This is a genomic window from uncultured Shewanella sp., assembly GCF_947491715.1.
Lineage (GTDB): Bacteria > Pseudomonadota > Gammaproteobacteria > Enterobacterales > Shewanellaceae > Shewanella.
Genome location: NZ_CANLKR010000017.1, coordinates 1 through 57,671, shown reverse-complemented (window position 1 = coordinate 57,671; position 57,671 = coordinate 1). Strand labels below are relative to the sequence as shown.

Sequence of the window (57,671 nt, the reverse complement as noted above, 5' to 3'; positions counted from 1 at the left end):
TAAACAGCCTACCAAGAAAAGTAAATTGTGCCCCTAATGCCAAACAGCCTGCAATATCGGAGCCGGAGCGTAAACCGCTGTCCATCATAATGGTGGTCTTGTCTTGGTAACGCTTTTGTAATTGTATGAGTGGCAGTAAAGGTGACTCGCCGAAATCTAGCTGTCTGGCACCATGATTGGAGAAGATGACCCCATCACTACCTAATTTAATGGCTTGCTGTAAATCATGTTCACTCATTATGCCCTTGATGATTAGATTGCCAGGCCAGTTATCTCGAATGGCTTTCAGACTATCAAAATCAAGTCCGCCCATAGTCGCCGTATTCATGAGTTCTGTGAGTTCTTGTTTTTGACTGCCTGCAGCCATATAAGGTGTTAAGTTTTTAAATTGGGGAATACCTTGTTTGAGAGTGCTGATGCTCCACGTGGGCTTGATGGCCGCTTGATAAATATTTTTCAGGGTGAGTTTGGGTGGCATCGCAAGACCATTGTGAAAATCTCTTGGCCGAAAGCCAAAAGTGGGCACATCGATGGTAATGACTAAGGTTTTATATTGCATGACCTTAAGCCTATTTATAATATCGTCACGAATACTGGGCTCAGTGGGATTATATAATTGATACCAAGCGTGACCTTGGCTGACCTCGGCAATACGTTCTAGTGACTCAGATGAAACCGTACTTAAAATATACGGTATGTTATGTTCAAAAGCCGCTTTAGCAAGAATAATGGGGGCATTTGGCCACATTAGCCCCTGTAACCCTATAGGCGCAATTCCCAAAGGGGCACTGTAGGTATGGCCAAATAATGAGACTTGGGTATTAACTGTTTGATGAGGTGTACGACTTGGAGTGATATAAGCAGGTTCAAAGTGAAGGCTGTGCATGACTTGTCGATTACGCTGCAGGCCAATATCATCCATACAACCTTCGATTAAATAATCATAGGCAAATTTCGGAATACGCTGCTTCGTTTTTTGTTTAAGTTGTTTACTGCTGGCGTAAAGACGATTAAACCGTAAATCCATGGCTGATTTTGACATGGCGCGACTATCCCTGTAAGCGATTAATTAAAGCAAAGGGTAGCATGGATCCATTGCCATGATTGGCTTTTACAAGATGTCTAAGCGTTTGGAAGGGCGCCTATATACCCAAGTCACTTCAAAGTATAATTTTGTAAGTGACTTGGGTATATAAACTGTTCGGCAATATTAGCTATTTATTTCATTTCTAAGATAAAGGCTAAACTCTTTTGCCGTTTTTGACTCATTGACATCAGGGTTTTTGGCAAGCTCTTTATGGGTTTGACGAACCAGCTGCCTGAGTTTTTGTCTCTCAAGTTGTGGGTGCAGTTCAAGTAATGATTGAATAGCGATGTCACCTTCAGCCAATAATTGGTTACGGGTTTTATCGGCAACGTTTGTTTTAGCGCTCTCGTTGTGATTTTGATTGAGCACATTTTTTAGCGCGATTTGCAGTGCCTCAATATCTTCGTTGCGCATGATTTTACCAATAAACTGTAACTGACGGCGATGAGCTTCAGTATTGATTTTAATGGTTTTTGCTTTGAGTACGTTGTCGAATAGCAGTTCATCGAGGTCTAGTTTCTCAAGTTGGCTTTTGCTCAATGAGACAAGGCGCTTGCCAAGATCTTGATAAATCGTTATTTCGCGCTTGGTTTCAGCACGGCTGACATAATCGTCATTTTGATCATAAGGTTGTTTAAAGTGTTCTGAGTCACCAACAATGTTCATATATAAAAATCTCTAGCTAAATCTGCCTTTATTCTAGCATTTTTCCCTTGTTCAAACCAGTTACATAGGGATAGCATAAAAAATGAAAATGGGATTAATGAATGGGGTTTGTTATGCTAAAGGTATTCCCGCTAACTTATAGAGTACGTTTGTGTCTTCATCTAGCATTGATATTGAATTAGCCCCCCTGAAAAATGCCGTTGCTATGGCGCTTGAATTTGCCGCCAGTTTAGGAACGAGCGCCGCTGAAGTGGCGATCAGTAAGCAACAAGGTTTATCGGTTTCGACTCGGTTAAAAGAAGTGGAAACTGTTGAGTTTAATAAAGATGGTGCCTTAGGGATCACCTTGTATCGAGGCGGCTGTAAAGGCAGTTCATCTACCTCTGATTTGAGTCCTGAAGCGATTAAAGAAGCAGTTAAAGCGGCTGATGGCATTGCGCGTTTTACTTCAGAAGACAGTTTTAGCGGTTTGGCTGATAAAGACAGAATGGCAACAGAGTTCCATGATCTGCAATTATATTATCCAGAAGAGATCAGCCCGGAAGCTTTGACTGAGTTAGCGGTCCGCGCTGAAACGGCGGCTTTGGATGCTGATGAGCAAGTAAAAACGTCAGATGGCGCAAATGTCAATGCGCATACTGGTTTTAAAGTGTATGGCAATAGCCATGGATTTTTACAGGGTGAAGCAAGTTCTCGTTATAGTTTAAGTTGTGTTGCCATTGCTGAAGCTGAAGGTAAAATGCAACGAGATTATGATTATACTGTTGCAAGGCAATTACATGATTTAGTCTCCCCCGAAGTCATAGGCCAAAAAGCGGCGCAAAAAACCGTCGATCGTCTTCATGCTCGAAAAATTGCGACAACAGCGTTGCCGATTTTATTTAGCCCAGAAATTTCAACGGGGCTAATAGGGCATTTAGTCAGCGCAATCAGCGGTGGAAGCTTGTACCGAAATTCAAGTTTTTTACAAGATGCGCTAGACACGGATATTTTTCCAGATTGGTTCAGTATTACTGAGCAGCCTCATTTACAAGGTGGACTGGCGAGTGCCAATTTTGATTCAGAAGGTGTGGCAACTATTGATCGCCATATTATCGATAATGGTCGATTAGCCAGTTATTTGCTCACCAGTTATTCAGCTCGAAAATTAGGGATGAAGAATACGGGGCACGCTGGCGGTATTTATAATTGGACCTTATCTCATACGGGGCAAACTTTTGCTGAGTTAATTAAAGAAATGAATACGGGCTTGTTGATTACTGAAGTGATGGGCCAAGGGGTGAATGGAGTCACAGGCGACTACTCTCGTGGTGCTGCAGGTTTTTATGTAGAAAATGGAGTGATTTTATATCCTGTTGAAGAAATTACTATCGCTGGTAATCTAAAAGATATGTATAAAAATATGGTGGGTGTGGCGAAAGATCAAGATTTGCGTTCATCCATTAGAACTGGCGGTATATTATTAAGTGACATGAAAGTGGCTGGGAATTAAAGTAAGACTATTTTCTTATTCATATGGTAAAAGTATTTATTATCTAGACTTAAGTGGGGCCGCTATTATTAGGCGGCCCTTTTTTGTTTCTATTTTATTTGGATTATTTTCTCATCTTTAATAATGTAAAATCACAGATTTAATTATCTATTATTATTATAGGCTTATAGTTTTTGTTTTTATATGTTGATGCTTTTTTTGACATAATAATGTCAACTTTTATTAATGGAACTGTTTGTTGTTTTTTTCTTTTCATTCAGTTGTTTGTGTTTTTGTTGTTTTGACTTTACACTTCATTTCCCTAAGTTTATAGATTGTAACTGTTGATTGTTTTTTCTTTTTCTTAAGTTTAAAGTCGTGCATTAGTGAGCGCTAAAGAAGTCTGGCGAACTCTTTTATACCAACATTTCATTTAGGTAAAAGAAAATGAATCGAAGAGACTTTATTAAAAGTGCTTGTGCACTTTCAGCTTTACCGACTATTGGTTTTTCCAGTGAAATAAAACCAATGGATAGTTCAACTTTTCCCACTTCTATTATGAATGCCAGTTTATCTGCGCAATCAGGGGAGTTGAATATTTTATTTGGTCAATTGCCCAGTGATATTTACGGGCATATTTTCATGTGTGAAGGGATCCCATTAGAAGTGGATCAATTAACGCCTAATGGAAGAGGAGCATTAACACGCATTGATTTTCCTGCAGGCAATAATTCTTCTGTGTCTTTTACTCGAAAAATGATTAACACCCCATCCGCCATAATGCAGCAGCATGTTACCGGGTTATTTGATAAGTTTTCCTTATTAGGAGGGACCGTCTATTTTAGCATGAATTTGGGCTTCATGAATTATTGTAACACAGCGCCTAATTACATGGGGAATAACCGATTTGCATTGAGTTATGAAGGAGGAGTGCCCTTTGAATTTGATGCTACAACATTGGAGCTTGTGACGCCTATTGGTGAGTTATCTGAGTGGAGAACGAGTTTACCGCCTTTTGCTGATGTATTAGCACCAAATAAGTGGTTATTTCCGCAGATCCGCACAACGGGGCATCCTTATTTTGATCTTAATACTCAAGAGTGTTTTACCATCAATTATGGGGGAAATACGGGTGATACAGGAACAAGAAATGGTTTTATTCAGCTGATCCGTTGGGATGAGGTGGGTCCATTTGAATCGTGGCAAGTTAAGCTTAGAAATGGAGACAATGCCTATATTTCAGCAACATCACATTCATTAAGTGTGACTCGGCAGTATATTTTGATTTTTGAAACTGCTGCAAGAGTTGAAAATTCACGTATTTTAGGTATTCGTAGCGTGACGGCTCAAAAGCATCGTACGCCCGTATGGATTATTCGAAAAGCCGATTTAATGGCTGGTCAAGCGGATGTCCTAGCTGATTACCTCGAGCTTGATTTTGACACGTCGGATATCATGTGTAATTACAATGATGATGGCAATGTGGTGACCTTATATGGTCAATATTTAGGAGCCATGGATAAATCTGAGCCGCAATTTGACTGGGAACAGTTGTATTTTGGTGGAAGAGTGGATGACAGCATTGCGGGCTATCCAGCCGCCCCCATGGATGTCGGAGGGCTAGTACGTGCACGTATTCAAGTGAATACGTTAAGTGCTACCGAAATTAAACCGGACTTTGCTGTGATACGTGATGAGCACCTTTGTTGGGACATGAACGATCCAGCTTATCGAGGCCATTTTCAATTTCCAGATACGTTTGAACATATTTATTGGTCCGCCATAGGTTATCGTCCTGAGCATTTGGTGAAAAGAGTGGCGAAAGCTTATGAAGATTACCCTCAGCGATATTATACCAATGACAGCTTACCTCAAGAGGCGATTCCGTCAGCATTAATCCATATGGACTGTCACAGTATGACGATCAGTGATAGTTATCAATTTCCTGAAGATTGCGTAATGCGAACGCCACAATTTATGTCGGCTATTGGCTCCAGTCGGCAAGATGAAGGTTATGTATTGACCTTTGTGGTTCGTAAACATCCTACACAAGCAGAAACGAATGGCAAAGAGTTGTGGATTTTTGATGCTCAAAATTTAAGTCAAGGTCCAGTGTGTATTTTAGGGAGTCAAGGTTTAAGCTTTGCAACTACCAATCATGCCCTTTGGGTTCCGAGTATTGGTCCACGTCCCGTGACGGCATATAAATCAAATTTAAGTCAACATTTTTTAGATAAAATGCCCTGCCATTCGAGTGAAGTGCAAGAAATATTGACGACTTATATTTTACCTAAATTTACTTAATAGACAGATTAAAAATAGAGTGAACACCATAAAAACTCAGATCAAGGGAGATGAATATGAAGTTGAAAAAAAGTGTGTTGGGGATCTTAGGTATGGCCAGTGTTATTGGCCTGTCTTTTGGTTTGTATTCTACAGAAAATCCAACTGAAACACTGTCTAATTATCAAAATACCTATGAATGCCGTCCTGCAGTAATTCATGCACCCCATTCGGTGGAAGAAGTGCAGCAAGTGGTTATCAATGCGTTAAATGAGGGAAAAAAAGTCATGACGGGTAATCGTAAGTTTGCCAGTCAAATTGATGCGGCTTGTGCAGGTGAAGGGCAGGTACAGATCACATTAGAGAAGATGAATAATATTGTGTCATTTGATGCCAGTAGTCAGACAATCACAGTGCAAGGCGGAATGCGTTTTAATGACTTGAACGACTTTCTTCGTAGTCAAGAGCTTAGCGTTAATATGGTGACAGAGCTCGGTATTTTTACCATAGGAGGGATGTTGGGCAGTGGGACTCATGGGTCAACGTTAACGAAAAAAAGTAATATGCTGGCTGATTATATTACTGAAATGAAAATTGTTGATGGATTGGGAGAAGTGAGAACATTGACTGGCGAAGCCTTGAATGCTGCGAGAGTGAATCTTGGTGTACTCGGGGTGGTGGTTGAGGCGACCATTCAGCTTGAATCAGGCTTTAAAGTGTCGGCAGATGTACAAGGTTACATGAGTGATGATGGCTTAGAAGACATTATTTTAGACATTGCTCGCAATAATTATTCAGCCAACATTGCTTGGTTTCCTGGCATTGGTCGATATGCCACGACCTTATACAATGAAGTGCCGTTAGACACGCCGGGTAATGCTTATAATGCTCAAGCAGATGTTTCTGATATACAAGAGTACTTTTTTGGTTTGCTGTTTGATGCCCTGCATGAAGTGCCCGGTTCGGGGTTACAGTGCCTTGCGGCCAAAATTCGTTATGGTGCCCGAGATGAGTCGTATTTTAGGGATATAACGTCTGGCAATGTGTTGGCCAATCCTGTGGGAGAGTCAGATCAAATGCAGTATTTTGAGTGTAAAGAAACCGATGCTTGCGTATGGGATAAGTTGCCTATTGCTTTGCAAGAGATCGCGATTCCATTAGAAGAGTTACCTAATTGGATCCGTGATGTTCGAGAGGTACTTGCGTCTCATGACAAAACCTGTTTTCCCCTTAATGGCATTTATTTTCGTTTTGGTAAAGCATCATCGAGTTACTTAGGTATGAGTGCAGGACGTGATACGGCTTATCTCGGCATTGAATATACGTTAAGGCAAGAAGGTAACGCCGTGCCTAAAAATTATTTTGTGAATCTTGAGATTGAGCAAATGTCTATTCGAAAATATGGCGGCAGGCCGCATTGGGGGAAAAACTCAGTGGCGATTTTTGAAAACATGCCTGAAAAATTTGATAAGTGGGATGACTTTTTAGCCTTTAAACAGCAAATGGATCCACATAATGTATTTACTAATCCTTTTTGGGAACGTGCCAAAGGTGATGATGGACTAGAAAACTATCTCACACCTGGGTGTAATGCAAGAGGAGAGTGTTACTGTGAAATTGATGAGCATTGTGCAGAGGGAAGCAGCTGTCAAATAGGGGCTTGGTATACACAAGCTAAAATCTGTCAATAATCACTTTGAACCTTTAGTCCTCTTTGCCGCTGCCAGAGAGGACTTTGTCATTGTAGTGATTTTTTATGACTTATATGATTGTTATTAATAATTTTTATTTCTTTTGGTTATAAATTATTCTTTTTAAGTGTGACAAATTTACAAATGGAGTAAATTGGAGGTTAAGTTTAAAATTGAAATATTTATTTAAAACGAATAAATGATTTAAAATTATTTAATTTCAATTTGTTATATTTTTATATTGTCATTTTACTTGAAGCGTATAGATGTGTTTTGAGTGAAGATCTCTTTGGTTATTGTTCGTTTCTCATCCATAAGTATGATTGTACAGAGGATCTTGTATAAGTAATATGCAATCAATTCTTATCATTAACATTGTGTGCAGCCATGAAAATATCTTACATTTTAAGTGCTTTGTTTGGTCTGTCACTCACAACAGAACCTGTTCAAGCCAGTTCAATTGAAGTTTATACGTTAAATAATGGTTGCAATGCCTCTGCGGCTATAGAAATGAGTTATAAAGGTACCCTTGAGGTGCCCTCAAGTGTTGAACAGGTTAATCTTAATAATGAAAAAGTAAAGAAAGGTCTTACCTATGGTATTGATTGGTATGATGATTTACCCATATCACTCGAGGCTGGTAATGCATTAGCCATTAACTGGTTTTTGCCAAAGCATAAACGGGATAACGCTAAAAAAGAGAGGATCAGCACTGCTTTTTTTGAGGCTTATTGTGCCAATACTAACGAAAAACTCGGTGAATTTGAAATTGATATTAAAGCCAAATATAATCAGTTTGGCTTGTTAGAATCAAAAGAAACAGGTTTTCGGCATGTTAACTTTTATGGTAAGCAATGCGGCTTTTATAAAGTCACGGCCAGAAGCTATTCTCCCAAATCATTACAACTTGCCTGTTTTAGTACTAATTAAACGGCTTTCATCAACACGAATATAAGCATTCAATAATTTGCTTTTTTCTTTATTCTTTTTTTGACGACTTTTAATTGAATAATGACATATTTATCAATAATATGTTTTTATCTTCAATAAGAAAAGGAAGTCTAATGCACATCACTCAATCTACACGTTTAAGTTATCGTTTAATGGAAGATTCTGATGCTGAATTTTTATATCAGCTCGATCAAGATCCTGAAGTGATGCGTTATATTAATGGTGGTAATAAAACATCCCGCGAAGATATTCATAGTATCATGTTACCTCGAATGCATTGCTATAAAAATACTGATAAAGGTTGGGGGATGTGGAAAGTCACTGTCATAGAAACTCAGAAAGATATCGGGTGGATTATCGTGAGGCCGATGGATTTCTTTTCGACGACTTTAGAGCCTCAATGGCGTAACTTAGAATTAGGTTGGCGCTTTTTCCAATCGTCTTGGGGAAAAGGCTACGCCAGTGAAGCCGCTAAGCATATAATGAATGCTTTGCTCATACAAACCCCCAATTTGACCTTTAGCGCCATCGCGAATGAAGTTAATGATGCTTCTATCAATATAATGAAGAAGCTGGGTATGCGTTATGTGAAGACTTATTTACATCACGATCCTCTTGGAGATTGTGATGTGGTGCTGTATCAGATAGCGAGTTAATCGCTATCATTGCAGAGCATGATTTCTTCTGAATTGGATAGAGCAATATCGATAGCCGCCTGCATATGCAGCTCAGTGGTGTCATATAATGGTACGTTGGTATCACTTTTGTTCACGAGTAGCCCGATTTCAGTACAGCCGAGGATCACGGCTTGTGCTCCTTGCTGGTGAAGTTTATTAATGATTTCTAAGTAGCGTGTTCGGGATGAGTTCGATATGACGCCTAAACATAATTCTTGATAAATAATATCATGTATCGCTTGCCTTTCATCTTGATTCGGGGTGATGATTTCGATGCCAAATTTATCTGTGATCCTCCTCTTATAAAAGTCTTGTTCCATGGTGAATTTTGTTCCCAGTAACCCAACTTTTTCCATGCCATCTTGGGCGAGCTGCTGAGCGGTCGCATCGGCTATGTGTAATAGGGGAATATTGATAGCGGTTTCAATTTGAGGTGCCACCTTATGCATAGTGTTAGTGCAGATCAGTAAAAAATCGGCACCACCGGCTTCAATATTCTGTGCGGCTTTGCTCAGTATTTTGGCCGCTTCATCCCACTGACCTAAACGTTGATGTTTTTCTATTTCATCGAAGTTGATGCTGTATAAGCAGACCTTGGCTGAATTTAATCCACCCAGTGATGCTTTAATTTCTTGGTTGAGTCCTTGATAATAACTTAGGGTGGACTCCCAGCTCATACCCCCTAATAACCCTATCGTTTTCATTTATCTTTACCTTCATTATTGAGTACTGATGATGGAGTATCTAACCTGAGTTCAGGTTATCTCATAAAACACGCTATACAGTATTGTATGAAATTGACATTGTTACTTATCGGCATGATAGTTAGGGCTAATCAACATGATTAAGATGAAAAAAATTGAAGGTAATTTAGTATCAGGACATCAGGTTGCTTCTGGAATAGCAAAAGACAGTCCTTTTTCTAAAGGAACGATTGCGATGCAAACACCTTATTTTTTGAAGGCTGGATTAGATTTATCATTTTGTTATTCAGGGACGTTAAATATTGATCTTGGTTATGAATTTACATTGTCGTCGCCTGATTTTCAATTTGATAAAATCAAATGGGCTGAACAGTTCCCCGCAGAGTCATTTTCTTTTTTTAAGTGCTCTGTTTTCAATGGGCATGTATGGCAACTTGGGTATATTTATTTACCGCATCCAGAAACAAAATTGGGCCACTTTCAACAAAGCACAGTGATAGAAGTGCTAACCGCTAAGCTTGAGAATGTTCATTATGGAGATAAGATAGCGATTAATATTGCAAGATCTAAGTTGGTTCGATTATAAAGGGGTTCAGTATGCCTTCAGTTCATTCAGAGGTTGATGTAAAAGCAACACATGGACAGTATGATTATGTGGTGATTGGTGCGGGGATTGTCGGGATGGCGACGGCGTGCGAATTACAAAAGCGTCAACCCCATGCGAGTATTGTCGTCTTAGAAAAAGAGCGGGCTGTGGCATTACATCAAACGGGACGTAATTCAGGGGTGATCCATGCAGGAGTTTACTATGCTCCAGGGAGCCTAAAGGCTCAGTTTTGTACGCAAGGCAACCGAGAGACGAAAGCATTTTGTCGTCAACATGGAATACCTTTTGAAGAATGTGGCAAGTTAATTGTGGCGACGCACGCCGAAGAACTTGCTCAACTTGATATCCTTATGGAGCGGTGTCACGCGAACGGCATTGAGGCGGTTAAACTCGATGCCAATGCCCTTAAACAAAAAGAGCCTAACGTCACAGGGCTGGCTGCATTATGGGTCGCAGACTCTGCGATTGTGAATTATCAGCGCATAGTGCAAGTCATGGCCCAAGAATTTGTATCTTGTGGTGGAGAAATACGTTTTGAAGCAAAGATTGTGGCCATTCAAGAGAGTAAAGGTGTACAAGTACAATGCCAACAAGGGAAAATTGAAGCGAAACAATTGATCGCTTGTGCCGGGTTGATGGCAGATAGATTAGTGAGCCAGTGTGGTATAGAAGCCGATTTTCGTATTTTGCCTTTTAAAGGTGAATACTTCCTCTTAGATCAAAAACATGATCAGGTGGTGGAACATTTAATTTATCCGGTTCCCGATCCAAAAATGCCATTTTTAGGGGTTCATTTAACGAAAATGATCGATGGTACTGTGACTGTAGGACCTAATGCGGTGTTGAGCTTGAAGCGTGAGGGCTATAAAAAATGGGATTGGGCGTTTAAAGACAGTATCGAGGTATTCAGTTATGCAGGCTTTTGGCGAGTTATTGCGAAATATTGGCGATCGGTATTCAGTGAGATAAAGAACTCGATGTCAATACGCGGCTATTTACAGCGGGTGAATCAATATTGTCCAAGCATTGAGTTACAAGATTTACAGCCCTATCCTTGTGGTATTCGCGCGCAAGCGGTATCAATAAAAGGTGAGTTATTGTCTGATTTTCATTTTCAATCCAGTCAATATACTTTTCATGTGTGTAATGCTCCTTCTCCAGCGGCCACATCCGCTTTACCCATCGCTCGCTATATTGTTGATAAAGTGATGGATAAAGCGTAATTTGATTGTTTCGAGATCAAACCAGATATCACCTATTTTATGGATATATGGATATCCGTATATATGTATTATATACTGCTTATAGTGAAATTTTTCCATTTAAAATAAATAGGGCTTAAAGTGTCTCCAGTGTCTTTTTTCAAGGCGTTAAGTGATGAAACACGTTTACAAATCATCATGATGATCGCCAGTGAACATGAATTGTGTGTGTGCGAGTTGATGGCGGCCTTAATGTTGAGTCAGCCAAAAATTTCTCGTCATTTAGCCTTATTACGTCATCAAGGTGTGTTATTGGATAGACGCCAAGGTCAATGGGTTTTTTATCAGATCAATCCAGAATTACCCGTATGGGCAAGTCATTTGATCACAGCGATCAGTGTAGAGCAATCCCCTCAACAGACAGAAAATATGCATCGGCTGACTCAAATGGGCAGCCGTCCTGAGCGCCAAAATGAGTGTTGTTAACGCCTCTAAATAGGAAGAGTGAATATATCATGGCAATAAAAATAGGTATTAATGGTTTTGGTCGCATGGGGCGTTTGGCTTTGAGAGCGGGGTGGGATTGGCCTGAGTTTGAATTTGTACAAATCAATGATCCGGCGGGTGATGCGCAGACATTAGCCCATTTATTGAATTTTGATTCTATCCATGGTGTTTGGCAGCATCAAGCTGAAGGATTTGATAACGGAATTCAAATAGGCAATGCACAATTAAAAGTGAGCCACCATCAACATATTGCTGAAACAGACTGGTCAGCATGTGACTTAGTGATAGAAGCATCCGGTAAAATGAAAACCAAGGCGCTATTACAAGCTTATTTAGCGCAGGGGGTGAAGCGTGTTGTTGTTACGGCTCCAGTAAAAGAAGAGGGTGTATTAAACATTGTGATGGGAGTGAATGAATCGTTATACGATCCTGATGCTCACCGGGTGGTGACGGCCGCATCGTGCACTACTAACTGTCTTGCGCCCGTCGTCAAAGTGATCCATGAAAGCTTAGGAATAAAACATGGCTCAATGACGACTATCCATGATATTACCAATACCCAGACGATTCTCGATGCCCCTCATAAGGATCTGCGTCGTGCTAGAGCCTGTGGACAAAGCCTTATTCCCACCACAACAGGCAGTGCCACTGCTATTACCCATATTTTTCCCGAATTAAAAGGTAAGCTAAATGGCCATGCGGTTCGAGTGCCTTTGGCCAATGCATCGTTAACCGATTGTGTGTTTGAGCTGGAGCGAGGAACAACTGAGGATGATGTTAACACTCTGCTGAAAGAGGCTGCAGAGAATGAGCTCAATGGTATTTTAGGGTTTGAAGAGAAGCCCTTAGTGTCAATCGATTATAAAACGGATCCACGTTCTTGTATCATTGATGCTCCTTCGACTATGGTGGTGAATGGGACTCAACTAAAACTTTATGTGTGGTATGACAATGAATGGGGTTATATCAATCGTACGATTGAATTGGTTCGCATGATTGGACGATTAGATCATTGTTAGCTCATATTCGAGGTTTACCTTTATCGGTGAGACAATATTTATTGATCACAGGTAACTATTGGTGTTTTACTCTAACCGATGGTGCCTTGAGAATGCTGGTGGTGCTGCATTTTTACCAACTCGGGTATGATGCGCTGGCGATTGCCAGCTTATTCTTATTTTATGAATTCTTTGGTGTGATCACGAATTTAATGGGAGGCTGGTTTGGAGCGCGTGTTGGATTAAATCGCACCATGAATATAGGTTTAGGACTGCAAGTTGCCGCCTTGTCGATGTTACTTGTACCACCCGAGTGGCTCATTGTACCTTGGGTGATGGCGGCTCAAGCCTTATCGGGGATAGCGAAAGACTTAAATAAAATGAGCGCAAAAAGTGCGATTAAGAGCTTAGTGCCTAATAATCAAAATAGTCGGCTTTATCAGTGGGTGGCATGGTTAACGGGCTCAAAAAACGCCCTTAAAGGGACGGGCTTTTTTCTCGGCGGGCTGTTACTTTCTTTAGTTGGTTTTACCTTAACGATCACCTTAATGGCGGTGGGCTTAAGCTTGATTTGGTTGTTGAGTATTTTGCTACTCAAGGAGGAATTTGGTAAGACTAAAAATAAGCCTAAATTTTATGACATTTTTTCAACGAGTCGCGCGGTTAATTTATTGTCTATGGCGCGTTTATGCTTATTTGCTTCTCGAGATGTGTGGTTTGTGGTGGCATTACCCGTTTATTTGTCGAGTCAATTAGGTTGGGCGCAAGTGGATGTGGGCAGCTTTTTAGCGGTTTGGATCATTGCTTATGGTTTAGTGCAGTCTCAGGCGCCTAAAGTCACGGGACGCAACAAGATGGGACCAGATGGACGGACAGCATTGTTATGGGGAGTGGCGCTGTTGATGTGTATGGGGATCATTGCTGTTGCCATGCAATGGCCTATTTTTACGAGTCAATGGCTACTTATTATCGGATTGATCATTTTTGGTGCTATCTTTGCTGTTAACTCTTCACTTCATAGTTATTTAATTGTGAATTATGCAAAAGAGGATGGGGCTTCACTTGATATTGGTTTTTATTATATGGCGAATGCACTAGGGCGGCTTTCTGGTACCTTGTTATCGGGCTGGCTTTATCTGAGTTCAGGTTTGCAAGCATGCCTTTATATGGCGGTGATTTTCTTGGGCTTGACGGTTATTTTATCCATTTTTCTTCCTCGAGTTGAGTATTCAACAACAAAAAGTGTGTCTCGATAAGTTAAAAAACAACCCATTAATGGTCGATTAGCGTGTTTTGCTTTTTCAATTTGTTTTTTTTCCATGTAATCTGTATGGAATAAGAAAGTGGTATGTCCCCTGAAAATGCAAAGATGCTAGCTTTTATTTTCTAGGGAAATAATAAAAATGAATATAACAACAAATTGAGGGGTTACAATGGAAACATTGAGTGAATTTATCAGTGCGATTAACGCAGTGGTATGGGGAACTCCCATGCTTATTATGATCTTAGGCGTTGGATTATTTTTATCTTTGGGGCTGCGTTTAATGCCTGTATTGAAGTTAGGAACAGGTTTTAAATTACTCTGGTCAGGACGTACATTAAGTAAAGATGCCAATGTTAAAGGCGAAATAAGCCCGTTTAATGCACTAATGACATCTTTGTCCGCAACCATAGGGACAGGTAATATTGCTGGAGTCGCAACAGCTATTTTTATTGGTGGTCCTGGAGCCCTCTTTTGGATGTGGTGTACAGCACTTGTGGGAATGGCGACTAAGTTTGCTGAGGCCGTATTAGCTGTTAAATACCGGGAAGTGGACGGCGAGGGGCGCAGTGTGGGCGGCCCTATGTATTATATTAAGAATGGATTGGGGAAAAAGTGGGCTTGGCTAGGTACAGCTTTTGCCTTATTTGGTTCTGTTGCCGGCTTTGGGATTGGTAATACGGTTCAAGCAAACTCCGTGGCTGATGCACTAACGACTAATTTTGGGATCCCAAGCTGGGTGACTGGATTGGTATTAATGTTATTGGTCGGTGCGGTACTGATTGGCGGCATTAAACGTATTGCTGAAGTGGCTGGAAAGCTTGTGCCCTTAATGACCATTTTTTATATTGGTGCTGGATTAGCCGTGTTAATGATGAATTTTGCTCAAATCCCAGCGGCGTTCAATTTAATTGTGCAAAGTGCTTTTAGTCCCGTAGCCGCTCAAGGTGGATTCGCTGGCGCTGCGGTTTGGGCTGCTATTCGTTTTGGTGTTGCAAGAGGTGTTTTTTCCAATGAGGCTGGCTTAGGCAGTGCACCCATTGCTCATGGTGCGGCGAAAACCAATAACCCGGTAAAGCAAGGCTTGGTGGCTATGCTGGGGACCTTCATAGATACTTTAGTTGTGTGTACGATTACTGGACTGGCGATTGTGGTGTCTGGGGCCTGGACATCGGGTGAAACTGGTGCTTCGTTAACGTCTTTAGCTTTTTCTTCTGCTTTACCTGTAGGGCATTATGTGGTTGCAATTGCATTAAGTGTCTTTGCTTTTACGACCATTTTAGGTTGGAGCTTTTATTGTGAGCGCTGCGTGCAATATCTATTTGGTATTAAAGCGGTTAAACCTTTTAGAATTTTATGGATTGTGGTTGTGCCATTGGGGGCGGTGAGCTCACTTGAATTTGTTTGGTTATTGGCTGATACACTGAATGCTATGATGGCGCTGCCGAATTTAATTGCATTGACTTTACTCAGCCCCGTTGTTTTTAAACTCACCCGTGAATACTTTGATGGTAAAGGTGTGGTTGAGTTGGATGATGGCGTTGAACTAAGTAAATAAGATAAGCAATACAAATGGATGAAGGTGTGAATGAGCACCTTTTTATTTTGATAAGGTTATGCCATAAAAAAACCTCCAAGCGATTGGAGGTTTTTATTTAAAAAGATAGCCTTAACTATTAACGCTGTCTTTTAATGTTTTTCCGGCCTTAAACTTAGGAACGATTGCCGCTGGGATTTGAATTTCTTTACCCGTTTGTGGATTACGTCCTGTACGAGCTGCGCGGCTTGAAGTTTCAAAAGAACCAAAACCAACGATGGAAATTTTATCACCGCTTTTCATCGCTTCTGCGACAGTTTCTTCGAAAGATTTAAGTGCACGCGCGGCTTCAGCCTTAGTTAGATCCGCTGACTCAGCCATTTTTGCAACAAGTTCAGTTTTATTCATTTGAATTGTCTCTTCTTTCCGTAGATTTAATAATTGCACTATGTAACATGCCATAAGCTTAGGCATATTAAAAGCAATTTACTCGATGAATTAACGATAAAAGTTAAAAATAGGCGGTAAACCGACATTTTGCTAATTTTCTTCACGTAAAGGATAGATAATTTGCTCAACCAGCCTAGCTTCAAAGGGTTTATCGCATAATGCATTGATCCCCGCTTGATGTACATTATTTAAGTTAGCATCATTTGGTAGAGATGGCACCATAAGGATCGGAATATTGGCTGAGAAAATGGATAAATTGGGTCAATGTGAGTTTATCAATGATGGCAATATTGTCATCATTGCTCCCATTGTTGATTATTTCTCACTCTTTTAAGATTTTTTGTCTGATAAGTAATTCTGTGTTTGACTGGAAAATGCGACCCAATATTGAAAAATTAATGCACAAATGATTGTTGGTACTAAGTATTGCATAGGAATGAGACGGTCATTTAAGACGACTTTGACATCTTCAGGAGTGATCTGGTAAGCCACCAAAGCTGTGATACCGAAGGCGACGAACCCGAGTGTTTGAATGACAAGATACAACTTAAAAACAATACCGGCCCAACTTGTGCGTAATACTAATCCAAAGATGACGGGGATAACGCCTAAAGTAAAAAGATCAATGGCGTGTATGTTAATACTTCTAATAATGGCGAAGATTGTGACGCAAACATAGGCAATGATCAACAGAAATAAAGGAAATGGCGGCATTTTCAACGAAATATTCATGAGTTTATTTTTATTATTAAAAAGGAGATAAGGAAACACACAGTGTAAGAAATTGCGTCGTTAATATCTATAAAATAAAATTGGGTTTATGATTTGTTTTGCGTAATACGTAGAGAGTTAGATAAAATAGTGTAGTATTCATCGATAAGAGACCACCATGATAGAAGCCGATTTTTGGACGCTTGTTACTCGAACGACGGCCAGTCAAACACAAGAAGATTTAGCTGAAGCATTGAAAAAAAAGCTATCCCTATTATCAGATCCTGAGCTAAAAGCATTTGATAAATTTTTTGGGCAACAGATGCGTCGAAGCTATACTTGGACTATCTGGGGAGCGGCTTATATTATTACGGGCTGTGATTCGGAGTATGCTTTTTCAGAATTTCGCTGTTTTCTTATTTCTTTGGGAAAGAAGTGGTATGAAAGAGTGTTGAAAAATGCCGATGATTTAGGACTGCTCGAACAATGGCCGATGAAAGATGGTTATGCTTATCCCTTTTTAGATGAGTATGACTTAATTGCAGGTCAACTTTATGAGGAACGAAATGATGATGAATTACCTTTCATACCATCAGGGCTAAGTCAGCCTGATGGGAAAAAGTTTTCTCATAAAAAGAAACACTTAAAATCTAATTATCCGCAGTTAAGCGCAGCATTTCCTTTTTAATCTCGCTTGAAGAATTGAATTAATAAGTGTTTTTAAACTCTAAACATCACTATTCAATTAATAGGTAAAGGTTATCTTATGAAATATCAGCATCGATTATGGCTAGTTTTGTTCTCGTTCTTGTCACTTTCAAGTTGGGCCATAGATGGCGTTGGGCCTGATCAAGTGACAAAATCTGGGAACGTCACCATTGAGTGGGATAGCCCTCAAGATTATACCGATATAAAATCAGTTTCTGGTAAACAAGGTGCTTATGAGCAAAGGGTGTTTAAAGCGCTGACAGATAACTTGGCTAAAGTCGCTAAGCAAACATTACGTCCCGATTTAAAATTAGAATTGATTGTGACCAATCTTGATTTAGCGGGGGATGTTCAGTCAACATTTGGTGCAACACCTAATGATATTAGAGTGGTTAAGCCTGTTTTTCCGCCAAAAATTACATTCAGTTACAGTGTATTAGAAGGCGATAAGGTCATTATGGTTGGGGATGAAAAATTGACTGATTTGAATTTTATGAATGGGTTAAAAAAACCTAATGAGAAATCGTTTAGTTATGAAAATGCGATGTTAAAATCTTGGCTGGTAAACAAAGTTGAACCCCATTTGCCCACAGCCAATTAATCCATTTTGCGCCATTAAGTACCCATTTTTAATGGCGCATAAATACCCGTGATACTTGAAGATGCATGTTTTCAGAGCCTGTAAAAGTGCCTAATTCAAGGCGTATTATTGCAAGAATGCTTATTGCCTTTTAAGGTGATACAACTTCGATGTAGGTGATTTTACAGACTTCCAAAGGGCTGGTTTAAAAGCCTTTTATACTGCGTTATAGAACATCAGCTTAGAATGGCTAAGCACGCTGTTCAAAGCCTTGCCTAAAAGGCTTTTAATTCCAGCTGAATCCTGCATCTTCAAGTATCACGGGTATAAAGCACTTATTTTGCGTTTTGTTTAAAGGCTTCTAGTGTTTGTAAAAGCAATGCAAGCTTAGGTAATAATTGGTTTAATGCTTGAGTAAAGGCTTCTTTATCTTTTGGAAGCGCTTCCATTTCAGTGGCGAGTTCTTGCACATAAGGCTTGAATCGATCGCTTTGGGTGGTGAACTGTTGCTCTTTTTTGAAAATAGCTGAAAATTTGGCATGTCCTGACTTTTTTAGTTCATCTAGTTTCTTATCGGCATCGATTGCTTGGCGATAAGCCGTTTGAAGATTACTTTGCAGTTGTGCTTGCACTTTAGTGTGTGGCATAGCAGCCTCTGATCATGATTTTTGCTGAATTATAATGTATCGCTGGGATAATAATAAGGAAAAATAATAATGGCTATCAGCCAACGATTTCGATTCATGTATAGGGTCTTACTCTGTCTAAGCTTTTTCAGCCTACCGAGTTTGGTGTTGGCAGAAGATAAACCTCTATTATATAAAATAAACATTAAAGGGAAAACCGCTTATCTTTTTGGTTCTATTCATATTGGTCAAGCTGATTTTTATCCTTTACCAGCAAGAGTGACACGGGCTTTTTCTCGTTCTTCAGGATTGGTGATAGAGGCTAAGCCCGATAATGAGCAGATGGTTAGATTGTTGCAAAAATATGGACGAATGCCATATAAAATGGATAAAAGAACGGCATTGCTGTTCACCCAATATTGTCAATATCGAGAGGATTTTTGTGCGAAAATATCCTCTTTTTCTCCTTGGTTACAAGCGCTGCAAATTAGTTTAATGCGCTATGGTGCTTTGGGGTTAACGAGTCAGTTTGGAATAGATGTGGTTCTAATGAAGCAAAATGGCCAACGGCCCTTGTATGAACTGGAATCAGCAGAAGAGCAGCTTGCTTTGCTAGCCTCTTTTTCGACCGACATTCAATCGGAAATGCTGCAAGAGTCAATTAATACCAGTGATGAAGACATGTTACAGTTAGTAGATGCATGGCGAGAAGGCAATCAATCACAGTTAGTAAGGCTTATTGAGAGTCAGTTGATGACGTCAGTGAATAGAGCACAAATTGATGGGGCGATCCAAAAGGGTAATGAAAAGGTTAGAAAAATTGAGGACTCTCTTATTGAGCGATTGCTCTGGCAACGAAATCAAACCATGGCCTTAGGCATTGAGCGATTACTCAATAATCAAGAGCTAGATGATTTGTTTGTGGTGGTTGGCGTGGGGCACTTGGTGGGAGATAAGAGTATTCAAAGTGAGCTCCTTAAAAAAGGCGCCCACATTAACAATTGCTGGCAACAAGACTGTTTATCGGATTAGATATTGCTCTTTATTGAATATTAATGAGTAAACAAACTGATTGCGGTTGCTGTCATTGCTTTTACGCCTGTTGCTATGGTTAAGGGGTAATCTGGTGCAAATTGTGAGGAATGCAGAGAAGGTAATTTTTCATCACTTTGTTGATTTTTCTTGTACTTGATTGGATCCACGGCCCCTAACCAAAATAGGGTAATTGGGCGTTGATCCGGCGTGAGTCCATACAAACCAAAATCTTCTCCTGCCATAACGGGCTCTACAGTTTTGACATCGTTTTCTCCCAATTCTTCGACTAAGGCTTGAGTGACTTTTTTATTCAGAATGGGGTCGTTGTAAACTGGGGACGTCGATGTTTCTGTCCCATTCACTATGACGTCTGGCATGAGGTTATTAGGTAGACCTGCGCTGAGGGCGATGCCTTTAACTAATCGCTTTAAGGCGGCAATTTGTTGTTTTTTAACCTCTGGGTCATAAGACCGTAATGTTAATTGTAAGGTGACTTCATCTGGAATGACATTGTATTTGCTACCGCCGTTGATAGCACCTACGGTCATGACATTGGGCTCTAATGGGGATATTTCTCGGCTGGCGATAGTCTGCAATGCGAGCACAATTCGAGAGGCAAGGACGATGGGATCTTTGGTCATTTGGGGATAAGCACCGTGACCTCCTATACCTTTAACGGTAATATCAATGGAATCAACGCTGGCCATAGCGGGGCCTTCAATAACCCCTACAGTGCCAGCTGCGAGATCGGCACTCACATGTAACGCTATAATCTCATTGGGTAACATAAACTTTTCAAACAATCCTTCTTTTAACATGGCATTGGCACCCGCTCCTATTTCTTCTGCGCCTTGAGCGACTAACATGAGTGTGCCTGCCCAGTTATTTTTAAATTTGATAAGTTGTTCTGCTGCCCCTAATAATACGGTCATATGGATATCATGACCGCAAGCATGCATGATCCCGACTGGGTTATTGTGCTTATCGAGTGCTGTTTTCGTTGAGGCGTACGTTTTACCTGTTTCTTCAGTAATAGGCAGTGCATCCATATCGGAACGGATCATAATCGTCGGCCCAGCTCCATTTTTGTATAAAGCGACGACGCCATATCCGCCTACATTTTGAGTCACATTAAATCCCAGTGCTGATAATTTATCGGCGATGATTTTTGATGTCTGTTTTTCTTGTTGAGATAATTCAGGGTTTTGATGAAAGTGTAAGTAGGTGTTCTCGAGTTTAGGCAAGGCGTTGGTCACTGATTTTTGTAACGTTTCTTTTGAAATAGGTTGCGCTAGTGCAATATTGATTAAGAGTAAGGAAAGCAAACAATAACAACATAATCTTATGGTAAGCATGGTGTAACCTCTATTGTGGCCGTGAATTAACAATCAAGGACGTGTATTATCAATTATTAAGTTTAGTTGACCGATTTACGTGAAGCATAGCGATGATGAAGTTGTTATATTTTTAATAGTCTATATAACCTGAACCATTTATTTTAGGTTCAAATGTATTGAGTCACTTTAGTACTCAGAAAAAACTATTCAGGAATTGACAAGATATATTGGCGGCTGTAACTGAAGGTGCGGTTATAAAATTAGCTTACACTACAATATTAATCATTTTCTTTAATCTTAAATATGGATTTGTATGCTTGCTGAAAAATTATTGGAATGATATAAAATATAACGTGTTTAATTTATTATGAAAAAAATCTGGTCTGGTCAGTTTTCTTTATTCTTATGTCAAATATATAAGAGAAAAATAGTTTTTGTGCTTAAAGTTATACGCCATTCTATGTGTATAACGCTCCCTGAGAGGCTACAACATGTTATCGACAACATTAGTGACAATACCTGCGAGCCAGTTAACAGGCTCTGAATATAATACTGAGGACAAGAAGTATAGTCAGTTAGACTTAAGTCATAATCGTCTCTTTGCTGCGGTGAATGGAGATGTTAAAGGGGCAACGGATATGGGCTTTTTTGATAAATTATTTGATAAGGTCTTCAATTCTAGCCAAAAAACAGAAGCACTTAAACTGTTAAAGAATATTTTGGAAGCTGAATTAACGGAGCTTCCAACGATAAGTCAAAATAATGAATATCATGATAGCTTAAAGCATAATTTTGATGCGTTAAAAGCATTAGCTGGGGAGCATCATCAACATCTTTTTGTGATTAAAAATGAAGGCAGTCTAGATGATATCAGTGTTGAATTTATTATTGGCGGAAAGCCCATTCGTTCGGCTTTGAACCCTGATTATGTTTACGATGATCGCTTAGATATTCTCAATGGATTTGGCTCTTATAGTGAAGATGGTGACTCTTTATTTTTATCTAGACATGGCAGTCATAACTTCGTTTAACTCATTGCCTGAAAGCTTGCTTTTAAACTCAATATTCTATGGATATGGGGGATCTAACCGATTGCCCATAGTGCTGCATATTAGGCTATAGTTTTATTATCTTTTTGTTCATTTTTAACTTTTCTTTCATGCTTAAATTATGGGTTGGATAGATAGCGTTAAGTTCTGGGTATTATTTTGTCCTTTATTGTTTCTTATTGCTTGTAGCCAAAGTGATGAGCTGTTAAGGGGCTATCAAGCTGTTGCTGTGACTGCGAAGCAATTTAACGATAACGTACCCGACTCTTTAACTCATTTTCAAGATCATGTGATGCAATACCCAATGATTCAAGAGGGCAGTGAAATGAACATATTGATTATTGAAGCTGACTCCCCCCGCACCGCTGAAACCATTATTTTTTTTAATGGGCTATCGCAAGTTATTCCAGATTGGCCTCCTTTATTGATAGAATTACTCGTTGGAAAATATAATCTGTTGTTTATGGATTATCCTGGCATTGGCGGCACTCATCCTTTTCAGGATAAGGATTTTAATTTTCTTAATATCGCGAATAATATTAATAAAATATTAGATTCATTTCCTGATAAGTATACCAATATTGTCGCAAATCGTGTTCATTTTGTCGCTTGGTCTTTAGGGACTTTAGTGGCTTTAAAATCAATAACACCTTTGAGTCAAAAAAGACAAATAAAGAATGTCATATTGTTTTCAACAAAACCTGGTGGAGAAGGGGAGACACCTCTAGGAACGGCTTTTGGTAATACGTCGCCTTGTGTGAAAAGTACTGTGGCTGAATTATCACAGCAAGGAAAAGATTGGTATGCTCATTTGGCTAGAAGATTGAAGCAAAATGTATTTGAATTGTTGTTTCCATATAAAGGTCAAGCCATTGTAGACAGTTCGAGTGCTTATATGGATTGCACGGTGAGTGATCAAGGGGAGGTATTGCAAGTTGGTATTTCTCCAGAATTAAGCCATCAATATGATAAAATAGGATGGTTATTTTTGAAAAATAGATTGTGGGGGTTATGGCATGGTGGGATCCCTCATAAAGTGTTTAACCAACAAAGGCAAGCGGTGAGTGATTGGGATAGATTGAGTGAATTAGGTGAGCATTATCATATAAGTCGCGATTCAGGTAATGATGCGATTTGCCAAACTAGAACGCTCACTAAAAACAGGGTGTTGTCAGTATGCCCTGATTTATCCACAAAAGTGGAGCATATAAAAGTGATCCATGCCAAGAAAGATCTTTTCATACAATATCGTTTTGGGCAATCATTGGTTGATGCTCTCAATACCGCAAGCCCTAAGATAGCGAGTCTGGATTTGTTTGATGATGCGGGCCATGGATATTTTTTGCAAGTGTCTTATCAGCTCACCCCGTTTATGTTTGAATGACTTTTCACTATGACGTTTTATTTCTACTGAGTTGCTCTTTTTTTAGAATGCACCTTTCCTCTACAGGGTTAAGTTTGTATCTGGTGGGCTAATCGGTAGAATGGTGACCATCTTATCCTATTTTATTGATGGTTCGAGAGCGGTTTATGCATTTACATATTTTAGGTATTTGTGGCACCTTTATGGGCGGATTGGCCCTGTTAGCACGTTCGAAAGGGCACAAAGTGACAGGGTGTGATCTTAATGTTTATCCCCCTATGAGCACACAATTACAAGAACAAGGAATAGGCTTAACTCAAGGTTATGATCCAGAACAGTTGGGCTTGAGTGAAGATGATTATCCCGATTTAGTTGTCATAGGTAATGCCATGAGCCGAGGGAACCCCTGTGTTGAGGCTGTACTGGATAAAGGTATTCCTTATACTTCGGGTCCACAATTTTTAGCCGAGCATATTTTAATGGATAAGTGGGTATTAGCGGTATCGGGTACTCATGGAAAAACAACGACAGCAAGTATGTTAGCGTGGATCTTAGAAGATTGCGGTTATACGCCCGGTTTTTTAATTGGTGGTGTGCCACAAAACTTAGGTATTTCGGCTCGCTTAGGACAGTCGCCTTTTTTTGTGGTAGAAGCGGATGAATATGATAGTGCTTTTTTTGATAAACGTTCTAAATTTGTGCATTACCGTCCTCGTACATTAGTTGTGAATAATTTGGAATTCGATCATGCTGACATTTTTGACGATTTAAAAGCAATCCAAAAACAATTTCACCATCTTATTCGCACTGTGCCTAGCCAAGGAAAAATTATTTGGCCTAATACCAGTCAAGCGGTATCGGATGTGATGACGATGGGTTGTTGGAGTGAGCAAGAAACCTTATGTCCTGTTATGCAAACTGCAGGTTTACAAGCGCTCGTTAATCCAGCTTTGGCTAATTTAAATCAGTCTGAGGCTGATTGGTATGGGCAGGCCGTTGTAGATGATGGTCATGTCTTTGATGTGTTTTTTAAAGGACAAAAGCAAGGCCAAGTGAATTGGACGCTGATTGGTCAACATAATATCGATAATGCTTTAATGGCTATTGCGGCAGCTAGACATGTCGGTGTGAGTCCTGATGCCGCTATTACAGCACTTGAGCGATTTGAATCCCCTAAAAGACGCATGGAGTTATTAGACACAGTAAAAGGGGTGGCTATCTTTGATGATTTTGCGCATCACCCTACTGCTATTGCGACTTCTGTAAATGCAATGAGGGCTAAAGTGGGCTCTACAAAAATCACGCTGATTATTGAGCCACGCTCAAATACCATGAAAGCTGGGGTGCATAAAGATACATTGCTGAATTCATTTGAAGGGGCTGATGAAGTTTTTTTATACCAACCTGAACATTTAGAGTGGAATATGGAACTATCCATGGCTGAGGCGAATATACCTGTGCATGTCTTACCGCACCTCGAATGCATTATTGAGCAAGTCATTGCGAAGGCGAAAAGTAGTGATACCATTATCGTGATGAGTAATGGTGGTTTTGGGGGATTGCATCAGCGTTTAATTCAAGGCTTGCAGTCTATGGATAGTCTACTGCAAGTATAATGGGCCATTTACCTTAGGAAATATCATGTCTTATACACGCTCTAAGCGTAGCATTAGTTTAGCTTGGACGGGCGCATCGGGTGCACCCTATGGGCTTAAACTATTATTTTGTTTGTTGCAGGCAGACTTTCAAGTGTTTTTGATGATTTCAAAAGCGGCAAGAGTGGTACTTGCCACTGAAAGCGACTTGAAAATTAATAGTCAGGGAGATAAAGCCAAGCAGCAATTATTGCAATATTTTTCAAAAGGTTATGGTGTTGAGCCTGAAGTAATAAAGGGAGAGTTGTGTGTGCTTGGGCAAGATGAGTGGTTTTCTCCCCCCGCGTCAGGTTCGGCAGCGCCAAAACAAATGGTGGTTTGTCCTTGTAGCACTGGCACACTTGCGGCTGTGGCAACAGGTATGAGTAATCATTTGCTTGAACGTGCGGCAGATGTGGTATTAAAAGAGCGGGGGCAACTTATTCTCGTGCCAAGAGAAACCCCTTTTAATGCGATTCATTTAGAACACATGTTGTCACTTTCAAAGCTTGGGGCAACGATAATGCCAGCTGCACCGGGTTTTTATCATGATCCCAAATCGATTGAAGATCTGGTAAACTTCATGGTCGCTCGAATATTGGATCATTTGAGCGTTGAGCATAAATTAACAAAAAGGTGGGGTTACGATCAACGCGGCTTCGACCTTAAATAATTTCCATAGCGTTAAAAGTTAAATCGATAATTGAGAGAGATATGAAACACACGACTGAAGTAATGATCTCAAGTGATGAGATTGATCAGAAGCTAGAGATATTGGCCGAAAACATTAACGCCCATTATGCAAATAGTGAGCGCTTATTAATGGTAGGATTATTAAAGGGCTCTGTGGTTTTTATGGCGGATTTGTGTCGTCGTATTAAAGGTCATGTTGAAATCGATTTTATGTCGGTATCGAGCTATGGTGATGGAATGACCAGCTCTCGAGATGTGAAAATTTTAAAGGATGTACAATCTGATATTCAAGGTCGAGATGTATTGATCGTTGAAGATTTAATTGATTCAGGCAATACCTTGAATAAAGTCCGTGAAATGTTATCGCTGCGCGAGCCTAAAAGTTTAGCTTTATGTACTTTGCTGGATAAACCAGAGCGTCGAGAAGTGGAAGTGCCAGTGGATTTTGTCGGCTTTACCATTCCTGATGAGTTTATTGTAGGTTATGGTATCGATTATGCTGAGCAATATCGTAACTTACCTTATATCGCTAAAGTCGTGCCATTAGATTAATCTTATTGAACAGATTTATGATGATTGAATATTCGCTTTTTTAGTATGTATTTATTATGATTAAACTCCTGTATATACAGGAGTTTTTTGTTTGTTTTTTGGGTTTTTTTAGCCGTGAGTTTTATTGTTTTAGGTAAATTTTACTGGTCAGTACAATATTAGATTTGCTAGGATTGAGCATGATTTAAGACTTTAGTCTGGTTAGCTTCGATGTAAGCCTATTACTTTCAAAAGAACACTCCCTCATGCAGGCGTTTTTCTTTTTTATCGGATAAATACAATGAAAAATACAGAGTATGCTCTCGTCCTTGAAGAGGTGAAAAAAACCTACAAAGGTGGCGTGGAAGCCGTTAAGGGCATTAGTTTAAAAGTGCGGCAAGGGGATTTTTACGCACTATTAGGGCCTAATGGAGCCGGGAAATCAACGACAATTGGTATTATTAGCTCTTTAGTCCAAAAAACATCGGGCCGTGTTTCTGTTTTCGATCACAATATTGATGCTGAGCTGGAATTAGCCAAGCTTTGCATTGGGTTAGTGCCACAAGAGTTCAACTTCAATCAGTTTGAAACTGTTTTGCAAATTGTGATGAACCAAGCGGGCTATTATGGCGTTCCTAAAAATAAGGCTTTAGTAAGGGCACAAAAGTATCTAGGTGAACTGGATTTATGGGAAAAACGTCACAGTCGAGCGCGGGAATTATCTGGCGGTATGAAACGTCGCTTGATGATCGCTCGAGCATTAATGCATGAACCTCAGCTATTGATCTTGGATGAACCTACCGCTGGAGTGGATATTGAATTACGTCGCTCTATGTGGACATTTTTAACAGATCTTAATGCGCAAGGTGTCACTATTATTTTGACGACGCATTACCTTGAAGAGGCAGAGATGTTGTGTCGTCATATTGGGATTATTGATAAAGGGGAATTAGTCGAAAATACGACAATGAAGAGCTTGCTCAGTCGGTTGCATCTTGAGACTTTTATCTTAGATTTGGCTGAGAATAGAGAAGCTGCCCCAGAGATTACTGGATTTCCAACGCGTTTGACTGCTCCCCACACATTAGAAATTGATGTGGAAAAAAATCAAAGTATCAATCAGGTTTTCACACTATTAAGTCAACAAGATATCGATGTGTTATCGATGCGTAATAAGGCTAATCGTCTTGAAGAACTATTTGTGACTTTAGTTGAGAAAGCGAAAGGAGAGCCAGCATGAATATGAAAGCGTTATACTTTACGGCTTTTAAAAGTATTCTCAAAAAAGAAATCACTCGTTTTACCCGTATTTGGGTACAGACCTTAGTCCCACCTGCGATCAGTATGACTTTGTACTTTTTGATTTTTGGTAGCTTAGTGGGTAAGCGTATTGGTGAAATGGGGGGGGTGTCTTATATGGAGTTTATTGCGCCGGGCCTTATTATGATGTCGGTGATCACCAGCTCTTACTCGAATGTGGCCTCTTCCTTTTTTAGTGCGAAATTTCAGCGTAATTTAGAAGAGCTAATGGTCGCGCCAGTACCCCATTACGTGATGATAGCGGGGTATGTGGGTGGTGGCGTGGTACGGGGTTTGTTAGTTGGATCCATCGTTACCGCCGTTGCGTTATTTTTTGTGAATTTGTCATTGCATAATTTACCTTTAGTGATATTAACGGTATTGATAACCTCGATATTGTTCTCATTGGCTGGATTGATTAATGCCGTTTTTGCAAAAAGTTTTGATGATATTAGTATCATTCCTACATTTGTCTTGACGCCATTGACCTATTTAGGAGGAGTATTTTATTCGCTTTCTTTATTACCGCCATTTTGGCAAGGCGTATCGAATTTAAATCCTGTGGTTTACATGATTAATGCATTTCGTTATGGCTTTTTAGGAATTGCAGATATGAGTGTGCCTTTATCCATTGGCGTGATGATTACTTTCTGTCTCAGCTTCTGGTTTGTCGCTTATTATCTCATTTCCAGAGGCATTGGATTACGAAGTTAATACTAAAAAGCCGCTTTTAAAGGCGGCTTTTTATACTTGCTCAATTGTAATGTTAGGGCGTCCATTTAGCAGCGGTATAATTGAGTTCATTGCGGATCTCAACTGAAAATGCGCCGCTTGAATCCCAAAGTGTTTCGGCTTGATAGCCTGTTGCTTTTACTGCACTGGTTATAGCATCAGAGAAAAAGCTGTCTGATTTCATGCGTATACCGATTCGAACACCTGCAGTTGCATAAGAAGTGGCGACTTTTGATAATGCTCCATAAGTAAACACTCCCATGGCTTCTCCCACCTGACTGCCTGCAACACAACCATCAATTTGTTCACCCATATAAGAGCCTAGATAGCCGCCAACGCCACAACCAATGCTCGCCATAAGTGCGCCAACTCCCATTCCAGCTGCGATATCTTTAGAGCGATGAAGTGGCCAAGTGGTGTTAGGCCCCGCTTTTCCTGTGAGCATCAGGCTATCAAAATTGGTGCCGACTGCAGTGGGTATGATTGAGCCAAACATTTTGACATAGGCATTGGCATAAAGTGATTGGTCGAATTTATACTGGGCGTACTGTTTCATTATTTTGGTATCAAATACATTGCGGCCATTACTTCTTTCTTTCACCACCATAGGGAAAATAATGGAGTGCCCTCTTGATAGTCCTGCTTGGCCGACTATCATACGCTCCTCTCCTGTATCTGAGGTACTGGCGCCTGATTTCGTATAGACTTGATCGGCGAGACGAACCTGTAATTTGCCGACAGCAACTACGCAGGATGTACAGGTATTTTTAGGATCATATGTATTGGCTGGGAGCCATTGAGGTGGATAATATCTGAGTTCGAGCATGGCTTTACTGTCAACGCCTGAGCCGACTAATTTGCTTTTAAATGCCACTTGAGCACGTAAACGCCAGCGAAAGCTAATATTTTTCTTAGCTAACGCAGTTTGCATATCAGTGATGCTAGGGAAGGTTTCATAATGTAAATCCCCCCCGTCATTTCCTAAGCTGAACACTTTAGGATTATTACTGTCGTATTGGTTAAGGGTGTTAAGTGCTGAGTTGAGATCTTCAGTGTCCAGTAAAGCCGCTTCTTGAAAACGCGCACCAGCATCACCGATGACATCACAGTTCTCCATGTAAATATTATTTAGTTTACAACGCATAAAATTGAGATAATGCCCGAGCTCCTCTACATAGACCTCAACAATCTGTGACTTTTCCTCTTCCTCTAACCCTTGCATATTAAATAAGTTTTCATTAAGCAAGATGATGCCGTCATTATCATTATAAATAAAAGCACCTGGACCGCCATCGAGTAACTTGTTACTGACTAAGTAGGGGATGCGTCTATCGATACCGTCGTTGAGCGGATCGGTCTGATACATCGCTCGGTTAAGCTGTTCAATGATGGTATCAGTGTCTATCGTGCTATAAATGGTGTCAAATGCTTGCCCGAAACTGTGCTGCATAAGTAATGTAAATTGTGCTTTTCTTGTTTGTAATTCCGTATCGCTTAACCCAAATTCTTGCATATTAAAACGATTAAATTGGGTTGCTTTATCGGCATCATCACAAAGTCCAGGCAGTGCAATATTTTCACAAGCGCTGCTTAAAGAAGCGATATAGCTGTTGCTGCTACCATTATCAAATGAAGAGCTATTGCGTATTTCATCAATTGTTGAAAACTGACCGAAAAAAAGCTGCTTATTTTCATCATTGGAAAGTGAATTATTCATGTTGAATTTAATCTTAAACCTACGGACTAACTTTATGGCATTGAGGGCTGACCTATCATCCAGTAATGTCAGTATTTCGGTTAAGTCGTCATTATGCTTACCGTTCGCGATTTGTCTAATATAGCGAATGACCTTTCGAATGGCGATGATGTTCTCTATCATTGCTTTCATCATAGTTGCAGCTTGAGAAAAACAAGTGAGTCCTTCAGCCGTACCTTGTGCTGCATTATTGCTGGCAGTATTGGCAGCATTAGATAGGCAATCAGTGAAACCATTTATCACATTTAACGCCATCTCGCCCCAAGCTTGTGCATCGTTAATCGGGAGAGCTCCGAGTAATTGAGGGATATCCATTGTATTTATGGTACTGATAAATGTTGTCAGTCCAGAGTCTAAATTTTTAATTATTTTAGCATCTTGTACTTGATTGGTGATTTCCGTAATACCCGAATTTAAATAGTTAACAGTGCTGGCGGAGCCACTTTTAACGGCTGAGTCGGCAATATTTTTCACAAAATTGGTTGTGTCTTTAATGTAAGGGACTTTAGTGATGGTATTGATGCCTAAATAATTAATAAAAAAATTATTATTACTGGGATCAACAATGGATTTCACTTCTTTAATGATTTTATTAAAAAAACCGGCTTTAGATATATTGGGTAATAAGCATAATGAAATAGTTGTCAATATAATTGAAATTGATTTTATTACCCTTTTTTCTATTTTCATGGAAATCATTACATCAAAGTTTTATTTTTTGTTGGTGTAATTATATTTTTAATAGATGACAGTGATGTGACAAATATGCCTTTGTGGAAAATAAGAGCTTTTATTCAAAATAATAATATTGACTCTAATATTATATAGCACCTTACATATTAATTTCTATATTTCAGACTGAAACTTAAGAGAAAAATAGATCGAGTATTTAATCATAAACCGCAACTTTTGTATGTGTGAGGGGGGGCGAGTATTTACGGTATGCCATCATTTTAGATGCCAGTAGTACTTGCGACTCGACTTTTGACTGCGGTTTCGCTGGTTTTTTATTGATCAAAAACATTTATCAAATCCGCGGGACATGTTTTATATTGCCCATCTTTATAGTGGCATAGCGTATTAGTATCGATAATTTTTACATTGACATTCATTTTGGATTCATTGGTTTCTAAGGTTGATTTTATGGTCGAGACGTCCTCTGGGATGGCTTTATTTAAACAGGCCCCAGATCCTTGGGATAAACATTCGAGCTGCCCGGTATAAGGGTTTTCACTAATTAGCCACGCTTGACCTAATGCGCTCATTACATTTTTCCAGTTACGGATAAGATTATTTAATTGAGAGCACCAACTGTTGTCACTATAACCATCACTGCCAGTCACTGAGAATAAAGCAGTATAGCCTTGCTCAGCTTCATAGCCTGTTGCAGTACCACAGCGGAGCATAGTTAGGTTTTCAAAATACTCATCGGTGCGTGTAATGGAGGTGGGAAAGACATTTTCTGTATCTGAAGAGGTGGCTTTAAGGCAAGTCCCTGAGCCTTGAATGGATAAACAGGCAATACGATTATTGTCTGAAATATCATACACAGCTGGGGCGTCAATAACACCGGGAAAGTTCCATCCATCGGGGATAACAGCAACATCATCGACACCTGAGATTGTAATAGGGACGGCGACCTTACTGGTTTGTTTATAATTACCGTTATTACGCCTGATCATGGTGGCATATAGATCGACTTCTAAATCTAATACATCCTCGGTAATATCTAAGGTTTTTCCCTTGAGTAGGCTACTGCCTGCGGGAATGTTAACTTGCATAACACCAGCATATTGCGTACCAAACCCTGCATTTTGGGCATTGGTTCGCCATGTGCTCAGCTGATCCCATTTAAAGACCTCAACACTTCCTTCTTTGATCGAACCTGAGCCAGATTTACTTTTACATAATGACTTCATATTATCATCATTGTATTCACTCTTACTCCAAGTGACTTCTTCTCCAGTTTCAGGGAAACCAGCAATGGTATTGTCTTGATTTTCATCAGTCCAATCTGTTTGGCTATAATCATTTTCCCAAGAGATGTATTTATGGATAATTTTAATAAAAGGGATCCCAATACAGACTTTTCCATCATTGTCACCTGTTAGTGTTAAGGTGACATTGATCCCCCCTTTCCCATCATAAGTAGCCGAATCAGCACCTAGCACCATAGAATAAGCTGTATTAGAGAGTAAAAATGTCAGTATAAATAAGAGTATTTTTTTATTTGTCATGAACTAACCTCTTTATAATTTGTGTGCTTATCAATATTGTAATTATTTTTTAGGTGTTCCCTATTGTTGATTTTTATTCCATGGTTATTATGTTTTATATTATACGGTTTTCGGTTTTCTGATTTTTAGTATCACTTTATTTAGGTGTTTATTATTTTTATTTATATCTAAGTCATGTTCTTTAATAATATTTATTTCGCTTACATTAATTTAATACACCATATAATGAATGAAAGATTATTTTCAAGTGTTCATCTTCGATAGATGTATGTTCCAAATTAAATCAGTCAATTTTAATAATTAATAAACATTAATTCACATAAATATTTTCATTTACTCATAGATTGTCTATTTATTATTCAGCCTTATTTAAGGTATTCATCTTTTTTGTAACAAATGTTTACTTATATTCCGTTTTAACGTTATAAGGATGAAGGTTATTTATTGATGATTTTGATTTATAATGTTATTTATGTCTTTCAAATGAAAAACTATTCTACTATGAAAAATGCTAATTTGAGTGACTTCACAAGCTTGTAAGTACTTTTTTTAGTCAATAACACAATCAAATCATGAGATTGTGAGGGGCTGCGGCAGTTTTTCTGGTAAAAGTTATTTCATTTTTGATATGATAATAAGATAGAGCACAAGCTGTGCTCAATGCCTGTTAGGCATGAGATTAAGTCCTAGTGTGAATCGAATAAAAGGAATTATTCATGAGTACGTTTTTTAAAATCACATTATCTTCTACTATCGCTATCACTGTTGCGCTATTACTATTCTATTTTTCTCCTGTTCAAGGCTCATATCATCGACCCTTAGAAGCCTTAATTTATCAAGCGTGTCCATTGGTGGCTTTTGTGGTGGGATATTTACTTTATCAAGTGTCAGGTTTACTTGGAAAAGAAGAGTGACATCTTTGCGAGAGTGAGCCAGAGGGTCTATCTTGGGTATAGCAATGTATTTTGAATACCGATGAATACTCTTGCTTTTTTTAGCCGTCGCTGATGACCTGAGTTCAATAAGGCATTGCAGTATCAAGTGACTCAATTTATTGTTGGCTGACTTGATGGTGCTTATGCGCGTACTCTTTGTTCGATGTTATCTCATGATTTTGAGTGTTTCATTATTAATGATGTGGTTAATACCAAAGGGTATAGCCGCACCTGGGGCCAGTGTTAAAACACGTATTGATTTATCGCATTCTTCAAGTAAAAAATTCCAAACGTTGATTTTACCTTATGTGTTCAGTACTGACTCATTAGGGGTAAATTTTGGGGTAGGGGGCATGCTTAAAGGCGCTTTCCAAGAACAAATGACGATGGGCGCGACGGCATTTGCGGGTGAGGAAAGCCAAGGTGCAGGTGGAGGGGTTTGGAATTATCGTATTACAGCAACGGAGCGCTTTTATTTAAGTGCGTACGGTTTTTTTGGCTATTATCCTGACCAAAGAGCATATACTGGAGGAAGTTTAGACTTTACGCCTGCGGGTACGCCTTTACCAGGCAGTAATGCCTCATCAAATGATCAATATTTAGAAGCCGATGGCGCATCTAATTGGTTTGATGTGAAGTTAGAATATGTGTTACCACTTGGCAGAGCGAAGCAAAACCCATTGATGTCATATCGATTGAAAAATGGTCTGTTAGTCTCATCGCCCACTGGAGGAGGCAAATGGGATCCGCTGTCGACAGGAGTCACTATTGCGGTGCTGCGGCAATTTAATCGTTATCAGAGTTTTGACTTTGACAGTAACCCAATTGATGGGAGTATTCGGGCGCTTGAATTGGGCTTGCTATATGATAATACTGACTTCCCCGTGAATCCCAGCCAAGGTAATCGTCAGTATATTGCTTATTCACAAGATATTAGTTGGCTTGATTCGGATTATCAGTGGACATTTTTAGATGCTGAAATGAGCCAATATTTTTCTTTTGGCGAGTCTGAATATGCCAGTCAGCGAATTGTCGCATTGAATTTTTGGACTGGGTATTCACCGTCATGGGCGTTAGAATATGATGGCCAAGGCGGGCGAAAAATTATTGATAATGCACCTTATAATGAGGGGGCGACATTAGGGGGATTTTACCGTTTAAGAGGATACGATCAAAATCGGTTTAGTAGTCAATCGGCCATTTATGGCACTGCAGAGTATCGCTATACCCTTAAATATAATCCTGTTGAAGATATTAATTGGCTGCGTTTCTTACATTTAGATTGGTTTCAATTGGTGGGCTTTGTGGAAGCGGGTAGAGTGGCGGAACATTATTCGGCGACGGATTTACTGTCGAATGTAAAAGTGGATTATGGCTTTTCATTGCGGGCATTAACGGCTGGCATTGTGGTTAGGGCTGATATTGCTCATTCCAATGAGGCGACAAATGCATGGGTGATGATTAATCATCCATTTTAGGTTTGCTATTGGAGGGGGAGGAAGTTCTGAAGGGGAAATTTACACTCTGATTTATGATATGAATAAATTTTAATTATTCTAAGTAACAGAAACATTCTTTTATATATTGATACACTAGGAGTCAATGGCTGGGATTTTTATTTTAATGTCGTTACTGCAATGTTTTTGATATTAATCATATTGGTTTTTTATTCTTTATGTATTTTATTTGTTTTTCATTTAATCCTTTTTGTAAACATACATTAAATTCGGTGGTTTTAATTTAGTTGTAAATGTTTACTTTTTTGATAGTCGTATAATTTTTTATTGTGATAACTTTCATGGATACAAAAAACATAGGTGTTATTTATGATTAATTCGATGAATATTATAAATCAATTTATTAAGGACTTTAAATTAGACCCCTCTTCTTTTGAACAGGAAGGTTATTTACGTTTGCATACGAATGAAACCTGTAAAATACACATTCAAATTAACGATGATAAAACCTTAATTACATTTTTCTCAGAAGTTACTGATATATCTAAATATGATCAATTGGATTTATATAAAAGATTACTGACGGCAACCTATTTTGGGCAGGAAACCAATCAGTTTCATTTTGGTGTTAACCCCGAAACATATAAATTGGTCCTATTTAAAACGATAAATGATGAAGTGATGAATGAAGGGATGTTTGAAAATATATTGAATTCATTAACTCAGGCCGTTATTACATGGCAAGAAAAAATAGTTAATCTTGTAAGTCAAAAAGATTTGTTTGTTGAGGCTAGTCGAGGCAGCAGTTCTGGGAATAAAAGCAGTAACCCTTTCTTTTTACCTGTGTAATACAGAATATTTTTTACGTTAAAACTTATTCGATTAAGTTTTTTTATTTCTTTCTATTTGTTATAAGGAGGCTACAATGCCAAATATTAGTGCGACAAACATTCATTCTCCCGCTCAATCTGAGTCGTTTTTTAAGCTTGCAGATGTATCAAATGATCGCGTGATTATTAATCATGGAGAGCCTGAAATAGCCTCTAAATTTCGAACTCGATCGGGCTCTGTTATCGCCGATAAGATTGTGTCTGCATTGGGAAGCCATGGTCAAAGCGAGGATCGTTATCAAATTCAAAATGGGGCGGCACACAGTATGTTTGCTCGTTTTGTTCGAGCTGATTTTCCTGAAATTGGCGATGCAGCTACACAACAGTTAAACGGCAAGCAAATCAGCGGTCATAGATTGACCCCTAGTGATATTTTATTTGTCAAAACCAATTTGGTCGGTTTGCAAAAAGATCCACAACAAGCGAGAGAGATGCAAGCATTGTTTGTTAAAATTGGTGAGGATCCTCGTTTTATTGCCATGTTAGAGGGACAAGCATCGGCTTTGGCTTTGTCGGCTGACGATAGTGCATTGACTATGGCCGATTCAGGTGGAGCTTATGTCGCCGATAAAGCGCTGTCAGCTGGAGGAGCTGCATCTAGTGTTTTACCTATTATCAAAACGGGTGTGCAGATGGGAGGCATGGTGTCTCATGGAAATAAGCAAGGTCAACTTCAAAGTGTTGCAAATGCACTAAAACATCATCAAGTTGACAATAAGTTGGGCAGTTATATTGCCAGTAATTTAGCGGCTGATCATGAATACACTGCCGAGAAATTAGCGATTAAAGCAACGGCTTCAACGGTGCTAACAGGGCTAGGTAAAGCGCACGCTATTGATCTGGCAATTGATCCTCTTTTGAACGGGGTTGGCAGTGCTGTTCATGATATGACTGCTGATGTCATTATTGATAAAGGTATTGAATTAGGAGCTGACGAGATGGTGGATGAAGGAATTGACCAGCCCTTGGATTTTATCGATCGTCGCCGGTCGGATATTGTCAGTTTGCCACGTATTGAAGTCGTCACAGATTCAGGTTATCACTATTTTGATATGAACGATCGTCGAAATTTGGATATTTTATTAACCTATTTAGGGGCGGGAGAAAATACTACTTTGACCGATCCTAATATTGCGGAAACATTTTCAGGGCTTAAGGAAGGTGAGCAAGCTCGGTTAGCCTTAAAGACGCAATTAGGATCACACCCATGTGAGCATATCGTTAAAGGTGAAAGAACCGAAGCGGATAATATTATGCTTAACAAAATGGGAAATAATCGTTCATTGTCCAGTTTTTTAGCGGATATCAGATCAGGACGTCTTGAGGATAATCAAGATTATTTCAATGCTTCAGAGCAAGAACGCACTGAATATAAGGCCTTAAGAAATGCGAGCCTTGATCAAGGAAGACCCGATAATATGCCAAGCCCGTTGAGGTTAGTGATGTTGGCAGAAGGTCTGCTATAGAGATTCTATCGAAGCTGCCAAGTATATTTAACGTCTTGTATTTAAGGTTGTGTATTTAAAATAGTATGTTTGAAAGGTATGGACTTAAATTGCAATATTCGAGTGAATGTTTATCTCGAATATTGCAAAAAACTTTATTTCAAAGTGTTTAAAGGCTGTTATTCAGGCAATGCTTTTCAGCTTGGGTATTGCTCTAAATCACCCGTTTTCTTTATTCAGGATCGTAATCAAGGACTGGCATGAGCCAACGCTCGGCCTCAGTAATACTCATGTTTTTACGTTCAGCATAGTCTTCAACTTGATCGCGGCCAATATTACTGACACCAAAATAACGTGATTTGGGGTGGGCAAAATACCAACCAGACACCGCGGCTGTTGGAAACATGGCATAGCTTTCTGTAATATTAAGGCCAATGGCTTCATCGGGTTTTAATAGCTCCCATAATAAGCCTTTTTCGGTGTGATCTGGGCAAGCGGGATAACCTGGCGCTGGGCGTATACCTTTATATTTTTCTCGAATGAGCTCTTCATTATTTAGCACTTCATCGGCGGCATAGCCCCAAAATTCTTTTCTCACTCGCTCATGCATGCGCTCTGCAAAGGCTTCGGCGAGTCTATCGGCAAGGCATTTAAGCATAATCGCGCTATAATCATCATGTTCGGCTTCAAAACGGGCCACATGTTCATCAATCCCATGACCTGCCGTCACGGCAAAACCGCCCATGTAATCGGCCACACCGCTTTCTTTCGGGGCGACGAAATCGGCGAGGCAGAAATTGTCATTGCCCACGCGTTCAATTTGCATACGCAAGTGATGTGTGGTCATTTCAAGTGTGCTGCGTGACTCATCGGTATACAGTTCGATATCATCAAAATTAACGGTATTGGCAGGGAAGAGTCCAATCACTGCCTTGGCGGTTAACCACTTCTCATCAATGATTTTTTTCAGCATGGTTTGCGCGTCGCCGTAGAGTTTTTTCGCTTCAATACCGACAACTTTATCTTCAAGAATTTTAGGGAAATGCCCATGGAGTTCCCAGCTTCTAAAAAAAGGCGTCCAGTCGATACGCTCAACCAAATCTTCCAGTGGATAATCTTCAAACACTTGACGGCCTAATTGATTGGGTACAAAGGGGGTATAGTTTTCCCAGTTGTGTTGGCAGCGATTTTCCCGTGCTTTTTCAATGGTGGTGATGACTTTACGTTTGGTTTGAGCATTGCGCTTATCACGCATTGCTTGGTATTCGCCATAGGCTTCATCAATGGTGGCTTGGCGTGTTTCATTGCTAATGAGCTTAGAGACCATAGGGACCGCACGTGATGCATCGGCAATGTAAATGGCACCTGTGGGTGAATGGGGAGCGATTTTGACTGCTGTGTGAATTTTCGAACAGGTTGCGCCGCCGATAATGGAAGGAATAGTGAGCCCTGCTTTATAAAAGCTTTTGACATTGTGAACCATCTCATCGAGGCTGGGGGTGATCAAACCCGACATGCCGATAATGTCGACATTTTCAGTTTTGGCGGTTTCAATGATTTTCTCAACGGGGACCATGACGCCTAAATCAATGACTTCATAACCATTACAAGCTAAGACAACACCGACAATATTTTTACCAATATCATGGACATCGCCTTTTACTGTCACCATTAATATTTTACCGTTAGATTGCCCTTCGACTTTTTCAAGTTCAATGTAGGGATTTAAATAAGCAACGGCTTTTTTCATGACCCGCGCCGATTTGACCACTTGAGGTAAAAACATTTTTCCTGAGCCGAATAAGTCACCGACAATGTTCATGCCGTCCATTAAAGGCCCTTCAATCACATCCAATGGACGGCTGGCTTGCTGTCTTGCTTCTTCGGTATCTTCATCAATAAATTCTGTGATCCCTTTGACCAGCGCATGAGCCAAGCGCTCATTGACAGGTAAGTGACGCCATTCTAAATCTTCTTTTTTGGCAACGTGATTGCCATCGCCTCTAAATTTCTCAGCGACTTCTAACAACTGTTCGGTATTGGATGAGTCGCTAACAGGGCAAGGTAAATTTTGTACTACATTTTCAACCAGCTGTTTTAATTCATTATCGATGTCATCATAAATCGCTAACTGACTGGCATTAACAATGCCCATGTCCATACCCGCTTGAATGGCATGGTATAAAAAGACAGCATGTATGGCTTCACGTACAGGATTATTACCACGAAATGAAAAAGAGACGTTAGAGACACCCCCTGAGATCATGGCATGAGGTAATGTTTGCTTAATTTCACGTGTGGCCTCGATGAAATCAACCGCATAATTATCATGCTCCTCAATCCCAGTGGCAATGGCAAAAATGTTCGGGTCAAAAATAATATCTTCGGGAGGAAAGCCGACTTTATCAACCAGTACGCGATAAGCACGGGTGCATATTTCCACTTTGCGGGCTTTGGTATCCGCTTGCCCTGCTTCATCGAACGCCATAATAATGGCAGCGGCGCCATAGCGTTTGACCAGTTTAGCTTGCTCGATAAATTTATCTTCCCCTTCTTTAAGGGAGATGGAATTGACGATCCCTTTGCCTTGTATGCATTTAAGTCCCGCTTCAATGACTTCCCATTTAGACGAGTCAATCATAATAGGCACGCGAGAAATGTCAGGCTCTGAGGCGACGAGATTTAAAAATTTGTGCATCATTTCAACGCCATCAAGCATGCCTTCATCCATGTTGATATCAATAATTTGCGCCCCATTTTCCACTTGTTCACGGGCCACATCTAATGCGGTTTCAAACTCACCTTCTTTAATAAGGCGTAAAAAACGTGCCGAGCCTGTGACATTGGTCCGTTCACCGACATTTAAAAATAAGGAGTCTTCATCGATATTGAGCGGTTCTAATCCTGACAGACGGCATGCTATGGGTAAATCAGGAATTGAGCGTGGCGAATGTTTAATGACGGCATCTCGAATAACGTTAATATGGGCAGGCGTGGTGCCACAGCAGCCCCCGACAATATTCAAAAAGCCTTCAGCTGCCCATTCTTGAATGACCTCAGCCATTTCTTCAGGCGTTTCATCATATCCACCAAATTCATTTGGCAAGCCTGCATTGGGATGAGCTGAAACAAAACATTCTGCTATTTTTGAGAGCTCTTCCACATAAGGACGCAGTTCTTTGGGGCCTAACGCACAGTTCAGACCAATAGAGAGTGGCTTAACGTGGCGAAGTGAATTGTAAAAGGCTTCTGTGGTTTGTCCTGTTAATGTCCGGCCTGAGGCATCAGTAATGGTGCCAGAGATCATAATGGGTAAACGAGCCCCTAAGGTTTCAAATACGGTTTCAATGGCAAACAGCGCAGCTTTGGCATTGAGGGTATCAAAGATGGTTTCAACCATGATGATATCAGCGCCACCTGTGATAAGCGCATTAATGGACTCAATATAAGCATTGGCTAATTCATCAAAACTGACATTTCGAAACCCAGGATCGTTCACATCAGGGCTAATAGAGCAAGTACGGTTAGTCGGGCCGAGTACACCAGCGACATAGCATTCACGGCCTGTTTCTGCCATGACTTCTATTGCGGCGGCTTTGGCAAGGCGGGCACCTTCTAGGTTAATCTCTGCTGATAATGCCTGCATGTCGTAATCGGCCATGGCAATCCGAGTCGCATTGAAGGTGTTGGTTTCAATGATATCGGCGCCAGCGAGTAAATAATCTTTATGGATTTTTTTAATGGTATCGGCTTGGGTGAGAACTAATAAATCATTATTGCCTTTGACATCACTGGGCCAGTCTTTGAAGCGCTCACCTCTAAAGTCGGATTCTTCAAACTGATAATCTTGGATCATGGTTCCCATGGCACCATCAAGCATTAAGATCCCATTGTTAAGTTGTTTTTTCAGCTGGGCTGTTTTATCAACTAAGTGAGTTGCTGAAGGAGTGGGATGGGTTAATGTTGAGGATTGTGCTGCCATGATTCATTCCTATTTGGGTACGGGGTAAAGACAAGCCTTATCAATATTAGATTGTTTTTGAGTAAACTTGATTATCACGTTTATGGGTAAGTTTACTCGCTTAGATAAGGTTACACCGTAAAGACTGCGATTTACTTTAGACATTTATACGTATAGACGTCCATACTACGTGAATTTATCCTTAAAGTGCAAGAGTTAACATGATGGGGTGGTTTTAATCGTCGTTTTATTGTTTTTAATTTGTATTTATTGTGGTGTTTATGTTTCGTTGGTGGGGGAAGCGTTATGCTCAATAAAGATAGGGGGAGGTGAGCGTCATGAAAACAGATCTTTATTTATTGAGACATGGAGAGTGTCAGGGAGGTCATATTTTGAGGGGAAGGGTGGATGTGCCTCTCTCTTCCAATGGCTTTGTACAAATGCAAAGGGCAATAGAAAAATTGCCACAAGATCCAGATGTGATTGTCAGCTCACCTTTACGTCGCTGTATAGAATTTGCTCATCAACTACATGTGCAAAAAGGCATTGAATTGCGTGTGTATGATGGCTTAAAAGAAATGGATTTTGGTGACTGGGATGGGCGAACTTTCGATGAACTATACGCCACATTTGAACCGGCTTTAAGTCGTTATTGGCGCGATCCTTGGAACGAAACACCTCCTAATGGGGAGCCTATGTTGATGTTTGAACATAGAGTCGATAATGCTTGGCAACAGTTATTAGAGTGCTTTAAGGGAAGAAGAGTACTGGTGGTTGCACACGGTGGTGTGATTCGACACATCATGTCGCGAGTATTAGGCGTTAAACGTTGTGCAGGTATTTATAGTCAACTGGCTTTAGGTTATGGTGCTACGGTTAATGTTGAAGTGCATGTTAAAAACGATGGGGAGGATGAACACAATGTCCACCAAGTAGAACACAGGCAATTTTATTCTCGACTGCATTGGCCTAATTGACAGTATCATTGTTTATTGGTGCGCTATGGCTTCTATCTACTTGTTACCGCTAAGGTATTGTTAATTGATGAGTAATATTAAAAATCAAGAAAAAAATGCGCTGTCGGTTCATGGATTGCATTGGCAGGTAAATGCTCAGCCTGTTTTATCTGATATCCATTTCAATCTTCAAGAAGGAGAAGTTTTGGGTATTATCGGGCCCAATGGCGCTGGAAAATCCAGCCTTTTGCGGTGCCTATATCGTTATTTAAAGCCGACATCTGGGTATATTGCGCTTTTTAATCAGAATATCTCGACGTTCACATCCAAGGCTTTTGCTCAAAAAGTGGCTGTGGTGCTACAAGATACGCCTCAGCATTTTGATATGACAACGCGGCAATTGGTGGCGTTAGGTTTAACACCTCATAAAAGCCTATTTGATGGGCATACGTTGCTTGATGATGCGGCGATTGATCAGGCATTAGATAAAGTTGGGCTTTTGGATAAAGCCCTTCAAGTGTTTGAGTCCTTATCGGGAGGAGAGAAACAGCGGGCTTTGATTGCCAGAGCAATAGTGCAAGATCCTCAGTTACTCATCTTAGATGAACCGACCAATCATCTTGATGTGCGATATCAAATTCAAATTCTTGAATTATTGCGCTCACTGAATATCAGTGTGATTATTTCTATTCATGATTTAAATTTGGCGAGCGCTCTTTGTGATTCATTGGTGTTGCTAGAGAAGGGGGAATTAATTGCTCAAGGCTCGCCTGACAAAGTATTGACTGAATCGACTATTTCTCGCGTATTTGATGTGTGTTGTGAAGTGCACCCTCATCCACAGCATGGTAAGCCACTTATTTGTTATTTTTATGGTTATGGCAATGAGTATTCTTGTGAACATGATAAGGAAAACCATTCGATAAATGTTATTACTTAGTCAATTCATCAAACGTTTTTTGCGTTTATTTGGGATCCCTTTAGGATTACTTATTGCTGTTTTTTCCTTGTTATCGGCAACCAGTTTTGGTGCGGCAGATATTCGTATTGTGGATGTGATCCAGAGTTTGAATTTTCATTTATTGGGTATCAATGAAACGTTAGGGTTGAAAGATCGGATTATTATGGAGCTGAGATTACCTCGAGTCGTGTTGGCGTTTATTGCGGGAGCCGGGCTGTCGATTGCGGGTAGTGTACTGCAAACGGTGACGCGTAACCCCTTGGCTGATCCTTATTTATTTGGTATTTCTTCAGGGGCTTCTTTTGGTGCTGTTGTGGTACTGACATTGTTGCAACAAGGTGTTTTGTCTCATTTCGGGTTAACTTGGATAGGATTGCCTACCGGTGCGTTAATTGGTGCTGGATTATCTGTGTTTATTGTATTGAACATGTGTGGTAAAGATGTGGGGCGGCAAGTGGAACGTATGTTGCTTTCAGGCGTGGCCGTGTCTTTTATGTTTGGTGCGTTAAGCAGTTTGATGTTGTATTTTTCTTCTCCTCAAGCGGCGGCATCGGTGCTTTTTTGGAGTTTAGGGAGTTTTGCTAAAGCCACATGGTCAGTGCTCATGTTGCCGACTTTGGTCGTGGTGTTTTGTACTGCCATTATATTGTTGTTTCAACGCTCTATTATAGCCATGAAAATGGGGGATGAAACGGCCCATACTTTAGGGATTAACGTTTCTTTTTTAAGAATTGGTATGTTAATCCTTTGCTCTGTCATTACGGCGACCTTAGTGGCCTCTTGTGGTGGCATTGGCTTTGTTGGATTAATGATCCCGCATATTGTGCGCTTAGTATTTCCAGGTCAATTGTCTTTGATGTTAACGGGAATGTTAGGCGGAATTTTTATGATTTGGGTTGATGTTTTAGCGAGAACCTTGTTGAGTTATCAAGAGTTACCTGTAGGCATAATTACTGCAGTGATTGGCAGTTTATTTTTCTTGTTTGTATTAAAAACTCGCCAACAAGAGGGGTGATTATCAGTGAATATAGATGATTTGGGTTGATGTTGATGTCATTGATGTTTTAGCGAGAACCTTGTTGAGTTATCAAGCACTATCGCTAGACTGTCTGTAGGCATAACTACTGCAGTGATTGGCAGTTTATTTTTCTTGTTTGTATTAAAAACTCGCCAACAAGAGGGGTGATTATCAGTGAATATAGATGATTTGGGTTGATGTTGATGTCGTTGATGTTTTAGCGAGAACCTTGTTGAGTTATCAAGCACTATCGCTAGACCGTCTGTAGGCATAACTGTAGGCATAATTACTGCAGTGATTGGCAGTTTATTTTTCTTGTTTGTATTAAAAACTCGCCAACAAGAGGGGTGATTATCAGTGAATATAGATGATTTGGGTTGATGTTGATGTCATTGATGTTTTAGCGAGAACCTTGTTGAGTTATCAAGCACTATCGCTAGACTGTCTGTAGGCATAACTACTGCAGTGATTGGCAGTTTATTTTTCTTGTTTGTATTAAAAACTCGTCAACAAGAGGGGTGATTATCAGTGAATATAGATGATTTGGGTTGATGTTGATGTCGTTGATGTTTTAGCGAGAACCTTGTTGAGTTATCAAGCACTATCGCTAGACCGTCTGTAGGCATAACTGTAGGCATAATTACTGCAGTGATTGGCAGTTTATTTTTCTTGTTTGTATTAAAAACTCGCCAACAAGAGGGGTGAATATCAGTGATTATCAGTGAATATAGATGATTTGGGTTGATGTTGATGTCGTTGATGTTTTAGCGAGAACCTTGTTGAGTTATCAAGCACTATCGCTAGACTGTCTGTAGGCATAATTACTGCAGTGATTGGCAGTTTATTTTTCTTGTTTGTATTAAAAACTCGTCAACAAGAGGGTTAATCATCGTGAAAAAGTGAGAGGATCTATGTTTGATATACCGCCTGTTTGCCGTACTCATGATAAGGAGATTCAATACAGAATTGATATGAAAACGAAACCACCTTCGTCTTTAGGTCAGCTAGAGCCATTGGCTTTGCAAGTGGCACAGGTATTGGGTAAAGATAATCCTCAGATTGTTAAGCCCCAAATGTTAGTGTTTGCTGCCGATCATGGGGTGAGTCAAGCGAATATTTCTATCGCTTCAAGTGAAGTGACACAGCAAATGGTGATGAATTTTATTAGTGGAGGCGCCGCTATTAATGTGTTCTGCCATCAAGTGGGTTTTGGACTCGAGGTGATTGACTGTGGCATTTTATCGCCATTGGCGTCATGGCCCAGTTTGATACAGCAGCGCCTCGGTGCAGGGACTCAGCCATTTCATTTAAAAAAAGCCATGAGTATTGATGATGTATATGACGGATTTGATATGGCGAGCCAACGAGTCGACTTTCATCATCAACGGGGGTGTAATCTTATTGCTTTTGGTGAAATGGGCATAGGTAATACGGCTTCGTCTTCAGCCATCATGGCCAGTATACTCAAAATGACAGCCAAGGAATGCGTGGGACGAGGTACTGGGATTGATGATGAAAAATTTGCGCGTAAAATTCAAGTTGTTGAACAAGGGTTAGCATTACACCAAGCTGAGTGTACCGATATTGTTCATATTCTTGCTTGTGTGGGAGGCTTTGAAATTGTGCAAATGACAGGAGCCATCTTGGCTGCCGCACAAAGGCAAATGTTGGTGGTTATTGATGGATTTATTGCCACTGTGGCAGCATTGGCTGCGGTTAACATTAATGCTAATGCGAGGGATTATATGATTTTTGCGCATCAGTCTCACGAGTATGGACACGCTATTTTATTAGATTATTTAGATGCAAAACCCCTATTAGCACTCGATATGAGGTTAGGAGAGGGCACGGGAGCGGCATTGGCTTTACCTCTTATTCAGGCGGCGAGTCATTTTTATAACCAAATGGCGGAACTAACAGATTTGGGGATAAAGATAGATTAAATTGATCGATTTCAAATGATTTTGCTCAACCTATTCAGTTATATTAAAGATAATGAGAAAGCGATGAATTTCTGCAAAAAACAGTTGTGCTTATTTTTTATTGCGATGGGCTTTTTAACACGGTTACCTATTCCTTCTTGGATTGAGATTGATACTGATAGATTAAATCAAGCGAGTCGGTATTTTGGCTTGGTTGGGCTACTCGTTGGCGGAGTGTGCGCCAGCGTGTTTGCGATAACCGCTTATTGGTTACCAGTGTCGATTGCGATCGTGTTGTCTATGATAACCAGTGTTGTGATCACCGGTGGCTTTCATGAAGATGGCTTAGCCGATACCGCCGATGGATTTGGTGGTGCTTGGAGCGCAGCTGAAAAATTAAATATTATGAAAGATTCGCGTTTAGGCAGTTACGGTGCGCTTGCGTTAGTGTTTGCTTTACTCTTTAAATGGCAACTGCTGACTGAAATTGCTCTATTTGATCCCAACCGAGTCATGGTGGCTTTTATTATTGCCCATTGCTTAAGCCGTGTTTTGGCAGCGAGCCTGATTTTTAGTGAAAAGTATGTGCGAGATGAAAAGGACAGCAAGGTAAAGCCTTTAGCACAATTTCAGAGTCTAAATGAACTCTTGATTTTATTACTTACAGCGGTATTGGCTTTACTCTTTGTTGATCTCTGGCAAGCAGTGGTTTTAGTGTTATCTTTGTTGATGGTTCGAATATTATTAGTCGCCTTTTTTCGAGGCCAAATAGGTGGTTATACGGGTGATACTTTAGGGGCTGCGCAACAGGTGAGTGAGTTAACTTGTTATTTTGTTTTACTCATTTTTTGTATGCCATTTTGATCCACTTCATCTTAGGTGGAGCTCGCAGTGGAAAAAGCCGTTTTGCAGAATCTTTAGTGTATGATTTTAGTGAGCAAGGGCGTGATAGTGTGTATATTGCCACGGCTCAAGCCTTAGATGATGAAATGGCTCAGCGAATAGCTCAGCATAAAATGACACGAAGTCAAAGTGGAGTGCAGTGGCAAGTCATTGAGTGCCCTTTGTTGTTGAGTCAAGGTTTAGTTGATCATATGTCGCCGAATAGCGTCATTTTAGTTGATTGTTTGACCTTGTGGTTAACCAACCAGCTATTACATAATGAACGGCACTGGTCGCAAGTAAAAGCAGACTTTTTACAGACATTAACCCAAGTGGATGGAGAGCTGATTTTGGTGAGTAATGAAGTGGGTTTAGGTATTGTTCCTATGGGAGAGATTAATCGGCGTTTTATTGATGAAGCGGGTTGGTTACATCAAGATATCGCGCAGCTTGCAGAACGGGTCACGTTGATCACCGCTGGATTACCTCAGCACCTAAAAGGTGGGGATTAGTTTCATATTAGCCATGATCATTAACTGTTATTGTGTTGATTATTAATGAAATTTAGGAATCCATTGTAATGGATGAAGCGGATTGGTTACACCATATATCAAGATATCGGATAAACGGGCTGAACCTGTCATGTTGATCACCGCTGGATTACCTCAGCATCTAAAAGGTGGGGATTAGTTTCATATTAGCCATGATTATTAATGAAATTTAGGAATCCATTGTAATGGATGAAGCGGATTGGTTACACCATATATCAAGATATCGGATAAACGGGCTGAACCTGTCATGTTGATCACCGCTGGATTACCTCAGCATCTAAAAGGTGGGGATTAGTTTCATATTAGCCATGATCATGAGCTGTTATTGTATCGATTATTGCTGAGATTGAGGGATCAATGGTAATGAATGAATGAATGGATGAATGAATGAAGTGAGTGGGTTATATCAAGATATCGGATAAACGGGCTGAACCTGTCATGTTGATCACCGCTGGATTACCTCAGCAGCTAAAATAAAAGAGATGTATTGTGGAAAAAAGTGCAAAAATGCATTCTGCCAAAATGATAATGGTACAGGGTACAACGTCTGATGCAGGAAAAAGCACTTTAGTCGCTGGATTGTGCCGTGTTCTGTCTCGAAAAGGGGTAAAGGTTGCGCCTTTTAAACCTCAAAATATGGCCCTCAACAGCGCGGTAACGTGTGATGGCGGCGAAATTGGCCGCGCACAAGCATTGCAAGCTTATGCTTGTGGACTTGAGGCTCATACGGATTTTAATCCTATTCTATTAAAACCGAGTTCCAATACCTGTTCTCAAGTGATTGTACAGGGAAAAGCTTTATTGGCATTAGAGGCCCAAGCGTTTTTTGGTCCTGATAGCCAAGGTTATAAAGCATTAGCGATGAATGCGGTTTTGGATTCATTTTCTCGCTTAACGGCGCAATATCAATGGGTGGTCATTGAAGGGGCGGGGAGTCCTGCTGAAATTAATTTACGTGAGGGAGATATTGCCAATATGGGGTTCGCAGAGGCCGTAGATTGCCCTGTGATCATTATTGCGGATATTGATAAAGGCGGTGTGTTTGCTCACTTAGTGGGAACATTGGCGTTACTGAGTGAAAGTGAGCAAGCCAGAGTAAAAGGCTTTGTGATTAATCGCTTTCGAGGGGATATCAGTTTACTGCAATCGGGGATCGACTGGCTAGAATCTTATACGAATAAGCCTGTATTAGGGGTATTACCTTATTTGCAAGATTTACATCTTGAAGCTGAAGACGCCTTAATCAATGCGCCTAAGAAAACCCTTGCTCACTTTAAAGTCGTCGTGCTCGTTTATCCAAGGATCAGCAATCATACCGACTTTGATCCTTTACGTTTACACCCAAATATTGCTTTCTCTTATGTGTCTATTCAAACGCCTGTAGATGCCGCTTCTTTTCCACAAGCGGATTTGATTATTTTACCGGGCAGTAAGAGTGTGCGTGATGATTTAGCGAGTTTGCAAATGCAAGGCTGGGATAGCTATATTCAGCAGCATTTACGTTATGGAGGTAAAGTACTTGGGATCTGCGGTGGCTATCAAATGTTAGGAAGGGATATTCATGACCCTAATGGCGTAGAAAGTGAGAAAGGTGAGAGCTTGGGGTTAAATTTATTGCCTATTACGACTCAGTTAACGAATACTAAAAAATTAACGCAAGTTAGAGGGCAAATTCGATTGTTGGATGAGCAAGCGGTTTTTAAGGGGTATGAGATCCATTGTGGCGAAACACGATTATTAGCCCAAGGTATGCAGCCTGTCTCTTTTTATGAGCAGTCCTGTGATAATGTCAGTGATGAGAGAGAAGCGCAGCATAGGCAGATAAAAGATGGATTCCTATCTAATGACAACCAAGTATTAGGCACTTATGTGCATGGGCTATTTGATAGTCCTGAAGCGGCAACACTTGTGCTCAAATGGGCGGGAATGCGTGATGTGACACCGCTTGATGTGGATGCCATTAAAGCACAGCAACTGGAACGATTAGCGGATGTGTTAGAGCAACATCTAGACTTAGCAACTATCGCGACCTTTTAGTGTATCGATTTGATGTAATCATTGTTTTATCTAACAGCTTTTGACAATAGTAAGGCAACAAATGAAAAACCATTCAGAGATGAACTCAAACATGAGCAATACGCAAGATGATAAACACAGAGATGAGATAAAAGCCCAGCGGCATAAAGCCAGACAGCAAAAAGTGAAGGCAGGCGTTGATGCTAAAATTGCTAACGCCCAAAAAGAGCAAGGTATCTTGCTGGTATTAACCGGTAATGGAAAAGGCAAGTCGACATCGGGTTTTGGCACGGTGGCGCGGGCGATTGGTCACGGTAAGAAAGCGGCCGTGGTGCAGTTTATTAAAGGGAACTGGGAGTGCGGTGAGCGGACGTTACTTGAGGGGGCGGGGGTTGAATTCCATGTGATGGGAACCGGTTTTACTTGGGAGACTCAAGATAAAGAAAAAGACACACAAGCTGCATTGAAAGCTTGGGAAGCGGCTGAAGTGTTATTAAATGATCCCAGCCTTGATCTTGTGATGCTTGATGAGTTGACGTATATGGTCAGTTATCACTATTTAGACGTTGAACGTGTGATTAATGCTTTGAAAAATCGTCCTTCGATGCAGCATGTTATTGTGACAGGTAGAGCATGCCATCGGCAAATTATCGAATTGGCGGATACGGTGAGTGAGGTTCAACCCATTAAACATGCCTTTGAGGCCGGTGTTAAGGCCCAACCTGGCTTTGATTATTAGACACATGAACAACATTATCGTGTACCTAATGTCATGGCTGCGTTATTTTCTGATAGTCGGTTTTTTAGCGCTGTTTTCTACCCACTGTGCTGTGGGGGCTACATTGGTAAAAGAGCCCGCTAAACGCGTTGTGGCTTTATCGCCTCACGCTGTTGAAATTTTGTTCGCAATTGGTGCAGGTGACGCCATTGTGGGGACTAGCGATAGCAGTGACTATCCTGAAGCGGCTAAAAAAATCCCTAGAGTCGGTGGTTATTACGGGCTTCAAATCGAAAAAATTATTGAGCTGGATCCCGATCTCATCGTGACGTGGCAAGGGGGGAGTAACCAAGAAGCGCTGACGCGTTTGTCAGGCCTTGGCTTTGATTTAGTCAATAGCGATCCTAAAACGCTAATGGAGGTAGCGGATGATATAGAGCGTTTAGGTGAGTTGACAGGGCACACAAAACAAGCTCATCAAGTCGCAACAGATTACAGGCAAAGGTTAACGATATTAAAAGAGGAGAATGCACCTAAGAAAGGCATAACAGTTTTTTATCAGTTATGGTCAACGCCATTAATGACGGTGGCTAAAGATAGTTGGATACAGCAAATTATTGCGGTGTGTCATGGACAAAATGTTTTTTATGATGCAAAAAATGAATACCCTCAAGTGAGTGTCGAATCTGTGTTACTCAAAGCGCCTGAGGTTATTTTACAAAGCCAAGATGAAGGTAATGTGCTTGGTGTTGATTGGTCTCGATGGCCAGAAATCCCAGCAGTAAAACATCATCATATTTATCAGTTGAACGCTGACTTATTACATCGCCCTTCACCGCGTACTTTATTAGGGGTGAAAGCGTTATGTGACGTATTGGATAAAGCAAGAGTGAACTAGACGTGAGTTGTGCGTATTAAAAAGGGGATAAAAATCGTTGTTTATCCCTTTTTTATATTTATGTTATCGAGTGCCGTATACCACGATAGTTTTACCGTGAGCTTGAATGAGGTTCTGCTCTTCCAGCATTTTTAAAATACGGCCTACTGTTTCTCGTGAGCAGCCGACAATTTGACCTATCTCTTGGCGTGTAATTTTAATTTGCATGCCATCTGGATGGGTCATGGCATCAGGCTGTTTGGCTAAATGCAATAAGGTTTGTGCGATACGCCCAGCCACATCCAAGAAAGCTAAGTCTCCCACTTTTTGACTGGTACTGTGTAAACGGTAAGCCATTTGTGCTGAAAGCTTCATGAGGATTTCAGGATTGACTTGAATGAGTTGCTTAAATTTTTTATAGGATATTTCAGCAATTTCACAGGCTTGTTTTGCTCTAACCCAAGCTGTTCGTTCGGCTTGTTCTTCAAACAGGCCTAGCTCGCCAATAAAATCTCCTTGATTTAAATAAGAGAGGATCATTTCCTTGCCTTCTTCGTCTTTGATCAAGACGGCCACAGAGCCCTTAACAATATAATAAAGGGTATCTGAACTTTCTCCTGCATGGATTAATGTGCTCTTGGATGGATACTTATGAAGGTGACAGTGTGATAAAAACCATTCCAAAGTTGGATCGGGTTTCGGCTTTCCAATCAGAGCCATGCCTATATTCCTCGGCTGATTTAACATTAAATGATAAAAATATGTTATTTCATCATCATACGGCAATTACTTGAGTAAAACATTGATTAAGATCAAAATTTTATCTGCTTTAAATTTTACCTAAGGCAGAGTAATAACAAGATAATCTTCGCCTATTCTAGCAAATTTTAGTGTGTAATGGGTATTTTGCGCATTGGGAGCATTTTTAGATGAGGTTATGGTTCGGGACTTGCTAATAGCCCAAAAGGATGAGTTTAGATTGTTAAAGGAGCCAAATGGCTAGGGTAGGTTTCATACTTGAGATTGATGTGTTAATGCATTATGTCGGTTAATCTTTTTTCTCACAAAAGGTTGAAATCTTGGTTACAAGGAGGGTAAAGCTTACTTTAACATAATGAGAGGCAATGAAAATGAAAAAAAGCCATATAAGTAGAACGATTTTTCGTGAAGTTATTTTTATTGTCATTTGCCTCGTTATGATAGGTACGGCATTTGCGACTTCAGAAAAAAATATCTTAAATAGCGACGGTGAAATGCTTGGAAACATTGTTTTTCCAACTGATGCTGGAGAGAGTGCTAACGGCGTATCACTGAGTTTATATGATTATACCGAAGAAAATATTCGTTCCATGAATTGGGCGCTGGATCCTGACACTAAAGATTTGTTGTCTTTTTCTTTAGAAGCGGTCGAGGGGACTTATCCCTGCAACGGCCCTGAAGGGCCTTGCTCTTTCACTCGATTAGTGCTGATTGATTCTCAGCTTGAGAGGAATACTGGTGAATGCACAGCACCAGGGACAACAACAATCAATGATGACGGCACCATATCTATGTCAGTCGGGTCCTGCGCGGCAGGGATGTTTATTCCTGAGGCGGTGACTTATGTTGAAGCACTGGCCAGTTATACCTGTGTAGGCTTTAATACGCCTCTAAACAATAAGCACCATAAGATCATGAAAATGAACCGGCACAGGGTATTACCATTACGCGCGACACTTGAAGATAATGATGGTCAGGTATTGGAACAAGATGATGTCTCTGCCCCCCCTGTTGTCCAAGTGATGTATACCCCTTCGGTGACAGATGAGATGCACCTTGAAGCTGTGGATGTGAGTGCCGATGTTTTGGGGGTAGGGAAAGCCCAAAAAGCTCTAGCATCGACGGGTAATATGTTTATTTATAAAGGCAATAAGTGGGCATTTAATTTAAAAACCGACAGTTATTCAGCCCCAGGGCTTTATACAGTGAGTTTAGTCTCGGGTAACAGCGATGAATATGAAGTGACGATGCCATGTGTTACATCTTTTATTGTTAAATAGGGTGACATAAAGGCTGAAATAGTGATTGAAACACAGGCTGATATAAAAGTTGAATCAAAGTGTTGTCCATACAAGGTCAACACTTTATTCCTCATTCTTTCGATATTCAGTGACGTGGTTTAATTGATACGATTCATTCCATTTTTCAATTAGCGTTGTTTTTATCTATTCTGGTAGCGCTAATATCAAAGCCCTGTGTGCTACCTGCGATAACCCGTGTTTATCACTGGTAGAGTTTGACGCATTTATGCCCCAAAATCAGTTCCACACTTTGGAAGCTGAGTAAGTCGAATAAAGCTATATCTTTAGAAAAGCTAATGGAAAAGGTCACGTTCAATTTAGAGGTGTACCTGTAGTGCTCAAATTAACTATGTTACTAGATGCCATAATCATCAATGTTGGAGATTTGTATATAGTCTCCAAATAGCATTTATACTTCGCTATTTTTAAAAATAAGGGAAAGACCTGATATTTATAATTTTCAAGATGAGCATAATACCAAGTAAGACTAAAGTTTAGGTTTTGTGTGATACAGGGATTTATCTATATTTACTATAAATAATAAGGGGTTGGTATGTATATCTTGAAAAGGTTAGTTTGTTTTGGTTTGTTAACAATGAGCGGTGCAACTTATGCGGGATCAATAACATCACAGCAGATACCACAGCAACAGCAGATACCACAGCAACAGCAGATACCATTAGTAGATGCAGAATTTGCAAAATTATTTCTAAATAATATGAATATTAATATGAGCGACGCACAATATACATTTAATCAGCTTGGTAGTAGCCTTGCAACGTTGAGTGAAGAGGTCTCAAATATAGCGATAGATAGTCAATCTACTATGGATCCTGTAATGATAAAAAACATGTTACGTTCATATATTGAGATGACAAACTCTATGGTTACTCAGGCGGGGTCTACTTTAAAAATGATAAATGAAGGTAATCAAGTTAGCCGTTATGATTTACCTTTAGTGATCGCTGTCTATGGACATTTGAATCAAATAGAAGGATTAATAGGAGAAACAACGAATCGTTTTCAAGAGTCTATCATGTCTGAAGGAGAAGTTTATAATTTAGATAATACATATATGATGATGATTAACTCTATAATAAGCACCTCCTCCACAGTTTTTCCATCCTCACAGGATCCACTGTCACATAATACAAACCAAAGCATTGCAAATAATATTCGTTAAGAGAGATACCTAGATATCACTTGGGTTAACACCTATCGGCGATAGCGTTATTATTACAGGAGCAGTGTAAATTTGTAGGCAGACATTACATTGGGATAAAGAGGTGGTAGATGCCACGACTGAGGTTAAGAAGCAATTAATGTCGAAAGGTACGTCGATTGGTGGCAATGACACCGCCATAGCAGGTCATGCCATAGCAACAAAGTGCGTACTCGTTACCAATAATACTCGTGAGTTTAAGAGGGTTGAAGGGCTTAACTACGAAGATTGGGTGCATTAAGCCATATTTCCTACCAGTAATATTATCTCTTTATCACTGGTAGGGGATGGGCATAAAACCCTAGTGTAGTGGCCTAGTAAGGGAGATGTTTTTCTATTTTATATGTAGAAATATGACAAATATGTTTTTTTTAAGAAGAATATAGGAAATATGAGGGGTAGACTAAAGTCTACGTTTTTTATGGGGGATTGATTTTGTCTGGATTAGAATTAAGTGGTCATTTACCTTTTGTTAATACGATTAGTCATAATGAAATTGAAAGCATTAAAAATGGTGATGTTGAAAGTAAGGTATCGAAAGCGTTAGATTATTTATCAGATCTTATTTTCAGAACGGATCGTGTAGCAGCAAAAGAAGCCTTAACAACATTATATTCTAGTGATTCTTCAATGACTGAAAAAGAAGAGGCTTTTTCTTCCTTAAAGTCACTATGTCGAGTACCAGATGCGTTTAGTGGAACCTCTTTTGAGCGTGATAGCGGAGAAATTAGGGCGTTACAAGTCGAAATCGGATTTGGTGAATATTTAGGTTGGGTTAAAAGTGAATCCGAGGATAATTATCAATCAATTGGTATTGCTCATTCAGCTCTTAATGATGACACTAGGGCTTTAGCATTTCTTTCTTTTGGGAATGGACCTTTAACTTCAGATTGTAATTTGACGGTAACGCCTATAGAAATCTAAAAAAGCATTTTTAATCAATTTATTGCGAATAAAGCTGATAATAACCAGTGATAATACCTCTTTTATCACTGGTAGGGGGGTAACCATGTGTACTTGCTGCTAATCGGATGCTAAATTTGATTCTTTAACAAAAAATATTTTATCATCCAGAGACATGTCACCGATTCTTGAGTAACGATTTAAAAAGTCATATATACTATCCATTTCTTCAATCATTAAAATCCCATTATAATAAACGCTCACATTTTTTCTGGTTTTCAAGACGAATATCAATGGTCTGCCAGCAAATTGAATTAATCTTACTTTGTAATCATCACAAGCACCGAGCTGACATGAATCTGCATAAGAAGCTTTACCTTTTTCTTTCTTGATTGTATTGGGGCGACTCATTAATGATAAAATAAATTCTGATGATTTTTCATTAGGATATAGTAGATCAAAGTTAAATACTTGATTAACTTTGCTGTCAAATTTTTTGTTTTGAGCCAGTGAATTTGTATCGTTAAATTGTGCAATATTGATTTCTATTGCATTACAATAAAAGCATAATAAATACAAATTAATAAATAATATAATTCTCATAATAATTCCTTTAATTTTTGGGCTTCTATCTTTCTTCTTGAAGGATAAGGATCTTTAAAATCCATTAAATTGTCATATGCTTCTTGCCACTGTTGTCCAGTAACCTGTCGCCAAAAGTTTTTAGTTTCATGCTTTGCACTGCCATATTGATATTCAACAGAGGTTATTACAGTTTGTGCTTGTGAGGGTATACAATTAAATTTCACATTACTATCCGCATTATACTTATTAATCAGCCTTTTTGTTGCTTGGGCTTTATTATTGATGTAGATCTGTTCAGCTTGTTCTTGCGTTATGCTTAAAGGGTGTTCTTTTAAATATTCATCAGCAACTAATTTTTTCATGCTCAGATAAGGTTCAAGTTTTTTTATCAAGTCAGCATCTAAGTTTAATCTTTCTAAATCATTTTTATTTCTAGCGCCTAAATCGAAACCAACAGAAATAGTCACACCACTTTTACTACCTTTTGGATCTGGAACATTAGCTATTAGCTCCATTCCGCCTTCTCTGGCCTCGATAAATTTAAAATCAATTTTTTCACCGCAACCATTATTTTCATTACAATTTGGGCAGATTTTATCTTCTTTCTCTTTAACCCCTGCCTCCGCTTCACTCGCCACCGCCGCAGCCTTTCTTTTAGCTAGTATCCTTTCAACATGGGCAGCATGTCGAGCGTCGTTCTCTGGATCCGGTTTACTGTATTCCATTGCCTCCATTGCACGCTGTTTTTGCTGCCTTAGTATCTTCTCTCTGGGGGTTAACTGACACTTTGGTGGGGTTTCTGGTTTAGCCCTTTGTGTCGGATTACAGAAATAACATTTACAACCCATAACAATCCCTTGTTTAAATGCGCAAAAAAAAGGAAATAGTAATACACCTAACCTTATGCTAATTAAAGGATTATTTTCAGGAATGATAAAAACTGGGGCTTATGTCGCAAAGTTGAAAAGCAGATTTTAGAAATTGAAGCAGTGATAAAACCAGTTATCACTGGTAGGGAAATTTTTGCAGTACAGTCAGATTTGTCTATGCTGGTCACAATAGTTAGATGTACTAAAATTGCGCTTAATTTATAGAAAGGAAATAGATAATGGCAACAATAGCATTTTTTGAAGAAACCCTGAAATGTCAGGGAAACGAGGAAGAAATGAATATAGAGTTCGGGAGCTCTTCATACTTTGATGAGGCTAGTATTTATCTAAAGGTAGATGGAAAGGCTCTCGTAATGGATCGTGCAACCGCAAAAAAATTTGTTGAGGCTGCTACTGGAGTGGGTAATTATTTTGGTTTTACTGATTAATCAATAGAATTAATTAAAAGGGAAATATATGAGGACGGAGCAAGAATTATACAAAGATCGCACAGTTGGACTACTAGTGAACTTTCAATTATTAGAGCTTTCACTGAAGATGTATATAGGTTCGTCCTACAGTTATATTAATTCTTTAGTGGAAGATCATATTTATTTTGATTTCTCAACAAAGGACGTAGAGAGTTTTCCTTTAGAAAGGCTTCTGAACTTATTCGGTAAACTTAACAATAATGATGAGCTAAAAAAAAGGCTCAACAAACTCACAAAAAATAGGAACTATTTAGCTCATGAGGCCCTGCTAGTTACAATTGGCTCCGATCCAAATATGGATACATTGCACACAAAAGCTAAAGAATTTTATGAACTAGAAAGTGAACTTATGGATTGTTTAAAGGTACTATTAGATGAAACTCATAAGCTTAAAGTCAAAGGTGAATCAAGCAGGTTAAACTTAGGTATCAGTAATGAGTAACTTACTTCTATCCATTTTATTTTAGCAAACCAGTGATAAAAAGCCTTATTTGTAGTGGCATAGTTAGTTTGGCCACCTAGTTAGAGGTGATATCATCACCTCATAAGATGACAGGTGACATTATGAC

Annotated in this window: 54 protein-coding genes (1 of these 54 running past the window's edge); 40 read left to right on the top strand and 14 right to left on the bottom strand. The window is 39.8% G+C overall.

Going from position 1 to position 57,671, the window contains the following annotated elements:
* Together Q0779_RS12850 and yjgA are read right to left on the bottom strand one after the other, a co-directional pair.
* Positions 1–1,042 carry the 5' portion of an alpha-hydroxy acid oxidase gene (locus tag Q0779_RS12850; protein ID WP_298773109.1) on the bottom strand. It extends 137 nt beyond the left edge of the window, so the window shows 1,042 of its 1,179 coding nt (coding positions 1–1,042); it begins with the start codon at positions 1,040–1,042; the stop codon falls past the left edge of the window.
* A gap of 168 nt (positions 1,043–1,210) precedes the next feature.
* The gene (yjgA, locus tag Q0779_RS12845; protein WP_298773108.1) at positions 1,211–1,753 is read right to left on the bottom strand and encodes a ribosome biogenesis factor YjgA; all 543 of its coding nucleotides are present in this window, start codon (positions 1,751–1,753) and stop codon (positions 1,211–1,213) included.
* Positions 1,754–1,904: 151 nt separating this feature from the next.
* Here yjgA and pmbA point away from each other — a divergent pair, with 151 nt between their 5' ends.
* The 5 genes from pmbA to Q0779_RS12820 all read left to right on the top strand — a co-directional run bounded on the left by pmbA (position 1,905) and on the right by Q0779_RS12820 (position 8,805).
* Positions 1,905–3,245 (top strand): metalloprotease PmbA, encoded by a 1,341-nt coding sequence (pmbA, locus tag Q0779_RS12840; protein WP_298773107.1) that lies wholly within the window; start codon positions 1,905–1,907, stop codon positions 3,243–3,245.
* A gap of 426 nt (positions 3,246–3,671) precedes the next feature.
* Entirely contained in the window at positions 3,672–5,528 is a 1,857-nt protein-coding gene (locus Q0779_RS12835) for a carotenoid oxygenase family protein (protein WP_298773105.1), read from the top strand.
* Between the two features lie 56 nt (positions 5,529–5,584).
* Positions 5,585–7,198, top strand: a complete 1,614-nt coding sequence (locus Q0779_RS12830) for a D-arabinono-1,4-lactone oxidase (protein WP_298773102.1) — start codon at positions 5,585–5,587, stop codon at positions 7,196–7,198.
* Between the two features lie 387 nt (positions 7,199–7,585).
* Entirely contained in the window at positions 7,586–8,128 is a 543-nt protein-coding gene (locus Q0779_RS12825) for a hypothetical protein (protein ID WP_298773101.1), read from the top strand.
* A gap of 134 nt (positions 8,129–8,262) precedes the next feature.
* A complete protein-coding gene (locus Q0779_RS12820) occupies positions 8,263–8,805 on the top strand; it encodes a GNAT family N-acetyltransferase (protein ID WP_298773100.1) in 543 nt (180 codons plus the stop codon).
* Here Q0779_RS12820 and Q0779_RS12815 read toward each other — a convergent pair.
* On the bottom strand, positions 8,802–9,530 hold the full coding sequence (locus Q0779_RS12815; RefSeq protein WP_298773099.1) for an aspartate/glutamate racemase family protein: 729 nt from the start codon (positions 9,528–9,530) through the stop codon (positions 8,802–8,804). The two genes, Q0779_RS12820 and Q0779_RS12815, sit on opposite strands and share 4 nt — an antisense overlap.
* A 136-nt stretch (positions 9,531–9,666) precedes the next feature.
* Here Q0779_RS12815 and Q0779_RS12810 point away from each other — a divergent pair, with 136 nt between their 5' ends.
* The 6 genes from Q0779_RS12810 (at position 9,667) to Q0779_RS12785 (ending at position 15,663) form a co-directional block, all read left to right on the top strand.
* Positions 9,667–10,116, top strand: coding sequence for a hypothetical protein (locus Q0779_RS12810; RefSeq protein WP_298773098.1), 450 nt, complete (start codon positions 9,667–9,669; stop codon positions 10,114–10,116).
* Positions 10,117–10,127: 11 nt separating this feature from the next.
* The gene (lhgO, locus tag Q0779_RS12805; RefSeq protein WP_298773096.1) at positions 10,128–11,360 is read left to right on the top strand and encodes an L-2-hydroxyglutarate oxidase; all 1,233 of its coding nucleotides are present in this window, start codon (positions 10,128–10,130) and stop codon (positions 11,358–11,360) included.
* A gap of 120 nt (positions 11,361–11,480) precedes the next feature.
* The gene (locus tag Q0779_RS12800) at positions 11,481–11,825 is read left to right on the top strand and encodes a metalloregulator ArsR/SmtB family transcription factor (RefSeq protein WP_298773095.1); all 345 of its coding nucleotides are present in this window, start codon (positions 11,481–11,483) and stop codon (positions 11,823–11,825) included.
* Positions 11,826–11,854: 29 nt separating this feature from the next.
* Positions 11,855–12,865, top strand: coding sequence for an ArsJ-associated glyceraldehyde-3-phosphate dehydrogenase (locus tag Q0779_RS12795; RefSeq protein WP_298773094.1), 1,011 nt, complete (start codon positions 11,855–11,857; stop codon positions 12,863–12,865).
* Positions 12,859–14,100: an organoarsenical effux MFS transporter ArsJ gene (arsJ, locus tag Q0779_RS12790; RefSeq protein WP_298773093.1), complete on the top strand. Its 1,242-nt coding sequence runs from the start codon at positions 12,859–12,861 to the stop codon at positions 14,098–14,100. Before Q0779_RS12795 ends, arsJ begins: the two co-directional genes overlap by 7 nt.
* 177 nt (positions 14,101–14,277) lie before the next feature.
* The gene (locus tag Q0779_RS12785; RefSeq protein ID WP_298773092.1) at positions 14,278–15,663 is read left to right on the top strand and encodes a sodium:alanine symporter family protein; all 1,386 of its coding nucleotides are present in this window, start codon (positions 14,278–14,280) and stop codon (positions 15,661–15,663) included.
* 111 nt (positions 15,664–15,774) lie between these two features.
* Here the strand turns inward: Q0779_RS12785 and Q0779_RS12780 are convergent, their stop codons facing one another.
* The 3 genes from Q0779_RS12780 to Q0779_RS12770 all read right to left on the bottom strand — a co-directional run bounded on the left by Q0779_RS12780 (position 15,775) and on the right by Q0779_RS12770 (position 16,824).
* The gene (locus Q0779_RS12780; RefSeq protein ID WP_248940100.1) at positions 15,775–16,050 is read right to left on the bottom strand and encodes an HU family DNA-binding protein; all 276 of its coding nucleotides are present in this window, start codon (positions 16,048–16,050) and stop codon (positions 15,775–15,777) included.
* A gap of 132 nt (positions 16,051–16,182) precedes the next feature.
* Positions 16,183–16,314, bottom strand: coding sequence for a hypothetical protein (locus Q0779_RS12775; protein WP_298773089.1), 132 nt, complete (start codon positions 16,312–16,314; stop codon positions 16,183–16,185).
* A gap of 108 nt (positions 16,315–16,422) precedes the next feature.
* On the bottom strand, positions 16,423–16,824 hold the full coding sequence (locus Q0779_RS12770; RefSeq protein ID WP_298773088.1) for a hypothetical protein: 402 nt from the start codon (positions 16,822–16,824) through the stop codon (positions 16,423–16,425).
* A 157-nt stretch (positions 16,825–16,981) separates the two neighbouring features.
* On the opposite strand from Q0779_RS12770, the gene Q0779_RS12765 reads away from it, so the two are divergent.
* Together Q0779_RS12765 and Q0779_RS12760 are read left to right on the top strand one after the other, a co-directional pair.
* Positions 16,982–17,491, top strand: coding sequence for a DUF4240 domain-containing protein (locus Q0779_RS12765; protein ID WP_298773086.1), 510 nt, complete (start codon positions 16,982–16,984; stop codon positions 17,489–17,491).
* A gap of 78 nt (positions 17,492–17,569) precedes the next feature.
* Entirely contained in the window at positions 17,570–18,112 is a 543-nt protein-coding gene (locus tag Q0779_RS12760; RefSeq protein ID WP_298773085.1) for a DUF3016 domain-containing protein, read from the top strand.
* A gap of 314 nt (positions 18,113–18,426) precedes the next feature.
* Here the strand turns inward: Q0779_RS12760 and Q0779_RS12755 are convergent, their stop codons facing one another.
* Positions 18,427–18,738 carry a prephenate dehydrogenase gene (locus Q0779_RS12755; protein ID WP_298773083.1) on the bottom strand — a complete coding sequence of 104 codons (312 nt, stop codon included), beginning with the start codon at positions 18,736–18,738 and terminating at the stop codon, positions 18,427–18,429.
* A 69-nt stretch (positions 18,739–18,807) separates the two neighbouring features.
* Here Q0779_RS12755 and Q0779_RS12750 point away from each other — a divergent pair, with 69 nt between their 5' ends.
* The gene (locus Q0779_RS12750) at positions 18,808–19,749 is read left to right on the top strand and encodes a TraB/GumN family protein (RefSeq protein ID WP_298773081.1); all 942 of its coding nucleotides are present in this window, start codon (positions 18,808–18,810) and stop codon (positions 19,747–19,749) included.
* Positions 19,750–19,769: 20 nt separating this feature from the next.
* On the opposite strand, the gene Q0779_RS12745 is transcribed toward Q0779_RS12750, so the two are convergent.
* Entirely contained in the window at positions 19,770–21,107 is a 1,338-nt protein-coding gene (locus Q0779_RS12745) for a M20 family metallopeptidase (RefSeq protein WP_298773079.1), read from the bottom strand.
* Between the two features lie 473 nt (positions 21,108–21,580).
* Here Q0779_RS12745 and Q0779_RS12740 point away from each other — a divergent pair, with 473 nt between their 5' ends.
* The 7 genes from Q0779_RS12740 (at position 21,581) to Q0779_RS12710 (ending at position 28,372) form a co-directional block, all read left to right on the top strand.
* Entirely contained in the window at positions 21,581–22,120 is a 540-nt protein-coding gene (locus Q0779_RS12740; protein ID WP_298773077.1) for a hypothetical protein, read from the top strand.
* 139 nt (positions 22,121–22,259) lie between these two features.
* Entirely contained in the window at positions 22,260–23,522 is a 1,263-nt protein-coding gene (locus tag Q0779_RS12735; protein WP_298773075.1) for a hypothetical protein, read from the top strand.
* 146 nt (positions 23,523–23,668) lie between these two features.
* Positions 23,669–25,117 carry a UDP-N-acetylmuramate:L-alanyl-gamma-D-glutamyl-meso-diaminopimelate ligase gene (gene mpl / locus Q0779_RS12730; RefSeq protein WP_298773073.1) on the top strand — a complete coding sequence of 483 codons (1,449 nt, stop codon included), beginning with the start codon at positions 23,669–23,671 and terminating at the stop codon, positions 25,115–25,117.
* Between the two features lie 25 nt (positions 25,118–25,142).
* Positions 25,143–25,808 (top strand): flavin prenyltransferase UbiX, encoded by a 666-nt coding sequence (locus Q0779_RS12725; protein ID WP_298773072.1) that lies wholly within the window; start codon positions 25,143–25,145, stop codon positions 25,806–25,808.
* 41 nt (positions 25,809–25,849) lie between these two features.
* Positions 25,850–26,380, top strand: coding sequence for a hypoxanthine phosphoribosyltransferase (gene hpt, locus Q0779_RS12720; RefSeq protein ID WP_298773070.1), 531 nt, complete (start codon positions 25,850–25,852; stop codon positions 26,378–26,380).
* A gap of 280 nt (positions 26,381–26,660) precedes the next feature.
* Positions 26,661–27,599, top strand: coding sequence for an ABC transporter ATP-binding protein (locus tag Q0779_RS12715; RefSeq protein ID WP_298773068.1), 939 nt, complete (start codon positions 26,661–26,663; stop codon positions 27,597–27,599).
* Positions 27,600–27,601: 2 nt separating this feature from the next.
* Positions 27,602–28,372 carry an ABC transporter permease gene (locus Q0779_RS12710; protein WP_298773167.1) on the top strand — a complete coding sequence of 257 codons (771 nt, stop codon included), beginning with the start codon at positions 27,602–27,604 and terminating at the stop codon, positions 28,370–28,372.
* Positions 28,373–28,424: 52 nt separating this feature from the next.
* Here Q0779_RS12710 and Q0779_RS12705 read toward each other — a convergent pair whose 3' ends face one another.
* Both Q0779_RS12705 and Q0779_RS12700 read right to left on the bottom strand, forming a co-directional pair.
* The gene (locus tag Q0779_RS12705) at positions 28,425–30,836 is read right to left on the bottom strand and encodes a hypothetical protein (RefSeq protein WP_298773067.1); all 2,412 of its coding nucleotides are present in this window, start codon (positions 30,834–30,836) and stop codon (positions 28,425–28,427) included.
* Between the two features lie 317 nt (positions 30,837–31,153).
* Positions 31,154–32,383, bottom strand: a complete 1,230-nt coding sequence (locus tag Q0779_RS12700) for a hypothetical protein (protein ID WP_298773065.1) — start codon at positions 32,381–32,383, stop codon at positions 31,154–31,156.
* Between the two features lie 716 nt (positions 32,384–33,099).
* Between Q0779_RS12700 and Q0779_RS12695 the strand changes: the two genes are divergently transcribed.
* The 4 genes from Q0779_RS12695 to Q0779_RS12680 all read left to right on the top strand — a co-directional run bounded on the left by Q0779_RS12695 (position 33,100) and on the right by Q0779_RS12680 (position 37,131).
* A complete protein-coding gene (locus Q0779_RS12695; RefSeq protein ID WP_298773064.1) occupies positions 33,100–33,297 on the top strand; it encodes a hypothetical protein in 198 nt (65 codons plus the stop codon).
* Positions 33,298–33,515: 218 nt separating this feature from the next.
* Positions 33,516–34,796, top strand: coding sequence for a BamA/TamA family outer membrane protein (locus Q0779_RS12690; protein ID WP_298773059.1), 1,281 nt, complete (start codon positions 33,516–33,518; stop codon positions 34,794–34,796).
* A 348-nt stretch (positions 34,797–35,144) separates the two neighbouring features.
* Positions 35,145–35,624, top strand: coding sequence for a type III secretion system chaperone (locus tag Q0779_RS12685; protein ID WP_298773058.1), 480 nt, complete (start codon positions 35,145–35,147; stop codon positions 35,622–35,624).
* 76 nt (positions 35,625–35,700) lie between these two features.
* Complete coding sequence (locus Q0779_RS12680) at positions 35,701–37,131, top strand: hypothetical protein (protein ID WP_298773056.1); 1,431 nt, start codon at positions 35,701–35,703, stop codon at positions 37,129–37,131.
* A gap of 211 nt (positions 37,132–37,342) precedes the next feature.
* Here Q0779_RS12680 and metH read toward each other — a convergent pair whose 3' ends face one another.
* Positions 37,343–41,092, bottom strand: coding sequence for a methionine synthase (gene metH, locus Q0779_RS12675; protein WP_298773055.1), 3,750 nt, complete (start codon positions 41,090–41,092; stop codon positions 37,343–37,345).
* Between the two features lie 317 nt (positions 41,093–41,409).
* Here metH and Q0779_RS12670 point away from each other — a divergent pair, with 317 nt between their 5' ends.
* The 9 genes from Q0779_RS12670 to Q0779_RS12630 all read left to right on the top strand — a co-directional run bounded on the left by Q0779_RS12670 (position 41,410) and on the right by Q0779_RS12630 (position 50,993).
* Positions 41,410–42,048 (top strand): histidine phosphatase family protein, encoded by a 639-nt coding sequence (locus tag Q0779_RS12670; RefSeq protein ID WP_298773053.1) that lies wholly within the window; start codon positions 41,410–41,412, stop codon positions 42,046–42,048.
* A gap of 67 nt (positions 42,049–42,115) precedes the next feature.
* A complete protein-coding gene (locus Q0779_RS12665) occupies positions 42,116–42,967 on the top strand; it encodes an ABC transporter ATP-binding protein (protein ID WP_298773051.1) in 852 nt (283 codons plus the stop codon).
* Positions 42,954–44,003 carry an iron ABC transporter permease gene (locus Q0779_RS12660; RefSeq protein WP_298773049.1) on the top strand — a complete coding sequence of 350 codons (1,050 nt, stop codon included), beginning with the start codon at positions 42,954–42,956 and terminating at the stop codon, positions 44,001–44,003. Before Q0779_RS12665 ends, Q0779_RS12660 begins: the two co-directional genes overlap by 14 nt.
* Before the next feature lie 914 nt (positions 44,004–44,917).
* On the top strand, positions 44,918–45,949 hold the full coding sequence (cobT, locus tag Q0779_RS12655; RefSeq protein WP_298773047.1) for a nicotinate-nucleotide--dimethylbenzimidazole phosphoribosyltransferase: 1,032 nt from the start codon (positions 44,918–44,920) through the stop codon (positions 45,947–45,949).
* 63 nt (positions 45,950–46,012) lie between these two features.
* Entirely contained in the window at positions 46,013–46,792 is a 780-nt protein-coding gene (locus Q0779_RS12650) for an adenosylcobinamide-GDP ribazoletransferase (RefSeq protein WP_298773046.1), read from the top strand.
* On the top strand, positions 46,789–47,322 hold the full coding sequence (gene cobU, locus Q0779_RS12645) for a bifunctional adenosylcobinamide kinase/adenosylcobinamide-phosphate guanylyltransferase (RefSeq protein ID WP_298773045.1): 534 nt from the start codon (positions 46,789–46,791) through the stop codon (positions 47,320–47,322). The genes Q0779_RS12650 and cobU overlap by 4 nt, the downstream gene beginning before the upstream one ends.
* Before the next feature lie 546 nt (positions 47,323–47,868).
* Positions 47,869–49,398 carry a cobyric acid synthase gene (locus Q0779_RS12640; RefSeq protein ID WP_298773165.1) on the top strand — a complete coding sequence of 510 codons (1,530 nt, stop codon included), beginning with the start codon at positions 47,869–47,871 and terminating at the stop codon, positions 49,396–49,398.
* Between the two features lie 91 nt (positions 49,399–49,489).
* Positions 49,490–50,116 (top strand): cob(I)yrinic acid a,c-diamide adenosyltransferase, encoded by a 627-nt coding sequence (gene cobO / locus Q0779_RS12635; protein ID WP_298773163.1) that lies wholly within the window; start codon positions 49,490–49,492, stop codon positions 50,114–50,116.
* Positions 50,117–50,120: 4 nt separating this feature from the next.
* Positions 50,121–50,993, top strand: coding sequence for a cobalamin-binding protein (locus Q0779_RS12630; RefSeq protein WP_298773044.1), 873 nt, complete (start codon positions 50,121–50,123; stop codon positions 50,991–50,993).
* A gap of 63 nt (positions 50,994–51,056) precedes the next feature.
* Here the strand turns inward: Q0779_RS12630 and crp are convergent, their stop codons facing one another.
* Positions 51,057–51,692 (bottom strand): cAMP-activated global transcriptional regulator CRP, encoded by a 636-nt coding sequence (gene crp / locus Q0779_RS12625; protein WP_298773042.1) that lies wholly within the window; start codon positions 51,690–51,692, stop codon positions 51,057–51,059.
* Positions 51,693–52,096: 404 nt separating this feature from the next.
* On the opposite strand from crp, the gene Q0779_RS12620 reads away from it, so the two are divergent.
* The 4 genes from Q0779_RS12620 to Q0779_RS12605 all read left to right on the top strand — a co-directional run bounded on the left by Q0779_RS12620 (position 52,097) and on the right by Q0779_RS12605 (position 55,178).
* Positions 52,097–53,011, top strand: coding sequence for a hypothetical protein (locus tag Q0779_RS12620; protein ID WP_298773040.1), 915 nt, complete (start codon positions 52,097–52,099; stop codon positions 53,009–53,011).
* Between the two features lie 574 nt (positions 53,012–53,585).
* Positions 53,586–54,215, top strand: a complete 630-nt coding sequence (locus Q0779_RS12615; protein WP_298773039.1) for a hypothetical protein — start codon at positions 53,586–53,588, stop codon at positions 54,213–54,215.
* A 103-nt stretch (positions 54,216–54,318) separates the two neighbouring features.
* The gene (locus Q0779_RS12610; RefSeq protein WP_298773038.1) at positions 54,319–54,495 is read left to right on the top strand and encodes a hypothetical protein; all 177 of its coding nucleotides are present in this window, start codon (positions 54,319–54,321) and stop codon (positions 54,493–54,495) included.
* Between the two features lie 194 nt (positions 54,496–54,689).
* Positions 54,690–55,178 (top strand): hypothetical protein, encoded by a 489-nt coding sequence (locus Q0779_RS12605; RefSeq protein WP_298773037.1) that lies wholly within the window; start codon positions 54,690–54,692, stop codon positions 55,176–55,178.
* A 99-nt stretch (positions 55,179–55,277) separates the two neighbouring features.
* Here Q0779_RS12605 and Q0779_RS12600 read toward each other — a convergent pair whose 3' ends face one another.
* Entirely contained in the window at positions 55,278–55,760 is a 483-nt protein-coding gene (locus Q0779_RS12600) for a hypothetical protein (protein WP_298773036.1), read from the bottom strand.
* Positions 55,757–56,467: a pesticin C-terminus-like muramidase gene (locus Q0779_RS12595; protein WP_298773035.1), complete on the bottom strand. Its 711-nt coding sequence runs from the start codon at positions 56,465–56,467 to the stop codon at positions 55,757–55,759. Before Q0779_RS12595 ends, Q0779_RS12600 begins: the two co-directional genes overlap by 4 nt.
* Before the next feature lie 383 nt (positions 56,468–56,850).
* On the opposite strand from Q0779_RS12595, the gene Q0779_RS12590 reads away from it, so the two are divergent.
* Together Q0779_RS12590 and Q0779_RS12585 are read left to right on the top strand one after the other, a co-directional pair.
* Positions 56,851–57,060: a hypothetical protein gene (locus tag Q0779_RS12590; RefSeq protein WP_298773034.1), complete on the top strand. Its 210-nt coding sequence runs from the start codon at positions 56,851–56,853 to the stop codon at positions 57,058–57,060.
* Between the two features lie 28 nt (positions 57,061–57,088).
* Positions 57,089–57,544: a hypothetical protein gene (locus tag Q0779_RS12585; protein WP_298773031.1), complete on the top strand. Its 456-nt coding sequence runs from the start codon at positions 57,089–57,091 to the stop codon at positions 57,542–57,544.
* Positions 57,545–57,671: the final 127 nt, after the last annotated feature.

What these genes read in the sequence shown, in the direction of transcription:
- yjgA (WP_298773108.1), bottom strand. Translation starts at nt 1,753, where the DNA reads ATGAACATTGTTGGTGACTCAGAACACTTTAAACAACCTTATGATCAA.
- Q0779_RS12835 (WP_298773105.1), top strand. Translation starts at nt 3,672, where the DNA reads ATGAATCGAAGAGACTTTATTAAAAGTGCTTGTGCACTTTCAGCTTTA.
- Q0779_RS12830 (WP_298773102.1), top strand. Translation starts at nt 5,585, where the DNA reads ATGAAGTTGAAAAAAAGTGTGTTGGGGATCTTAGGTATGGCCAGTGTT.
- Q0779_RS12825 (WP_298773101.1), top strand. Translation starts at nt 7,586, where the DNA reads ATGAAAATATCTTACATTTTAAGTGCTTTGTTTGGTCTGTCACTCACA.
- Q0779_RS12820 (WP_298773100.1), top strand. Translation starts at nt 8,263, where the DNA reads ATGCACATCACTCAATCTACACGTTTAAGTTATCGTTTAATGGAAGAT.
- Q0779_RS12815 (WP_298773099.1), bottom strand. Translation starts at nt 9,530, where the DNA reads ATGAAAACGATAGGGTTATTAGGGGGTATGAGCTGGGAGTCCACCCTA.
- Q0779_RS12810 (WP_298773098.1), top strand. Translation starts at nt 9,667, where the DNA reads ATGATTAAGATGAAAAAAATTGAAGGTAATTTAGTATCAGGACATCAG.
- lhgO (WP_298773096.1), top strand. Translation starts at nt 10,128, where the DNA reads ATGCCTTCAGTTCATTCAGAGGTTGATGTAAAAGCAACACATGGACAG.
- Q0779_RS12795 (WP_298773094.1), top strand. Translation starts at nt 11,855, where the DNA reads ATGGCAATAAAAATAGGTATTAATGGTTTTGGTCGCATGGGGCGTTTG.
- Q0779_RS12785 (WP_298773092.1), top strand. Translation starts at nt 14,278, where the DNA reads ATGGAAACATTGAGTGAATTTATCAGTGCGATTAACGCAGTGGTATGG.
- Q0779_RS12780 (WP_248940100.1), bottom strand. Translation starts at nt 16,050, where the DNA reads ATGAATAAAACTGAACTTGTTGCAAAAATGGCTGAGTCAGCGGATCTA.
- Q0779_RS12775 (WP_298773089.1), bottom strand. Translation starts at nt 16,314, where the DNA reads ATGGTGCCATCTCTACCAAATGATGCTAACTTAAATAATGTACATCAA.
- Q0779_RS12770 (WP_298773088.1), bottom strand. Translation starts at nt 16,824, where the DNA reads ATGAATATTTCGTTGAAAATGCCGCCATTTCCTTTATTTCTGTTGATC.
- Q0779_RS12765 (WP_298773086.1), top strand. Translation starts at nt 16,982, where the DNA reads ATGATAGAAGCCGATTTTTGGACGCTTGTTACTCGAACGACGGCCAGT.
- Q0779_RS12760 (WP_298773085.1), top strand. Translation starts at nt 17,570, where the DNA reads ATGAAATATCAGCATCGATTATGGCTAGTTTTGTTCTCGTTCTTGTCA.
- Q0779_RS12755 (WP_298773083.1), bottom strand. Translation starts at nt 18,738, where the DNA reads ATGCCACACACTAAAGTGCAAGCACAACTGCAAAGTAATCTTCAAACG.
- Q0779_RS12750 (WP_298773081.1), top strand. Translation starts at nt 18,808, where the DNA reads ATGGCTATCAGCCAACGATTTCGATTCATGTATAGGGTCTTACTCTGT.
- Q0779_RS12745 (WP_298773079.1), bottom strand. Translation starts at nt 21,107, where the DNA reads ATGCTTACCATAAGATTATGTTGTTATTGTTTGCTTTCCTTACTCTTA.
- Q0779_RS12740 (WP_298773077.1), top strand. Translation starts at nt 21,581, where the DNA reads ATGTTATCGACAACATTAGTGACAATACCTGCGAGCCAGTTAACAGGC.
- Q0779_RS12735 (WP_298773075.1), top strand. Translation starts at nt 22,260, where the DNA reads ATGGGTTGGATAGATAGCGTTAAGTTCTGGGTATTATTTTGTCCTTTA.
- mpl (WP_298773073.1), top strand. Translation starts at nt 23,669, where the DNA reads ATGCATTTACATATTTTAGGTATTTGTGGCACCTTTATGGGCGGATTG.
- Q0779_RS12725 (WP_298773072.1), top strand. Translation starts at nt 25,143, where the DNA reads ATGTCTTATACACGCTCTAAGCGTAGCATTAGTTTAGCTTGGACGGGC.
- hpt (WP_298773070.1), top strand. Translation starts at nt 25,850, where the DNA reads ATGAAACACACGACTGAAGTAATGATCTCAAGTGATGAGATTGATCAG.
- Q0779_RS12715 (WP_298773068.1), top strand. Translation starts at nt 26,661, where the DNA reads ATGAAAAATACAGAGTATGCTCTCGTCCTTGAAGAGGTGAAAAAAACC.
- Q0779_RS12710 (WP_298773167.1), top strand. Translation starts at nt 27,602, where the DNA reads ATGAAAGCGTTATACTTTACGGCTTTTAAAAGTATTCTCAAAAAAGAA.
- Q0779_RS12705 (WP_298773067.1), bottom strand. Translation starts at nt 30,836, where the DNA reads ATGAAAATAGAAAAAAGGGTAATAAAATCAATTTCAATTATATTGACA.
- Q0779_RS12700 (WP_298773065.1), bottom strand. Translation starts at nt 32,383, where the DNA reads ATGACAAATAAAAAAATACTCTTATTTATACTGACATTTTTACTCTCT.
- Q0779_RS12695 (WP_298773064.1), top strand. Translation starts at nt 33,100, where the DNA reads ATGAGTACGTTTTTTAAAATCACATTATCTTCTACTATCGCTATCACT.
- Q0779_RS12690 (WP_298773059.1), top strand. Translation starts at nt 33,516, where the DNA reads ATGATGTGGTTAATACCAAAGGGTATAGCCGCACCTGGGGCCAGTGTT.
- Q0779_RS12685 (WP_298773058.1), top strand. Translation starts at nt 35,145, where the DNA reads ATGATTAATTCGATGAATATTATAAATCAATTTATTAAGGACTTTAAA.
- Q0779_RS12680 (WP_298773056.1), top strand. Translation starts at nt 35,701, where the DNA reads ATGCCAAATATTAGTGCGACAAACATTCATTCTCCCGCTCAATCTGAG.
- metH (WP_298773055.1), bottom strand. Translation starts at nt 41,092, where the DNA reads ATGGCAGCACAATCCTCAACATTAACCCATCCCACTCCTTCAGCAACT.
- Q0779_RS12670 (WP_298773053.1), top strand. Translation starts at nt 41,410, where the DNA reads ATGAAAACAGATCTTTATTTATTGAGACATGGAGAGTGTCAGGGAGGT.
- Q0779_RS12665 (WP_298773051.1), top strand. Translation starts at nt 42,116, where the DNA reads ATGAGTAATATTAAAAATCAAGAAAAAAATGCGCTGTCGGTTCATGGA.
- Q0779_RS12660 (WP_298773049.1), top strand. Translation starts at nt 42,954, where the DNA reads ATGTTATTACTTAGTCAATTCATCAAACGTTTTTTGCGTTTATTTGGG.
- cobT (WP_298773047.1), top strand. Translation starts at nt 44,918, where the DNA reads ATGTTTGATATACCGCCTGTTTGCCGTACTCATGATAAGGAGATTCAA.
- Q0779_RS12650 (WP_298773046.1), top strand. Translation starts at nt 46,013, where the DNA reads ATGAATTTCTGCAAAAAACAGTTGTGCTTATTTTTTATTGCGATGGGC.
- Q0779_RS12640 (WP_298773165.1), top strand. Translation starts at nt 47,869, where the DNA reads ATGCATTCTGCCAAAATGATAATGGTACAGGGTACAACGTCTGATGCA.
- cobO (WP_298773163.1), top strand. Translation starts at nt 49,490, where the DNA reads ATGAGCAATACGCAAGATGATAAACACAGAGATGAGATAAAAGCCCAG.
- Q0779_RS12630 (WP_298773044.1), top strand. Translation starts at nt 50,121, where the DNA reads ATGAACAACATTATCGTGTACCTAATGTCATGGCTGCGTTATTTTCTG.
- crp (WP_298773042.1), bottom strand. Translation starts at nt 51,692, where the DNA reads ATGGCTCTGATTGGAAAGCCGAAACCCGATCCAACTTTGGAATGGTTT.
- Q0779_RS12620 (WP_298773040.1), top strand. Translation starts at nt 52,097, where the DNA reads ATGAAAATGAAAAAAAGCCATATAAGTAGAACGATTTTTCGTGAAGTT.
- Q0779_RS12615 (WP_298773039.1), top strand. Translation starts at nt 53,586, where the DNA reads ATGTATATCTTGAAAAGGTTAGTTTGTTTTGGTTTGTTAACAATGAGC.
- Q0779_RS12600 (WP_298773036.1), bottom strand. Translation starts at nt 55,760, where the DNA reads ATGAGAATTATATTATTTATTAATTTGTATTTATTATGCTTTTATTGT.
- Q0779_RS12595 (WP_298773035.1), bottom strand. Translation starts at nt 56,467, where the DNA reads ATGGAATACAGTAAACCGGATCCAGAGAACGACGCTCGACATGCTGCC.
- Q0779_RS12590 (WP_298773034.1), top strand. Translation starts at nt 56,851, where the DNA reads ATGGCAACAATAGCATTTTTTGAAGAAACCCTGAAATGTCAGGGAAAC.
- Q0779_RS12585 (WP_298773031.1), top strand. Translation starts at nt 57,089, where the DNA reads ATGAGGACGGAGCAAGAATTATACAAAGATCGCACAGTTGGACTACTA.